The following is a 52,295-nucleotide window of genomic DNA, read 5'->3' as shown; positions in this document are numbered from 1 at the left end:
ATCACTCGATAGCGGTCTTTTTTGTTATCCTCCGAACGAACACGTGAAAAGGAATCATGAAGTATCAGGAAGAAGGGCACCCGCTGTGGGGGTGTCCTTCTTTTCTTTACCTTAATATCTATTATTTTTATTAAATATCTCTATCTTAGTATCTTTCCAAGATCAGCTGTGTCTTCAAGCCGTCCATAGGAAGAAGCCAACCGTTAGACTCCAGGGTGTCCATCAGCTCGGATCGGAGCTGGGAAGCTACCGAGACATCGGACGTTTTAAAAGAGATTTCGATCAGATTCTCCGTTCCTGTACCGTCTGCATTACGGATCGGCCAAACTTCGAGGCTCATTTTCTGGCCTTCCCATGATCCTTCATAGCGGTAGAACGTCAGCGGTCCATGGATGCGGGACTGTGAGAGCTTTTGTTGACCCCAATTCGGGGAAGACCATTTTTTGAGCTTACCCGGTAGTTTGTCCAGCAGTAAAGCCAAGGCGTCTTGTTCGGATGGCAGCACTGTGCCGATTGTATTCGTGCTTACCTTCTTCGTGTTGGAGAAACTAAGCGTTTGTTTGCCGTAGCCCCAATCAATCTCTGCCTCGTAATTGTCATCGGAAGCATCAAAGCCTTCCTGGTTTGCCAAGCTGAGCGCCGCGTTAATATCTCCATTCACGATGGGATACCGTTTCTTATAGGTAAGCTCGTAGTTATCTTTATCCTCTTTTTTGCGAAAACGGACATTCCAGCCTTCGGCATCCAGATCCAGGTTGTCCGTATCATAATAAGCTACACCGATCGCTTGGGGAACAGAGGCCAGTCCGAATGCTTGAATGACTTCGCTCCGCAGGTCTCCATTATTTCCTAGTACGGTTTCAGGTTTGGCAAGGAACTTCACCTCATACGAAGGCACGGCATTGGCGGCGGCAGAAACCTCAGTTGCGTGGAGTCCGGTTAATCCACTTCCTAGAGCCGTGAAACTTACCATGAAAGACAACGTCAGCTGTTTCCATCTTCTCAATACAATCACTCCCATAAGCTGGATTTAGGTACACAGCTTACTTTAAACGCTGAATAATTGTGAGTTGTTAACGGGGCAGGGCGACTGTATCAAATATTTATAGAATTATTGAATAGCAGCATACATTTTTTGTTAATCCATCCACATAGCTTACAGAATAAACTACCTTATATCACAGGACTTGCTCCAATTGTTTGCCCACTTCGCGCAAGACCTCTTGAAAACGTTGAATTTGGGCGGAAGTAAGACGATCCTTGTTGTGGACGCTATATATGTGCCGGGATGCCCGATGGCCGGGAATCGGCATAACGTGCAGTAAACCTTGCTGCTGCTCCCGTTGTACCGCCATCCGTGACATGAAGGAAATATGATCCCCCAACGACACAAGTTGCTTGATCGCTTCCAGCGAGTCCAATTCCACCGGACTTCGCATATGCAGACCATGCTGCTCCAGCCAAAGGTCGGTTAGCTGCCTTGTGCTGGATTCGGTTCCATGCAAAGCGAAGGGCGTGCGAATGATCTGCTCGGGCTGCAGCGAATCCGTTTTGGTTAGTGGATGGTCAGGTGAACATATTAGGGTCAGATCATCTTTGCACAAGGACTCGGCCTGCAGACTGGAACCCGTAAAGGGTTCGGATGAAATAATGCCCATATCAATCTGGTGCCTTGCCAGCATGTCGCGGATAACCGGAGAAGGCTTGACGGATAAGGAGATCCGTATGCCGGGAAACTCACGGGCAAAGGTATTCAATATCGCAGGCAGCAGATAGGTGGCAGGGACATAACTGGCTCCAATGTGCAGCGTTCCCCGATATAAGCTGTCGTATTCGCGAACGACCCGTTCCGATTCCTTGGCCAGCGCGTTTATTTTTACCGCATAATGCAGCAGAGCTTGTCCAGCCTCGGTGAGAAATGTTTTTCCGCTTCGGGACTCGAACAGTCTTACTTGCAGTTCCTCCTCCAGTGACTTCATATGAAAAGTAACCGTTGGCTGCTTAATGCCAAGTATTTCTGCCACGCTGGTCATATGATGATGGCGGTCGATCAGTTCCACTATTTGCAGCTTCATCAGATTCATTCGTATATCTCTCCCTTGATGATTTCTTATTTATGCTCTCTATATAGATTTAATCTATGAGTATCAACAGAATTCAAACAAAAAGTTAATTCTGAGTTTACATTAGTCTAATACAACGCTTAAACGTAACCCTTACACTGGAAATAGCTTAAGAAGACAGGTTGGGATCGAAAGTGGATATTGAAATCAGGGGCATTCAAAAGTCATTTCAAGGTACACCCGCGTTGCTTCCTACCGATTTGAAACTGCGTCATGGTCAATTCACGACATTGCTCGGGCCGTCAGGCTGCGGCAAAACGACGCTGCTAAGGATGATCGCCGGGCTGGAACAGCCGGACGGAGGAGAAATCTATGCGGAAGACCGGTGTATCTACTCCGTGCACAAGAAGATTGACGTGCCGGCGCACAAACGCAACTTCGGGATGGTATTTCAGGATTTTGCCCTCTGGCCGCATATGACGGTATACGAGAACGTTGCTTTCGGATTAAAAGCGGCCAAGCTTAAGACGGATCTCAGGCAAAAAGTAACCGAAGCGTTGGCCATGGTCCGTTTGGAAGGTATGGAAGACCGTTATCCGCATCAGCTGTCCGGTGGACAACAGCAGCGGGTTGCATTTGCCAGAGCAGTAGCGATCCGTCCGGCTCTGGTACTGTTCGATGAGCCTCTGAGTGCGCTGGATGCGGTGCTTAGGGAGGAAATGCGGATCGAAATGATGTCGCTTGTGAAAGATATGGGGCTGACTGCCCTTTATGTCACACACGATCAGGTGGAAGCCATGTCGATGTCGGATGAAATTGTGGTCATGCGGAAGGGGGAAGTCCTGCAGCGTGGAACCCCGGAGATGATATATGAAACACCTAGTCATCCCTTTGTGGCTTCGTTTATCGGCAAGTCCAATTGGCTCACGGTCGATCACTCCATGGTGAGGCCGGAGCATGTGACCTGGAGCAGGACAAGCACGGAGGATGTGTGCTATCAGGCAACCGTGCTAAGCGTGAGCTATGTAGGCGAGCGATACGAAATTCGCTTACAGGTGGATGGTTCGGACAAGTGGACCGCTTACCTGGATAAGAGAATTCCTGTCGGAGAACGTGTGAATCTGTACGTGTCTCCGCATACGATCTGCCAGATGGGTGAAGGAACAAGTCATGATAAGAACATGAGTATGCAACAGAATATAGCAAAACGCACGCCTGCTGCTGCAGGCTAAGATGAAGGGGAGTTGGGGAGAAATGAGTCAATCGAAGTTACGGAAAAAAAGCGCGGTGCTGTTGCTGGCATCGGTCATGAGCCTAAGTCTGTTTGGATGTGGCAGTACGCCGAATGGGGATTCGGCAAAACCGGCACAGGATACAGGCAAGCAATCCGCATCGGGGAGTGCGCAAGCCGGAGGTAAACTCGTCCTTTACAGCGCAGGCCCTCAAAAGCTTGCGGACAATATCGTGAGCGGTTTTGAAGCCAAGACCGGAGTGAAGGTAGAGATGTTCCAAGGCACAACGGGCAAAATTTTGGCACGGATGGAAGCGGAAAAATCGAATCCGGTCGCGGATGTTGTCATTCTGGCCTCCCTCCCTTCCGCACAGGCGCTCAAGGCGGATGGTCTGACATTGCCTTATCCTGAAGCTGCCAATGCGGACAAGCTAAACAAGGATTGGTCCGACGCGGAAGGAAACTATTTTAGTACAAGCGCATCGGCGCTCGGGATTGTATACAACACCAATCTGGTCTCTGCGCCGCCTCAAAGCTGGGCGGACTTAGGCTTGCCGGAATGGAAGGATGCGGTCAATATTCCGGATCCGACGTTGTCGGGATCGGCGCTGGATTTTATCACGGGCTATTTGAGCGTGAAGGGCGACGCAGGCTGGAAGCTGTTCGAGGATTATAAAGCCAATGGGACTGCTATGGCAGGAGCGAACCAGGAAGCGCTGGACCCTGTGATCACCGGTGCCAAGAGTTTGGTTGCCGCAGGCGTGGATTATATGGCGTATTCGGCTAAAGCCAAAGGCGAGCCGCTTGACATTGTATACCCGGAGGAAGGAACTGTCGTGAGTCCGAGACCGGCTGCGATTTTGAAATCCAGTCCGAACGTGGATAATGCCAAGGCTTTCATCGACTACTTACTGTCTGACGAGGCACAGAAACTGGTGGCGGACGCCTATCTGATTCCGGGCCGTGTCGATGTGGAGGCTGAAGGCCGAACCAATCTGAAGGATATTCCGGTGTTCAAAGTGGATTGGGCTTGGATGAATGATCATGGGGATGAGACGGCAGCACGTTTTTCCGATGTATTTAAGTAGATCGCCTAAAAGTGCGTGTTCAAAAAGGTCGGTTTTCAGCACCGAGAAGGTTGGATGAAGCTAGGGATTGAGGAGCGGAGCGTACGTAGTTTGTACGTGAGCACCGGAAGGCCCGGCTGAATTCAAGATTCGATGCGGAGTTGCTTCTTGATTCACTTCGTGTTAGATATAGAAATTATTCGTTATCAGCAGAGCTGATGAAATTCTATATCGCAAGAAAGCCTACCTTTGAATCGCGGTCGCTCATCCTTGAACTGACATCGATCAGGTTTTCTTATCAAAATCGGACTTTTTGAACAACCTCTAAGAGCGAACCACAGGAAGGCAATGTGAGGTGAACCACAGTGAGACCTGTCATCATGGACAGTCAGCGATTTTTACGGAAAATGGGCGTTGTTCTCGCCCTTTTTCTTCTTATTATAGGCATCGGTGTGCCATTGCTGCTTATTTTCTGGCAAAGTGTATACCCGGATCAGCACTTCGATTGGCTGGCGCCGATACGAACGATAGCCGGTCATGAGCTGTCCGGTGTTTTGCTGCAATCCATCTGGCTAGGGGTATGCGTGGTGGCAGGATCGACAATGCTTGCGCTGCCGCTCGCCTGGATGATGGCCAAAACCCGGTTGGGACAGCATCGGTGGGTGGATGTAATCTTAATGATTCCGTTTATGACCCCGCCGTATATCGGTTCGATGGGCTGGATTCTGTTTATGCAAAAGGGCGGGTATTTACAGCAGTGGCTGCCGGGAGCAGCGAGATGGAGCGATTCCTTCTTCAGCTTCGGAGGCATGGTGCTGATTATGAGCCTGCACTTGTTCCCGTTTCTTTACCTGCTGCTGCGTGACGCTCTGATCCGGATTGGCGGTAATCTGGAGGAGGCCGGCGCGGTTCATGGCGCAAGCGCCGGATATCGGTTTAGAAGAATTATATTGCCGCTGCTGTTATCGTCTTACGGCATGGGCGCGATGCTGGTGTTCGTCAAAACCATTGCAGAATTCGGCACCCCGGCAACGTTCGGTCGCCGCATCGGCTATTATGTAATGACCTCGGAAATCCACAAATATATTTCAAGCTGGCCTATCGATTTCGGTAAAGCGACCTCGCTGGCATCGGTCCTGCTGTCGGTTTGTCTGGTGATGTGGTATATGCAGTCCACGATCAGCCGGAGGTTTACCTACCGTCTTGTCGGCGGCAAAGGTCAACGCTCCAAAAGATATTCGCTGCGCGGCAGCAAAGGCGCCGTTTGCGCTTTATACATCGGTTTGCTGCTGATATTGTCTGTCGGCATTCCTTATTTTTCAATCATTGCGGCATCCCTGATGAAGCTCCGGGGAGCCGGATTGTCCTTAGATAATCTGACGTTCGATCATTACAAGGAATTGCTGTCCTGGGGATCGGTCAGCCAGAAAGCTCTTGGTAACAGTCTGGGACTGTCGCTTGCGGCATCTACGGTTGCAGTTCTGCTCGGTACCGGTTTTGCCCTGACGATCGGCAAGTCCCAGGCACGAATGCAGCGGGTCATCGATCTGTTAAGTCTCTTGCCGAATACGGTTCCCGGCATTGTGATGGTGGTCGGTTTGATCCTGCTCTGGAATGCGCCATGGATGTCGGTTACGCTCTACAATACCTACGGGATGGTGGTGCTGACGTACGTCGTGCTGTTCCTCCCGTACACGGTGCAATATGTAAAGGCCAGCTTTACGCAGATCGACGGTACCTTGTTTCAGGCGGGGCAAGTATTTGGAGGCGGTCCTCTGCTTATATTGCGGCGGATTCTGCTGCCGCTGGTTATGCCCGGCATGCTGGCAGGATGGATCATGACTTTCACGATTGCGTCACGGGAGCTGGTCGGGTCATTGCTCATTTTGCCGCCATCGATGCAGACATCGGCTACGTATATCTTTGCCCAGTTTGAGCAGGGACAGGTGTCTCTCGGGATGGCGATGGCCGTTGTCTCGGTCGGCATGACGGTGCTGCTGTTACTGCTGGTCGAAGCAATGAATTCTAAAAGAAAGTGGAATGCATCATGATGAAACTGACGGTGTGGGGCGGCGCAGGCGAGCACGGCCGTTCCGCCTATTTACTAAGCGGCAGCCAGGTTCATTTACTCTTGGATTGCGGCGTCAAGAAGGAAGGATCGGGAGACTATCCCATGATCCAGCAAGAACAGGTGCCGAAGCTGGATGCCGTGTTTCTGTCGCATGCTCACGAGGATCACTCGGTGGCGATTCCGCTCCTGTACCGGCTTGGTTATCAAGGGGAGGTATGGACTACCCGGGAGACGGCAGCACAGTTAACGGCCTACTTCGCCTCGTGGAGAGAGTACACGGCAAGGGCAGGCGTAGAGCTTCCTTATAAGGAGGAGGATCAGCTGGCAATCCGCTACCGGTATCTGGAGGAAGAGGCCGAGAAGTTGACATGGTTTGAGCCGCTTCCCGGCGTAAAGGTCATGTGGGGACGAAGCGGCCATATGTTGGGGTCTGTCTGGTTTCTAGTACAGGCTGAAGGCAAACAGATCTTTTATTCAGGAGACTATACATCCGAATCGCTGCTGCTTGAGGATGACAGCCCTGCGCTGGTAGACAAGCCTTCTTCCATGCTGCTGGACCTGGCTATAGTGGATGCGGCTTACGGGACCGACGCGAATTCACAGGCCGATAAACTGAAGCAATTGGAACAAAAGATCGAGAGCACGCTGCAAACCGGCGGGAAGGTATTATTACCGGTGCCGGCCGCCGGCAGAGGGCAGGAAATGATCCTATGGGCATACAGGAATTGGGGAAACGTGCCGATCGTGATCGAAGCGCCGCTGATTGAGGGGATGAAGCGACTGCTTGAGCGTTCGGAGTGGCTTCGCAGCCAGGAATCGGATCAGGGAATGAGAGATCAGTTGGAGTTATTACTGAATCGGAACGATTGGATCATACCCGCTAGCGAGGTGGAGCGCGAGTCCTTGCTCCAGAAGCACGGGGCATCGCTATGGTTCGTAACCGATGGGATGATGCAGTCGAATCTTGCGCAGTGGTATTATAGCCAGATGTCCAGCGATACCCGGAATCTGGTCCTGCTCACGGGTCATGTTTCCCAGGGGACCTTTGGACATCGTCTCCTTCAACATCCGGCGTCCTACGGTGCCTGCTCAGTCACAAAAATCAGGTATAAGGTACACCAGGGTCTGACGGACGTGCGCCAGATGATAACCGGCGTTCCAGCACTGCACACCATACTCGTCCATGCAGACAAAGGCGAAACGGACCGGTTAAAAGCCTGTCTGACAGAGGAATCCCCAGATGCCAACCTTCACATTTATTCCATGTCGGCTGGTGAGGAAGTCTATTTCTAGTCGTGCTTAGAGAACCTTTATCGCTTTCGCGATAAAGGTTTTTTTGTGGAATTGCTGTTATGTGTTTAGATGTAGGTGAAGTTGGTGAAGGCTGTAATGAACATATATAAAAATAAATTAGTACCAAGTACTAGTACTTGGTGATATAATAGTTAAAAACTTGGAGGTGTGAATGATGAGCCAATCAAAGTCAAGAATTACGGCAATCGGGACCTATGTTCCTGAACGGATATTAACTAATGCAGATTTAGAGAAGATGGTTGAGACGAGTGATGAGTGGATTGTGCAGCGAACAGGCATGAGGGAACGCCGGATTGCTGCCCCGCATGAGTACGTATCGGATCTTGCCATAAAGGCTGTAGAGGATATGGTTGATCGGTACGGCGTTACCGTACGGGATGCCGATATGATTCTTGTGGCCACAAGCACGCCGGAGTATTCTTTTCCCAGTACAGCCTCCCGGGTGCAATCGAAGCTGGGCATTGCAAGCACGGGTGCCCTGGATCTGAATGCCGCTTGTGCGGGATTTGTTTATGCACTCCAGATGGCTGACGGATTAATATCCGGGGGAGCCTACCGTAAGATCCTGGTTATCGGCGCAGAAACCTTATCGAAGATTACGGATTACACCGACCGGACAACATGCGTATTGTTTGGGGATGGCGCCGGTGCCGTATTGTTGGAGAAAGATGAGGATTCGTCAGGTGTCATAGCGTCTGTATCGGGAACCTTTGGCGAAGGCGGCATTCATCTGTATAAAACAGCGCTCTCCGAGCAAATGGACGGTACCGAATTAAAGAGCGGCTGCCTTGTTCAAAATGGCCGTGAAATTTATAAGTGGGCTATTCGGAACATTCCGGACGGTGTCCGTACCCTTCTGTCCAAAGGAGGCATGACCGCGGAAGAAGTGGATTGGTTTGTGCCGCATAGCGCCAATCTTCGCATGATCGAAGCGATTAACGAGCGGGGGCCATTTACCATGGACCGCACCTTAACCAGCGTCGAGTACCGCGGGAATACGTCGGCAGCCTCCATTCCGCTTGCACTTCAGCTGGCGGTGGATGAAGGACGGCTGAAAGCGGGAGATAACGTCTTACTCTACGGGTTTGGCGGGGGAATGACCTATGCTGGCTCCATCGTAAAATGGACGATATGATTCCTTAATACCTATAAGACCGCTATCGATATTCGATATGCGGTTTTTTTGTGCTGCTATTTTTGGATAACGAACCTGAATCGTAATAAATTCAACTCAAATTCGAAAGTTTACCACCTCAAAATTTGGCGCCGCTTTCATTAGACTAAAGAAGAAAAATACGTTCCATGGAAGAGGGGTAGAACAATGAAAAGGTTTAAGTCATGGAGCTTGCTGCTCCTGAGTATCATCATGGTGTTCACGCTGGCCGCATGTGGAGGCGGTAACGGAAGCAGTAAGGCTGAATCTCCGGGGGGAGGCAGCAGCAACGAAGAAACGGACAATACGAAAGAAGGAACCGAGTCCACAGAGAAAATCGAGCTCTCCTTCTGGTCGCTGGGAACGACCAACTATGAGGACCTGGCGAAGGAATATACGAAGGAGCATCCGAACATCACGTTTAAATTCCAGAATACCTCGGACCAAACCGCACATCACAACAACCTGACGACAGCATTGTCCGCAGGCTCGGGTGCGCCTGACATTTTTCAATTAGAAATCGCTTTTATGGAGCGTTTTATCAACAACCAGGATAAATTCTACAATCTGTACGATCTCGGCGCCAAAGACTTAGAAGGCAACTACCTGGAATGGAAATGGAAGCAGGCCACATCGGTTGACGGCTCCTTCCAACTCGGTCTGCCTACAGACATCGGTCCTACGGTTGTATATTACCGTACGGATCTGGCTGAGCAAGCCGGATTGCCGACGGATCCAGACGGGTTTAGCGCAGCGATTGATTCATGGGATAAATTCTCCAGCGTAGCCAAGGACTTCACAAGCAAAACAGGAAAACCGTTCGCGGACTTGACGGACCTGGTATACAACGGGGTGCGCGACCAGTCCCCGGATCAAATCTATTTCAACAAAGAAGACGGCTCCTTTATCGGAGATACGAACCCGCAAGTGAGAAAAGCTTACGACTTTACGGTAAAAGGAATTCAGGAAGGCTGGATCGGCAACTGGATTCTGTGGTCTCCTGAATGGCAAAAAGCGATCAATGATGGAGACTTTGGCGTCATGCTCGGCCCGGCTTGGATTGCCGGCACGATCCGCAATGCCAAGGATACCGCAGGCAAATGGCAGATTGCCCAGCTTCCTGAAGGAGCAGGCAACTGGGGTGGTTCGTTCCTGACCTTGCCGAAGGAAGGCAAACATTCGAAGGAAGCGTATGAATTTATCTCGTGGGTGCTGAACCAAGAGAATCAGCTGAAATCGTTCAAGGATAGCGGCTTATTCCCTTCCATTCCTGCGGTTTACAGCGAGCCTTCCTTCACGGAAGAGAAGGATGAATTCTTCAGCGGTCAGGTTATTTCCGAAGCATATGCCAAGTCAGCCGAGCGTATCAAGCCGGTGTACTACGGGCCGCTGCATGACCAGACCGACACCATTATCAAGAACGCGCTTAAGAACGTGCTGGAGAAAAAAGCCGACCCGCAAAAAGAATGGGAAAGCGCGATGAAACAAATCAAGACGCTGGTGGATCGCAGCTAGGAAAAGGATCATTCCTCGCTAGCTCGTTTATCCCATAATCCGTCCGAATCCGAGTAGGGGAGGAAGCTCTCTTCGCTCGGATTCGGATTTATCCTTACCTACCTGGAGGTGCATTCATGGCAGACACAGCTACAGCAGAGTCATCGCGACCGGTGCCCCCGAGGCGGCGCTTGTTGACGGAGACTGTGCGAAGCCGGTTTACGGCTTATACGTTCATATCGCCTTTCTTTATATTATTCACAATTTTTGGACTGTATCCGATTCTTTTTACCATCTATTTGTCCTTCTTCAAATGGGACGCACTTGGACCGATGAAGTACGTCGGCTTCAAGAACTACGAGCTGATTACAAGCGACCCGACCTTCTGGATCGCGTTTAGCAACACACTCATTATGGCTTTGATGGGTACCGTGCCGCAGCTGATTGTGGCATTATTTGTTGCGGTTATGCTCAATTCGGCCTTAAACAAATTCAAGAACACATTCCGCATTCTGTATTTCATGCCGAACATCACCTCCATCGTTGCCGTGACGCTCGTGTTCAGTACGATGTTTGGCAACAACGGGATGGTCAACTGGATGCTGAACACCTTCGGCGCGGAAAGCGTACCGTTCAACTCCGGCTGGTGGGGTGTCAAAATCGCGATTTCGACCATGGTCATGTGGCGGTGGATGGGCTATAACGCCATTATTTTTCTGTCGGGTCTGCAGAGCATTCCGACTGATATTTATGAGGCGGCCAAAATCGACGGCGCCACCCGAGGCCAACAGCTGCTCTATATCACGCTGCCGCTTCTTCGCCCATTCATTCTGTTTGTCACCTTGGTATCAACGATCGGGGCGCTCCAATTGTTTACGGAGCCTTATGTATTCCTCGGTCAGTCCGGCACGGGCTCTACGCGTCAGGAAGGGGTAACAATGGTCACTTATCTGTATAATGAAGCATTTAAGAACGGATTTTTCGGTACGGCTGCGGCAACGGCGGTGCTCTTGTTTATCGCCACCATTCTGTTCTCTGTATTGAATATGATGGTGGGCCGCGAAGGTAAAGATACGGGAGGTAAAAAAGCATGAGCACAGTCGCCATAAGCCGGAAAAAACCGGATGAACCCGGTGTTGTCGCCAAATTCTTCTTCTACCTCTTCATGATCCTTGGCGCGCTGGTCTCAATCTTCCCGTTCTACTGGATGTTTGTTGTAGCTACGAATGACAAGGATGCGGCATTTCATATTCCGCCGCTGCTTACGCCCGGAACGGAGTTTCTGGATAACTTCTCGCGCGTGCTGGAACGAACGGATTTTTTCAGGGCGTTAATGAACTCGGTCGTTGTGTCTACAGCCGTTACATTGTCCGTTGTATTCCTCTGTACGCTGGCGGGTTATGCTTTTGCCAAGTATGAGTTCCCTTTGAAGAAGACGCTGTTTGTTTTTGTCATTGCCACGATGCTGGTGCCTGCTCAGCTGGGCGTGCTTCCACAGTACGTCATCATGGCAAAGCTGCACTGGATCGACAGCTACAAAGCGCTGATCGTGCCCGCCATGGTCAATGCCTTCGGCATCTTCTGGATGCGACAGTACATCGCTTCCGCGGTTCATACCGAGCTGATCGAAGCGGGGCGGATTGACGGCGGGGGACATTTCCGGATTTTCTGGAACATAGCCATTCCTGTCGTAACACCGGCGATGGCTACACTGGGGATTCTGAATTTCATGAATGTGTGGAATGATTTTTTCTGGCCGCTCGTCGTATTGAAAAACAGAGAAAATTACACCATTCAAATTGCGCTGCAGCAATTGTTCACCAATAAGGACGGCCTTGATTTCGGAATGATCATGTCGGCCACCTTCACGGCTACGCTGCCGCTTCTCATTGTGTTTCTATTGTTTAGCCGCTATGTCATCGCAGGTCTCACATCAGGTGCGATAAAAAGTTAACATGCGGGGTGATGTCTTACAAGGAATGCGGACTGTCATGAAGAATAATAGACATAGTAGAGTGGAGGGAGGAAAGATCCATGAAACTCCGCCGAAAGATATTGCTGGCTATTATTCTTCTGGTCTTCATTCCGGTCATCGCGCTGGGCGGGGTATCCTATTACAGTTTTTCGGAAGCAATGGAGAAGAAGTCGAATGATTTCTACTGGATTTCGCTTCTGGAAACGGATCGGAAGCTGAAGTTCGCTTTGAATGAAATCACGACGATATCAAACTCGGCGATCACCCAGCAGTCGGTTCAGCAGATGCTGAAACAGCCGGAATATGCAGTTACCTACGAGCAGCGCCAGGAGATCAACAATTTGATCAATCATCCGATGATTGCGTCGTTTGCCTTTTATTCGAACGACCAATTGCTTTATCATACGAATGGCGGAATGGAGCTTCAGGAGCTGAGACAGCAGGAATGGTATGAAGCGGTGGAGAAGGCGGAAGGGCGCCCTGTATGGGTCGGTCCCGGCGAGAACGGCTCGGCGGCATCCGGTTCCCCCGTTTTGATCCAATCCAGAGTCATTAAGGATTATTACTCGCTGGAGGATATCGGGACGGTCGTGATTTATGTGAAGCCGGATTTGCTCGATCAGGTGTTCTGGGAGGCGGCAACGCTGAAGCAGGGCGATATTTTACTAGTCAACAAGCAGGGCCGGATCGTGTTCAGCAAGTCAGGCGGACATATTGGGGAGCGGACAGCATTCCCGTTTCTGTCGGATAGCTATACGAATGGCAAAGGTTATTATATCGATCAATATGCAGATGAAAAATCGCTGATCACATATTCTCCTTCTCACAATAAAGAATGGTTTCTGGTTGCCATCACGCCAAGCAAACTCATCTCGGCCGAATCGGTCTCGATTCGTAATCTGGCCTTGATTCTGGGATTGATCTCGCTCATATCGGCGTTCCTGTTCGATCGGTTTTTTGTGCGCAGAATGGTGCGCAGCATCATCAGCGCGGTGAACGGGATGAAGCGCGTCAAGCAGGGAATCTTCGTTCCGATCCCATCGCATAAAGTGGCGGAGGACGAGACGGATCTGTTAATTGACGGCTTTAACCGGATGAGCACGCAGATCCAGGAGCTGATCGGACAGGTCGAGACGGAACAAGCACGGAAAAAGGAAGCGGAGCTGCAGGCGCTGGTCGCTCAGATCAATCCGCATTTTATATACAATTCACTGGAATCGATTAATTCGATGGCCGTGCTTCAGGGAAACAAGGACATCAGCAAGATGGTGGTCTCCCTCGGAAAGCTGCTTCGCATCAGCATCAGCGAGCATCATGAGCTTATACCGCTTAGCATGGAGCTGGAGCATGTCCAGCATTATATGCGGATACAGAAATTCCGGTTTGAAGAAAAGTTCGATTACGGCATAGAGCTTCCGAATGCGCTGAAGCATTACGTTACGCAAAAGCTGATTGTTCAACCGATTGTTGAGAACGCTTTATATCACGGGATTGAGCCGATGGAGGAAAGCGGATTGATCTCGATCAGGGTGTCCGAAGACGGTGAGGATATCGTGATTGATGTGGAGGACAACGGTCCGGGCTTTGATCCGGAGACGCTGATCAAGCTCTGGAATACGGACCCGGGACAACTGAAGAAGTATCGCGAGAATGGAGTCGGTCTTAAGAATGTGCATGAAAGGCTGCGGATCCGGTTTGGCAGCCGTTACGGATTGATGATCTGTTCCTCGCCCGGTTACGGCTCCTTGATACGAATCCGAATACCGAAAATACTGACATGACAGGAGGTGCTGCAGCGTGAGGTGGTTTTGGAATTGGGGCTGGATTGTCGGGTATGCCGCGCTGCTGGCGCTGTCTGTCGCGTGGGTTACGGTGCAGAGTCAGGGACCGGCCCTGGAGGAACAGCCGGAGAAAATCACGCTAACGTTCCGGCATTTCTGGAACAAGGAGCATGACAAACCGGTGCTGGCTATATTCGAGAGTATTGTCCGCACGTATGAGAAAGCGCATCCCAATGTAAAGGTGAACTTTGAGAGCATCGATCAGACGATTCATCGGGAACAAAAGCTGAAAAGCGAGATGGTCACGGGTACGCCGCCGGATATGTTTGTCCTGTTCGGGGGAGCCGAGATTATGCCGTATGCCAGATCCAACCGGCTGATGGACTTAACGGATTTTTTGCAGGATACCGGTCTGAAAGAGCAATTCAAAGATCTGCACCATTGGACCTTCGACAATCGGATCTACGGCCTGCCTTTTGAGGGGCACGCGGAGCCGATCTATTATAATCGGGCTTTATTCCGGAAGCTGAAGCTGGAGGCTCCGAAGACGTTGGCAGAGCTGAATGAGGTGATTCGCAAGCTTCGCGAGAACGATATCATTCCCTTTGCTCTTGGGAACGAAGACCGCTGGCCGGCAGGGATTTTTGCGCATTATTTCATGGATCGGTATGCGGGGCCGGAGCTGATTGACCGGCTGGTTGAAGGCGAGGATCAGGTCAGCTTTGTGCATAAGTCGTATTTGGAGGCGTTTAAGCAGCTGGAGTCGTGGATCAACGAAGGGGCGTTCAGTCCGAACGCGAATGATATTTCCACGGAAGAAGCGATAGCCCAGTTTACCGAAGGGAAGGCAGCGATGTATCTGAACGGCAGCTGGGATATCACGCTGTTCCGGAATGAGGATCATCCGGATTTTCAGGACGAGGTAGGCGTCATTCCCTTTCCGTCCCTTCTTCCCGGTGAAGAACGGTCCTTGGCAGGCGGATACACCATCGGCATCGGGCTGTCATCGGATTTGGATGAGTCGAAGAAGCAAGCGGCTTTGGAGCTGCTGGGCATGTTCTATACCCCAGAGGTGCAGACGCGGCTGGTGTATGAAGGGCTCCGCGTTCCTTCGATGAAGATTGCCTATGATTCGAAGAAAACCGGGCCGGTGTTCGCTCAGGTCACGGAATTGATGGAGGAATCCACAAGTACCTTTCTGCCATATGACAACAAGCTGTCACCTGAGGTGAACCGTTTATTCCTCAAAGTGATTGAGGATATGATTGGAGGACGGACGCAAGCAGCCGACGCACTGGAACAGATTCAGAAGTCCTCGGTGCGCTATTGGCAGCTAAGGCGAAACACGGTGCCGGAGTAACCAAAAGAGACAAGGGGGAACGTCATGGGCGGATCGGACGGTAAATTCAGAGTCATTCTGGTTGATGATGAGCCGATCATTCTGCGCAGTCTAAGAGCAGCCATTCCCTGGGATGAGCTGGATCTGGAAGTCGTAGGGGAGGCCAAGACAGGGGACAGCGCTCTCAAGCTGGCGCGTGAAGTGTCGCCGCATATGATCATCAGCGATATTCGGATGCCGGGAATGGATGGCATTACGCTCATGAAGGAGCTGAAGGCGGATCAGGCACGTCGGATCATTATTTTCATTAGCGGGTACGGAGAGTTCGAATACGCAAGGGAAGCGCTGCGCGAAGGGGCTTTCGATTACTTGCTGAAGCCGATCGATCACGATGAGTTGACGGAAACGATAGCTAAGGCAGCCAGAACCCTGGAGAAGCAGATTGCGGATGACCACATGCTGCACTCGATCAAGGTTTTATCGCTGCTGGCCCGGGAGAGGATGCTGACGGAATTTATCGAGGGGAACCGAAGCCCCTTGCAGCATATGCAGTGGCTGGAAGACAGCCAGCTGGAGCATGGATACACGATGGCTGTCATTCAATTGGATCATTACTTGCGGCTGAACGAGTTATGGAGCATGGACGAGAAGCGCCTGTGGCTGTTTGCCGTACGGAATGTCCTCGAGGAATGGTCCCTGCAGCATGGCGGACTGACGGTATTTCCTTTCCGCAGCGGCGAATGGGTGCTGCTGTTTCCGAACCTGACAAGGGAGCGGCAGGAGGAGATCGGCCGGGATCTGGTGCAATTGATCAAGCGGAATACGAAGCTGTCCTGCTCGGTCGGCTTCAGTCCCAGCATGGCCGGGATTGACCGCTTGGGGACGGCTTACGAGACGGCCGTCCGCGCCTTATACCAGCGGTTCTATTCCGGGGAAGAGGGGGTGTTCCTCGGGACTCCCGATTCCATTATGGAAACGGCCAGCGAAGCAAAGTATCCGAAGCATCTAGAGTCGCTGATGGTGGAAAGCATCCGCACGCTTCACAAGGAGCGGCTGTTGGAGCTTTTTGACGAGACCAAGGCTTATATCGAGGAGCATGCGTTCAGCCGGGAAATGACCGAGCGGGTGCTGCTGGAGATGAGCGTTGTGCTGTATCGGCAGTTTGAGCATATGAAAGTGCTGTTTGAGTGGTCGCTGGAGGAATTGCTGCAGGAGCTTCATGCATCCGGCACGCTTCAGCAGCTGATGAATGTCATCAAGAGCCATTTCAGCAAGTGGATTGCCGAGAGCCGGTCCGGGCAGGCCAAGGACAATGTCCAGGCCGTTATGGGTAAGGCCAAGGATTATATCGCGGAAAATTACCAGAAGGATCTCAGCATTGAAGAGGTTTCGGAGCTGGCGGATTTGAGCATCAGCCATTTCTGTACCCTGTTTAAGGCAACAACGGGATATACGTTTCTGGAATACTTGACGGAATGCCGGATCGAGAAGGCTAAAAGCATTTTGCTGAATACGGATGTGAAGGTATATCAGGTGGCGCCGATGGTAGGGTATCAGGATCCTCGATATTTCACGCAGGTATTTAAGAAAATAACAGGGAAAACGCCCTCCGAGTATCGCGAAGAGACGATATCCAAGACATAAAGAGGCGATGACCCGTTCGTGGTGTTATTGGGCAGTCATGTGAGGATAGGTTTCAGCATAGCAGGGAATGAATAACAGATCTATTTTTCCGGGTTTGATCAAGGAAAAAGGAGTTCTGTTATTTTTATTTTAAATATCTTAATATTAAGACTTGACGATTCCTTAGTTAAATACTAAACTGAGATTAAGCACCAGATGCACACGATAAGTTGAAGAAGCAAGGGTGAAGGTGCTTTTTGATTAAGGAGCTTTTTGAATAAGGCGTTTATCATGAGATCGTGTTTTGTTAATGAAGAATAAATCAAATATAGATGGAGGTTGAAGTCATGAAGTTTAAAGGAATTCATCACGTATCTGCGTTAACGGCTGCGGCTTCGCGGAACTTCGAATTTTATACGAAGGTTCTTGGCATGCGGCTGGTCAAGAAAACGGTGAACCAGGACGATGTATCGGTATACCATCTGTTTTATGGCGACGAAAAAGGAAACCCTGGGACGGAGCTGACCTTCTTCGAAATTCCGATGGCAGGCCGGACCCGCGAGGGAAACAACAGCATCTCGGCAACATCCCTCCGCGTACCTAGTGACCGCGCTTTGGAATATTGGACCCAGCGGCTGGATGAACATGGGGTAGAACGCGAGGAGATCAAGGAACGTGCCGGCCGATTGACGCTTCTCTTCAGAGATTTCGAGGGCCAGCGCATCATTCTGGTCTCGGATGAACATAATGAGGGAGTTCCTGGGGGCATCCCTTGGGAAAAGGGACCGGTTCCTGCGGAATACGCCATCATCGGATTAGGTCCGGTGCAGCTGACCGTTCCTAATGCAGTGCAGACCGTGAAGGTATTGACGGAGCTGATGGGTTTCCGTTACAAAGGGCAGTATGCCTCCCCAGTAGACGGGCAGGCGGATATCCTTGTTTTTGAGACAGGAGAAGGCGGCACGGGAGCGGAAGTGCATGTAGAGGAACGAACAGACCTTCCGCAGGAGCGGCTTGGTCGGGGCGGCGTTCATCACGTTGCTTTCCGCGTAGAGGACGAGGAAGAGCTCCGGGCATGGATCAACCGGATTGGCGATGTAGGATTTTCGAATTCGGGTTTTGTCGATCGTTTCTACTTCCGTTCCTTGTATTTCAGAGAGCCTAACGGTATTTTGTTCGAGGTGGCTACTGATGGCCCGGGTTTTGATACGGATGAGCATATCGATCATCTCGGCGAATCCCTTGCGCTGCCACCCTTCCTTGAGCCGAAGCGGGAACAGATTGAAGCCCACCTAAAGCCTCTCCATACCATTCAATAATGATGGCGCCTATAAGCGCAGCAAAGAGCACCGGGCAAGCCCCCATTTTTGGGGCATTTGCCTGGTGCTTTTTTTTTAGATATCAGAAAGAATAAATTTCGAGCTTGTGACTTCCTGATATCGCAAGAAAAACTTCCTCTAATTGCGGTCTGTCATCTGTGAAAGAACGTCGATAGGCGTTTTTCTTACATCTATTCATATAGCCGTGAAATGGCTTTTGCGGCTGTGCTGACATGCTCACGCAGCTCCTGCGGAGCCATCACCTCGATTTCCGCTCCGCAGCTTAGAAGAAATGCCGAGGCCGATTCCAAGGTGTTGAATTCCAAATCGGCTTCTATCCATCCGTCATGCTGGCTTTCCATGTCGCATCGGATTATTTTTACGTATCGCTCCCGCTCAAAGCGCTTGATTAGAGAGACGGTCATTCGAACCTGTGCCGGATACTGCGGGAGATTCTGCATGAACCGTGCCAGCGACTTCTCCCAATACTCGGCTAGATTAAAATCAGCCGGGCGCTCGAAGGTATCCTCGGACATGACGGCATCCACGATTCTCGATACACGGTAGGTTCGCAGCTCGCCTTCGGATTCCGCGACCACATACCAGGTGCTGCGTTTGGCAACCAGCCCGAGCGGATGAATGACTCTTTCGGCCCGCTCCTCCCCCTTCATATATTGGATTCGAATGATACGATCCAGCCATAGCGCCTCCTGAAGCACTGTAAGATACGGATGGGATTCACGGTAGGAGTGCCAGCCTGCGCCATCAATATGGATTTTCTCCCGAATGATTTCGGCGTCCTGCCGAATGGAGCGGGGGGAAGAGGCCAATAATTTCTGATAAGCTGCATCAAACTGCTTGCGGATTCCCAAATCCCCGATCAGTGGGCTGTGACTGGAGACTAGCAGGGAGATAAGCTCGTCAGGCGTCATCCCGGTCAGGTTCGTTCGATAGCTCTCCTCCAGCACCCAACCGCCGAGGGAGCCTCTTTCCGCATAGACGGGAATACCGGCCGAGCTTAGACTTTCCATATCGCGTATGATCGTTCGTTCCGATACCTCGAGCTGCTCTGCCAAATACCGGGTATTCTTCTTACCTCCGTTCTGAAGCATCAGCATAATGGACAATAGACGATCCGCCCTCAAGTCATGTCACCTCTTTAACATCTGTAGAAGATAATTGTATTGTAGCACGGATATAAGACAAGGGATGTCATATATGACTGATACGATAAGGATGTTGAGAAAATTCAGTATCCAGGTTGGAGGTTATGCTATGAATAAGAATGAGCACAAGCCATTACAGGGAAAAGTAGCCGTCGTTGCCGGAGCGACCCGAGGGGCTGGCCGCGCCATTGCGGTGATGTTGGGCGCCTCTGGGGCAACGGTGTATTGCACAGGACGGAGCGTACGGGGTCAGGTATCGGATATCAAGCGGTCCGAGACGATTGACGACACGGCGGATATGGTGACAGAGCGAGGCGGAATCGGCATCGCCGTGCAATGTGACCATACGGTGGAGGAGCAAGTAAAGGCATTGTTTGAACGGATTCGTGAGGAGCAGCAAGGACGGCTGGACATCCTCGTCAATGATATATGGGGAGGCGAGAACCTCACGCACTGGAATATCCCGTTCTGGGAGCAGTTTCTGTCCGATGGATTGCTGATGCAGGAGCGCGCGGTTACCACGCACATGATCACAAGTTATTACGGAGTTCCGCTTATGGTGGAGAACGGCGGGGGATTGGTCATTGAAGTTACGGATGGATCTACGTATCGGTATCGCGGAAACTTGTATTACAGCCTGGCAAAAATTTCGGCGATCCACCTGGCTGAAGCCATGGCGGAAGAGTTGCGTCCATATCAGGTAACCGCGCTGTCCGTTACACCGGGATTTCTGCGTTCCGAGCAAATGCTGGATCACTTTGGCGTGACGGAAGAGAATTGGCAGGATGCCACAGCGAAAGAGCCGCATTTCATCGAGTCGGAGACCCCGTATTTCCTGGGACAGGGCATTGCGGCGCTCGCGGCCGATCCGCATGTTGCGGACAAGAGCGGCAAGGCACTAACCAGCTGGGATTTATCGGATGAATACGGGTTTAGCGACATCGATGGACGCAGGCCGCATTGGGGCAATTATGCGAAGAAGCAAGGACTTCCTCTTACTTAAAAAGAAAGGGGAGCATGTAAAACAGGGTGACCTACCGCCATGATGGCGAATAGGTCACCCTGTTCTGTTGTGGATTTTTAATTCGTTCATTCGCGAATACCGCTGCGTATAATCTGGATCGTGCAGTTGCCGGTGAGTCGCTCCATGAAAGTCAAAATTCCATTTCAATCAATGTTAGGTTCAATCAAGTTAGGTTCAATCTAGTTAGGAACGGCCTCGTCTCATCGAACCCATGATCAGGCTGACGATAAAGACAAGCACGACGGCACCGATCAGAGCAGGCAGGATGTAGAATCCTCCCATTTCCGGTCCCCAAGACCCGAGCAGAAGTCCACCCAGCCAAGCACCGACAAAACCGGCAATGATGTTACCGATGATACCGCCGGGAATGTCTCTGCCCATAATCAAGCCTGCAATCCAACCAATGATACCACCAACGATTAATGACCAAAGAAAACTCATTGTTTATCACCTCGTATAAGTTATAGTTGTTTGTGCCTTACTATTAACCAAAGACGTGATTTTTAAACCGGATGATGACAAAATCACTTTTTTCCAGCAGACGAAATACCGTATCATGCTTTGATAAACACTGGGCATTTGATTATGCTTGAAATAGGGATAGTCTGAAAATAATAAAGGAGCTGGCATGGGACTTATGGTTGAAAAATGGACAGAAGAATATACGATTCAATCGGTTGATGCAGATTTTAAAGGGGATTGCCGTTGGTCTTCGCTGCTCAGTATTTTGCAAAGAGCGGCTGACCGGCATATTGAGGCGCTCGGGATTAGTCGCGAGGAGATGATCGAGCGGGGGATGGGCTGGATGCTGATTACGTTGGAGCTTGATATGCGGCGCATGCCAAGGGATATGGAAACCGTATATGTAGACACCTGGAGCCGCGGGGCCAAAGGGGCGCTGTGGCATCGGGACTATCGGATAAAGAACGGCGATGGAGAATTGCTGGGCGAGGGCCGCTCGGTATGGGCGCTGGTGGATATTCATAAACGGAAAATTTTGCGTCCATCCATGTTTCCATACGAGGTGCCGATCGGTCAGGAAACGGTTGGAGAACTGCCAAGCAAAGCTGTTTTGCCGGAAGGGGTACAGCTGGATGAGGCGTATACGTACACGGTCCGGTACAGCGGAATCGATACGAATGGTCATTTGAATAATGCCCGTTATGCAGACCTGTGCTTTGACGTGCTGGATGAGCAGGAACTTCGGGAAGGACAAGTAACCGGCTTCAAGATTACATATCATCACGAGGCCAGACTGAAGGATACGATGCTGATCAAGCGTTCGGTCGAAAAGAACAATCGGGTGTATGTGCAGGGCGCGTCGCCGGACGGAACCAACTTTTTTGAAGCGGCTATCGTTAGGGAGTCATAACTATCAGGCGAATTCTTTCGGAAGGGGAAAGAGCGGCCTTACGCTTCATGGAGGGTGAACGGATGTACAAAATCATGATTGTTGAGGATGACCCGAAGCTGGCGGGGCTGCTGCAATCGCATATCGAACGGTACGGAAATGAAGGGAAAATCATCGAGGATTTCGATCATGTGCTGAAGCAATTCCACGAGATAAAGCCGCATATCGTTCTGCTCGATGTGAACCTGCCAAGCTTTGATGGATATTATTGGTGCCGGCAGATCAGGTCGGTTTCCACCTGTCCGATTATTTTCATATCCGCTCGGAACGGGACGCCCGATCAGTTACGGGCGCTGGAGAACGGTGCGGATGATTATATCACCAAGCCGTTTGCTTACGATATCGTCATCGCCAAAATCCACAGCCAGCTGCGTCGCGTATATGGCGATTATGCAGCAGCATCCGCCGAGCGTACGGTTGAGAAGGACGGGCTGGTCCTGTATCCCGAACGGATGGAGTTGATTCTCGAGGATCGGACATCCTTACTCACGAAAAAAGAAACAATCCTCCTGGAGACACTGCTGAGCCGGAGTCCCCGGCTGGTCACGCGCGAGACGATTCTGGAGAAGCTGTGGGATGATACGTTCGTGGACGATAATACGCTCAGCGTAAACATTAACCGGGTACGAAAACGGCTTGCGGAGTTAGGGATTGAGAATGCGCTGGAAACGATCCGTGGCTCCGGGTATCGGCTGCACACGGTTTGGAAGAGGTAAGGGAAGGTTATGAAAAAGCTGTTTTGGCGTGAGCAACTGCCTTTGATACTATTTACGATCGCCGAGTTGTTTGTGGTGCTGCTTGTATTTTGGTATGACGGTTATGATCATCCGGTGACAGCGGCTTATGCCGTTTTCCTGGGTCTGACCATTCTGGGCGGATACTTGGCATTCCGGTACTTCACGCACCGGGATTTCTATGAGCGGCTGTCACAGCCCATCAGGTCGCTGGAGGAATCGATCAAGCATAATGAATCGGCCCCGCTGCCTACGGCCCTTAGCGAGCTGATGGAAGAGCAATACCGTCAATACCGAACGGTCATGGAAGAATGGGAGCGCCGGCGGAAAGAGCATATGATTTTCATGAATCAATGGGTGCATCAGATGAAAACGCCGCTGTCCGTCATGGAGATGATCACGCAGGAGGATGATAACGACTCCTTCAAAAGTATATCCGAAGAGTCCGACCGGATTCGGCGCGGGCTGGAGATGGTGCTCTACATGTCCAGGCTCGAAACCTTTGAGCAGGATTTCAGCGTGGAGCCCGTGAAGCTGCATCAGGCGGCAGTCGATGCAGTGCACGAGAATAAGCGTTACTTTATTCACAGTCATGTGTATCCGGAAGTCCGGATCGTTTCGGATCTCACCGTCCAGACGGATGCCAAGTGGCTTCGGTTCATCCTGCTGCAGCTGCTGTCCAACGCCATCAAATATTCCGCCGGTACCGGACTTAAGGTGACGATCCAAGCCCACCGGAGCGAGGATCACCGCCATGTCGTGCTGGAGATCACGGACCGGGGGATGGGCATACCTAAATCCGATATGAAGCGGGTGTTCGACCCGTTCTATACCGGGGAAAACGGACGCAAGCTGAAGGAATCCACCGGCATGGGCTTGTATCTCGTTAAGGAGGTCGTCCATAAAATGAACCACCAAATCGAGCTGGAATCCGAGCAGGGGAAAGGAACGACCGTGAGGTTGATATTCTCGGGGTGAGACTCGGGACAAGGAATTCTTTCGGGCTAGCGGATGCTCATGAAGACATGTGAAGTTGGTGGCCGTTTAAGATCAAGATAAACGGATGGATTTAGGCGCCGAGTGGGACAGTCAGACTATTTCTAAGGCATCCCTTAGCTTATAGAGTGGTATAGTAAGTCACATAAATGATTTATGAGGACACCTTATCTAGGGTAAATGATGGTTGTTGAAATCCATCATGAAGCCCTGAGATAAGGTTCTTTCATTTGTTTTAAATACTAAGTAGGCATCCGCACGCACCAGCGGAGAGGACGAAACGATTCCGAAGAAGCGAAGCGGTCGCCTTTGCACCCGAATTTTCACCTCAGTATAATCGTTCAGAAAATTTGGGGGCAACAGCGATCGTAGGAACGTTACGTACTTGGAGCGGCTTAGAGAAGCGCAAAAGTAAATATGAATCTTACACCGATGTAAGATTGGTGAAAGAGTGATCGATAGGAGAAGCTCCGGGGATGCTATACACTAACCTTACAAAGATATAAATAACGAAGGTGAGGTTTACAAGATGGAAATACTAAATGTGCGCAATCTGGGCAAAGTCTACAAAGCCGCGGTGTCCCACGAGGCGCTTTCCAATATCAATTTGAGCATCAACCAAGGGGAATTCGTTGGCATTATGGGCCCCTCAGGCAGCGGAAAAACGACACTGCTCAACATGATCTCCACCATCGACCGACCTACGTCCGGGGAGATCACCATCGCCGGGGAGGATCCGTTCCGTTTATCCCAGGATAAACTCGCCATGTTCCGCCGCCGTGAGCTGGGGTTTATCTTTCAGTCCTTCAACCTGCTGAATACGCTGACGGTGAAAGAGAACATCCTGCTCCCTCTGGCGCTGGACGGCGTGGATCTGGATGAGATGAACCGCCGGGTGGGGATTTTGGCCGAAAAACTGGGCATTACATCGATTCTGGATAAGCGGACTTACGAAATATCGGGGGGACAGGCGCAGCGGACGGCGATAGCACGAGCCATGATCCACGTACCGAAGCTGGTTCTGGCCGATGAGCCGACAGGCAACCTGGACTCCAAGTCGGCCCGCGACGTCATGGAAATGATGGACCGGAGAAACAAGGAAGACCAAGTGACGATGCTATTGGTTACGCATGATCCGGTTGCCGCAAGCTACTGTAATCGGGTGGTGTTCATTAAGGACGGACAGTTGTACAACGAAATCACGTACGGTGAGAGCCAATCGGCCTTCTATCAAAAAATCATCAATGTGTTATCGCTGCTGGGAGGTTCGGGACATGAATTTTCGCCAGTTCGCCATTAACAACGTCCTGCGCAGCAAGCGCACGTATATTGCCCATTTCCTGAGCAGTGCCTTCTCCGTCATGATTTTTTTTACCTACGGGCTGCTGTCGTTTCACCCACAACTGAAGGATGGCCTGGTCTCCTCGAGCGATACCATGTCCTTCCTGGGTACGATGGGCATGACGGTATCGCAATACATTGTGTTTGTGTTTTCTTTCTTCTTCTTACTGTATTCGGTGGGGGCTTTCATCAAGGTCCGGAAAAAGGAGTTCGGCATTCTGCTGATCCTTGGCATGTCCCGCAAGCAATTGAACCGGATGCTGTTCATCGAGAACATCCTGATTGGCGCAGCGGCGATCGTTGTCGGCATTGGAACGGGCCTGCTGTTCTCCAAGCTGATTCTATTAATCAGCGCCAAGCTGCTGGCCGTGGATACCGGACTTCCGTTTTATTTTCCGCTCGAATCGCTGATCATCACGGCAGCAGCTTATGCCGTATTGTTCCTGCTGATTGCGCTGTTCTCCTCGTTCATGCTGCGGAAGGGCACGCTGCTCGCCCTTGTGAAAGCAGAGGAAAGCCCCAAGCCGCAGCCGAAAGCATCGCCTTGGCTGGCCGTGCTGGCAGTCCTGCTGATCGGAACCGGATACGGCATGGTCATGGCTTTTGCGATTCTCCAAATCTTCAATTTGTTCCTGCTGCTTGGAGGCGTTATCTTCGTCATCGTCGGCACGTATTTTCTCTTCACCCAGTTCAGCGTGTTTTTCATGCGGTATCTGCAGAAGAAAGAGCGGTTTTTCTTCCGTCGAACCAATCTGCTGACGGTATCGGAGCTGCTGTACAGAATCAAGGACAACGCGGTAATGTTTTTCCTCGTATCGGTCATTTCGGCATCCGCCTTTACCGGGATCGGCACAACGCTCGCCATTGGAGATCCGGGCCTGTCAGCTATGGAGAATCCTTATGCCTACACATACTCCATGTATGATGAGGACGCTGATAAAGGGAATCGGCATCTTGATATCATCAGGGAGGAGCTCAAAAAAGGTGGGTTCGATTATAAGGAGGCAGAGGTTACCCCGATTTTCTCGGATAACGGTGTGAAGCTGATTAAGCTTAGTGAATATAACAGTCTCATTCAGTCGCTGGGTTACCCGGCAGAAGCATTAGGCGACCTGGAAGGGATCTTGACTCCGGGAACGGTCTCGGAGAAGAACAGCTACCGAATCGACGGTCCCTTGAATGATCAGTTCGAGGTATTAAACGGCAAGAAATCGGAAACCGTAAAAGTTCTTAAAGCCGAAACATTCATTGCTGTACCTGAAGCCTACGGCGAGACGCTGGTCGTATCCGACCGCTTGTACAAGGATGTGTTTCAGGCACAACAGGATCAGGAGTACGGTTATGCGGCATACCATACGTTTTACGTACAGGATTGGAAGAATACAGGCGATGTGTCCAGAGCCATTCTTGATCGTCTCAATGAGGAGGAAGACTACAGTTATTATCTAAAATCATTGTATATGGATTGGAAAAGCGCCCAACAGCAGAACGGCATTCTGCTTATGGTTAGCGGCCTGGTCGGCATCGTATTTTTCACCTTCGCGGCAAGCTTTGTTTATTTCCGGCTGTATGCGGATCTTGCTCGGGACGAACAGCAGTATCGCATGATTGCCAAGGTGGGACTCAGTAAAAAAGAGCTTGGCACCATCATTACGAAGCAGCTTGTCATTATGTTCTTTCTACCGATGCTTATCGCACTCATTCACAGCGGTGTTGCCTTCATAGCCTTGCAGCAGCTGGTAGACTTCTCGATTGTAGGGCACAGTTTGAAGATCTTTATCTTCTTCCTGAGCATACAGGTCATTTATTTCTTTATTACTCGCTGGCGTTATCTGGATCGTCTTAACAAAATCATTCAGTAAAAAATCGCCATTTCTTCGTTGAAAAGTGCCAAAACGGGTATGTTATTACCAGAAGTACTTACAACAGAACGGGGGCGATTCCATAATGAATGATCACAGCATGTTAAAGACGGGTGCCGTAGAGACTGATGAGATAATGCCGGATATTCTATCCTTGCGTACCGTCATGGTGAACGTCCAGATGATCGGTACGCCGGGAACGGGCGACTGGGTATTGATTGATACGGGACTCGGAAATTTTGAAGGCTCCATTGTAGAAGAAGCGGAGAAAAGATTCGGACAGCCGCCGGTTTGTATCGTGCTCACGCACGGCCATTTCGACCATGTGGGCAATGTGAAGGCATTGGCAGACCGCTGGAGCGTACCTGTCTACGCTCATCAGGACGAACTGCCGTTCCTTACGGGAAAAGAAGACTATCCACCGGGAGATCCAAGTGTAGGCGGCGGATTGATGGCCCGCGTTGCTCCGATGTATCCCAACAAAGCCATCGATTTGGGCTCCAGGATACAACCTCTGCCGGAGGATGGCAGCGTGCCGGGTCTTCCTGAATTCAAATGGCTGCCGACACCGGGCCATAGTCCCGGTCATATCTCCCTGCTCCGCGAACGGGATCGAGTCCTCGTAGCGGGAGACGCGGTGATTACGGTGAAGCAAGAGTCGGCGCTAGCCGTCATCGGGCAGGAGAAGGAGCTGCACGGTCCGCCGATGTATTTTACACCGGATTGGGATCTTGCACGGGAATCGGTTCGCCGCCTGGCAAGCTTGAATCCTGGGGTTCTGATCACGGGACACGGGGTTTCGATGCGGGGTGAGGAGCTTACGGCTTCACTCGCGCGGCTGGCCCGGGACTTTGACCGTTTGGCCGTTCCCAAGCAAGGCCGATATGTGGATAAGGATATGAATTGAATGAGAACGGATCTGATCATCCGTTTCATGATATGTACGATTTATAGGCTGAACGAGACACCGTGAGGGCGATGACCTTGCGGTGTTTTTTAATATGAGACAGATTGTAATATGAAGTGTCTATATTAACTTGATACACACTTGGTGCTGAACAAGCCGACAAAGTTCTATATAAATAAGAATGCGCTGAAAAGTTCGCGAGAATCGCGTATTTTTTATTTTATGGATATAATTCTTATACTAGTCATGCGACAAGATTTTATATTCATAGTGGAGGATTAATGATGGCAAAAATATTGGTAGTTGAAGATGAAAAACCGATAAGCGACTTGATTACAATGAATTTAAAGCTTGTGGGGCATCAGTTTTATAAAGCTTTCAATGGGGTGGAGATGCAGACCATTCTCGAACAGGAGAAGGTTGATCTCATTTTGCTCGACGTCATGCTGCCCGGTTTGGACGGTTTTGAGCTGATGAGACGCAATCGGCATCTAAATGTTCCAGTTATTTTTATTACCGCTAAAGATTCATTATATGACCGCATTACAGGGTTTGAACTCGGCGCGGATGATTATATTATTAAACCTTTTGAAATTTTGGAGCTGCTTGCACGCATAAATGTGGTTTTACGTCGAAACGTACAGGAACATGACGGATTTATTGCGGAAGGGGTCGATGTCCGTTTGGCGGCACGGAAGATTTACAAGAACGGACAACTTGTCGAATTGACTGCAAGAGAGTTTGAACTGTTGGAGGTTTTGATTCAGAACAGAAATATCGCATTGTCCAGGGAAAAGCTGTTGGAGCTTGCCTGGGGATATGAATTTGAAGGTGATACACGCACCGTGGACGTACATATTAGGCAGCTTCGCAAAAAACTAGGGTGGGAAGAGCGCATAAAAACGATTTATAAGCTTGGTTACCGTCTAGAATCGGAGGGATGAGGCATGCGATTTTGGCAGAAAACACTACTGGTCGTGCTTATCTTGTTCATTCTGACCCTAGATGTAAGCGTAATTATGATTATGAAAAAAAGTTGGAATCTTAACATGGAAAGAGAGATTCAAAGGGCTTCTAGTGAGCAGGCATTAATTGCAAACAACATCTATGAAAATTTGAATTCAATCAAATCCCGGGGAATGTCCATTAATGATACCGTATTATTTGATGTTGCACGCTCTTATGCAGACTATTATCGGCAGCAGGGAATCGCTTTACAATTATGGGATCAGGGGCAGTTAGTGTATAGTGACGAGTCTGCTACGAAGGACATGCCCTTAATACCAAATGAACAAGCAGATGAAGAAACGGTACACGAAGTTATCATATCCAAAGAGCTGCCATCTCCTTACAATCACCTCTTGCTGACATACCGGCGGGATATCGAGGAGTTGTATGCCAAACAAGCCGAATTAAATCGTTATTTTGTTTATATCAATTTTATCGCCAGTCCAATTCTTATTATTTTGCTGTATATCCTGATCCGACAGTTAACGAAACCTTTGCGGTTATTATCCAATACGACCAAAAATATCGCAGAAGGAAATTATGGTGAACGGGTGACTTTAAAGAACAACGATGAATTTGGTGAATTGGCCCAAAATTTCAACCGAATGGCCGAAGCTGTTGAACGTCATGTAACCGAGCTTTCTGCTATGGCTGAGGCAAAGCAAAGAATTGTCGATAACCTGGCTCACGAATTGAGAACCCCTCTGACAAGTATGCAGGGTTTCGCTCAATATTTGAATTCCGCAAACATTGGCGAAGAAGAACGAATGACGGCTAGCGGTTATATCTGGAGCGAAACATTGCGCTTGAAAAATCTGGTCTTTAAGCTGCTGGATCTCTCCATCCTAAGTCATCAGCCGATAGAACGTACACCTGTGTCAGTTGTTGATCTGTTTGAATCCGTCCGGCGAACGGAACACAATAATTTGGAGATGGCTGGTATTGAACTTGTCCTGCAGGTTGAACTCGACAGCGTATGGGGGGATCGTGATCTGTTAGCGTCTTTTCTGATCAATTGCATTGAAAATTCAATTCACGCTTCATCCGAGGGTTCCGAAATCAGACTTCTCGCTTATGAACAGAATTCCGCAGCTGTACTGGAGGTGCGCGACTTTGGGAGAGGAATGAGCGCCAAGCAGGTGGAACATGCGTTTGAGCCATTCTATCGAGTGGACAACGCCCGGTCGAGAGTATATGGGGGAGCAGGGCTTGGTTTATCTTTATGTCGTCAAATTGCGGAGGCGCATCAGGCGATGTTGTTTCTCGAATCTGAGGAATATATCGGCACAACCATCCGAATTAATTTACAACTTCATAACAACAACCTTCTAACTCGATAACATTTTTAAATTAAGGTATGCATAGGCGGACAAGCCTACTTAAAATGTGGAGGTTTTAACTGTGAACAAAAAGAATGTCCTGGCGGCCCTCGCTATAATCGCCATTTCTGGCGGATTGCTTGCAGCCAGCACGTTTGCTGTCCTGCATTTTGTTCCCACGCCTGTACCTGAACTGTATGGGGAATCTAAGCGGCAAGGAATACCTGCAATGACTTTAGCAAACAGCGAGATACCGATTTTAAAGGTAGAAGCGTCAATGCCGGCAACGACTGTTAAGGAATATCTGGAACAAACGATGACGGAGGAGGATATTCAACAAATCTATCATTATTTTGACAACATCAAGGTTGAAGTGGAAGCAAGTAACCGTAAAATGACTGATCGGGAGGCCAAAAGATTGGGGGTACTGAAGGAACAATATATTTATGAAGGCGTCCGTCCGCAAAAGCCTTTGCCCCTTAAAGAGGGGAATTATAGTTTCTATTTAGACTTGAGTAAAGCAACTTATGTATATCCCGAGCGGCTTCTGACAGATGAGGAATTATTGCAGTATATTGATTGGCACTCCCGAGTGAATTTTGCTCTGAGCAAACGGATTGTCAAGCCCCAGCCCGATTCGAAAGATATAAGTGAAGCAGATGCGTTGGCAAAGGCTCATGACAGTGTAACTCGTCTGTTTGATGTCGATGTCTCCAAACTGAAAGTAACCATATTGTATAATAAATTTGGCCCTGGGCAAATTGGGGAATGGTTTGTTCATTTTCAGCCTTACAATGTGGAGAGACTGCAAGCAAGCACAGAAACTTATTTTATGTATGATGTATTCATAGATTCCTTGACTGGGAATGTGATCGATACCACTCTTTTCAATTCTAACTATAAGAGAACGCCCATCACAGCGGCTATGAAAGAGCAGATCAAACAGGATCACAGCTGGATCGATGCAGCTAAAACCATAGTAAGAGAGAAACAGGGTGATACTCGTGCAATCACAAATACGTCATTCATCGAGGATGTCAAATATGATCAACGTGGTGTTGTAGCCATATCCATCAGCTTGGAAGACGGTAACGCATATACAGCAGAATTGCGATATCCCGAAAAAACGTTACGATGTCTTATATATGAACCGGCTCCAAAGAAGATATAGTCATAGGATATATTTTATATAAAACAGAAAAATGTTTCATGTGATAACAGAGAACTCTTTCAGAATTGGTTTGTCTAATTAAATCATCTACAATGTAGCATCAGACAAAAATCCCATTTCTATATTGAAGTGGGATTTTTGTGTCCATAAACGAATGTATTAAAAATATGTAGCAAAAGAAATCATAGTAGAGGTGCATGATGAAAAAAGCCATTCTTATATTGTTTATATCCCTATTCTTTCTTATCATTTTACCAGATCAAAGCCATGCAGCAGCTAACCAATCTAAGATCATATTAGACGGTCAGGAAGTGATATTGCCTTCTGATGTCCAGGTCACAGTGATGAATAAGCATGTTATGATCCCAATTCGTGTTGTTGCTGAGAATCTAAAGTTTAGAGTTAATTGGGATCAAAAATCGCATCTTGTAAAAATCCAGCAAAATTCAAAGATAATCTCTTTACACGTTGACCAAAGAGAAGCGAAGGTAGCAGGGAAGCCCGTATTACTGGATATTGCTCCTCAAATTCTGAATAAGAGTGTAGTCGTTCCGATACGCTTCGTAAGTGAACAGATGGGACTATCTGTGAGTTGGGACAACAAAGATAAAATTGTATATCTGACAAGCAGCACCAATAATTCCGATCAAACTGAAGATTCCACTCCCCATTCAGAAAACAATGAAAAAGAATTGTTAAAACATATCAACGAAATTAATTTTTTGAATAACCAACTCGTTCTAAGCATGGATGGAAAAGTAACCCCGATCATTTCTAATTTAAAAGACCCTCAGCGAATAGTTGTTGATTTACCAAATACTACGTTTGGTGATTTATCTCAACCATTGGATTCGGGTTCTATGGGTAAATTGGATGTTAGTGGTGAGTCCGATGTATCGGAAGTGAGATATTCGTTATTTAATCGTGATCCAGATCTAGTCAGAATCGTGATTGAATTAAAACAAGCTAGTGTAATTCAAGTTAATCATGAATTTATCGGTGATCAACTGGTTATTGATTTAAACGATACCAGCGACTTCGAATCTCCTACTCAAGCGCCATCGGCAGGTGAGCAGGGGAGAAAGATTGTAGTGATCGATCCTGGGCATGGAGGAAGTGATCCGGGGACGACAAGTATCTCTAATAAACATGAGAAGGATTTTACCCTTGCTTTATCTCTGAAAGTACAAGAACTCCTGTTGAAGGAGCCTGAAATCGAAGTATTGATGACCCGCGATACAGACGTATACCCAACCCGAACGGAACGCGTGCTGTTCGCCAATAATTTAAATGCGGACGTATTTGTATCTATACATGGAAACAGTGTTCTCGAGTCACCTCAAGCCAATGGGACAGAGACTTACTATTATCAGCGAAGCAGCAGTAAAGAGCTGGCTGATGCTATTCACAAGCGTTTAATTAAAGCGATAGGTCTGAAAGACCGCGGTGTAAAAGATAACAATTTTCAAGTCATTAGAGAAACGAAGATGGCTGCTGTTCTATTGGAAGTTGGGTTCCTGAGCAATATCTCCGATGAAAAAGCGATGCTATCCAATACCGTACAATACAAAGCGGCTCAAGCTATTGTCGATGGAATAAAAGAATATTTGAGCATCAGGTAAGTAAAACAGGGAATATGCAAACTGGCTTATCTAATTACAATTCGACAGCTATTCATTAAGCTAACGAGCTGCTAGGATAATTCAGTAAGGAGTGAGACGCATTAAGGAGTTTATTTCTTTACAGTATAAGAAGTTTGGACATCCTCTTGAAGTGTTGGAATTAGAACAACGAGTAGACGATATACAACTTCAGCACGACGAAATAGTGGTTCGAATGATTCTTAGTCCAATCAATCCTTCTGACTTAATTCCGATTCGAGGTGCCTATAAACATCGAATTCAGCTGCCAGCAGTACCAGGATATGAAGGGGTTGGTGTTGTTGAAGCTGTTGGTTCATCCGTAACAACATCCCTTTTAGGTAAACGGGTATTGCCTCTACGTGGTGAGGGGACTTGGCAACAGTACGTGAAAACGAAAGCCAATTTTGCAATTCGAGTTCCCGTTGAAATGGATAACGAAACAGCAAGCCAAATGTACATTAACCCTATGACAGCGTGGCTTATTTGTACAGAAGAATTGCGGTTAAAGTCTGATGATGTGTTAATTGTAAATGCTTGCGGTTCAGCAATAGGACGTATTTTTGCACAGTTTTCAAAGGTGTTTGGATACAGATTGATTGCGGTGGTAAGAAATGATAGCCATACCCAGGAACTGCATTCGCTTGGTGCTTGGGCGGTAATTGATACGTCTAAAGAATTGCTTGTCCATCGAGTTTTGGAATTGACCTGTGGGATGGGAGCAACGGCGGGTATTGATAGCATTGGCGGGCAAGATGGACACGACCTGATTGAGTGTATCCGTCCAGGTGGCACAGTCTTAAGTATTGGTCTTATGTCAGGAATCCAAATGAATTGGGCTCAGATACACCAAAAACATTCTAATATCAGAGTGAAACCATATTGGCTTAAAAGATGGATTGAAGGTATCTCCGATGTTCGGTGGCATGAAACTTTTGGTGATGTATTCAAATTGGTGATAGATGGGGAATTGACTATTCCAGCACCAAGAACGCGTTTTAGTCTACGGGAATATGAGAAAGCAATTATAGAAACTCAACAAAGTGGTCACATAGGGAAGGTGATTTTGGAACCATTTTTATTCAACTAACGCGCTAATGGTCTTCGTTCGCATTAAGAGTTATAACCGGCCTGGTAAATGTCTAGGCTGAAAGTCCGTTCACGAAGCCTTCATGGAAGAATTGTCGCACTTTGCTTGATAATGCGTCATGATGAATATTCAATATGGAAATGATGAACGGAATTGTGCGAAAATGAAGGTGATCTTAGCATTTTTTTTATAAAATAATGAACTTGCGTGAACCTGAGCACGCTCTCAGGCATCTAACTTATGTAAGGCCAAGGAAGTGTTGCAAAGGAGGTCTCCCAATGTGAACAAGAAATCCAATATAAAGCACGATGTTCAGCTTGCCAAGCATGGGGATCGGGAAGCCTTTAGCAGGCTGATCCACGCTTATGAGCGTGATTTGTACGGCTTAGCCCGCTTGTATCTGAGGCGGGAAGAGGATTGCGCGGATGCCGTACAGGAAGCGATTTATAAATCATTCGCAGCAATGCCTACCTTGAAGGAGCCTGCTTATTTCAAAACATGGCTGTCCCGTATTCTCATTCATGAATGCCTGCAGCTACTGCGCTCCCAGCAGCGGCTGCGCACGGTCGAACTTGCCCATGGGGGTGCCGATGCGCTCCCGTATGAAGCGATCGAACTCAACGAAGCCGTAACCCACCTGGAAGCTGATTTACGCAGGGTCATTCAGCTTCACTATTACCAGGATATGCCGATTAGCCGTATCGCCAAGATCGTAGGGATACCGCAAGGAACGGTAAAATCCCGGCTGTACCGGGCCCGCGCCATTTTGGCGGAAAGATTGGATCCCTCCACGGAAAGGAGCGTGAGCCATGACCCGATAGTAGGTAAGGAGTCGAGTCAGAATGACTTTGCTCCTATCATTACGATCCGGACGGCTAGGCCTGCCGGGGATTACGATATAATTCACAGATCATGGGGTGTGGCAGCATGATGGGAACGAAACAGAATATCAGATTGATGGACAAATCCGACCTTGGAGCATGCTCCGAGCTGATGCTCAAGGTCTTTAGCGGCGAACCCTGGTACGACCAGTGGGACTCCGTACAGCATGTGCAGCAATACCTCACGGAATTTATGGACAATCCGGTATTCTTGGGGTTTGTTATCGAACAGGATGGTCAGATCCTCGGTGCCTCTTTTGGTCATACGAAGAGCTGGTATAGTGGTAAGGAATATCATATCCAGGAATATTATATCGATACCGGTAGGCAGGGCAGCGGATTAGGCTCGGCATTAATGAATGGAATGAAGGCATACTTAAGTTCAATTCACATTCATTGCATGGTGCTGCTAACGGAAAAGGATCTTCCGGCGGAAGATTTTTATCGGAAACATGGTTTTGAATTGAAGAAGGATATTATTTTTATGGCCAACAGGTTTTAGTCGGCGGAATTTATATTGAAAAATAGGGAGCTGTCTTGATGTCGGTGCGTGTTCTTAACTAACCAAATTTTATAGGACTCTGGCTTGTGCATTGCAAAAAAACCCACTTTATGTGAGGTTTATTTGTCATGCGCGATGGCTCTGAGTCCACCTGGTTAAGAACACAACAGCCATCCCTTATATATTGACTGTACAGCCATGCTCTGGGCACGGCTTCCCGCTTGGGGGATAGAAGATGGACGATGGTTCATGGACTTCTGTCCCTTTTTTTTTCATTACTGCAGCACGTATGCGGGTCACGTGTGTTCTTTTCCAGGGGCAATAACAAACTCATATTCAGGAAAAGAGCGTGATTTCACATGATCCATTATATAGAAGAAGTGAAAACCAAGGTTCGTCTGCAGGAAGGCGTCCAGGTGATCGAACAACTGCTAGTAGCGAGTTATATGCGGCCCGGTATATCAACCAAAGAGCTGGCACGTCATACGTATCTACCAGTTCCGGTTGCTGCGGCGATCAAGAAGGAGCTGATCAAGGCAGGAGCTCTCATTCAAGACCGGGGGGTGCGCTGCACCGATTCCGGGAAGTCCTATATTGAACATGAGCTGGGGTATGGAGGCATCGATATAGATCTGTATCAGAAGCTTTTGGCCGGCGAAGTCGATTGGCAGGAGGAGCTTTCTGATGTACTAGCGAGGCTCACGGAGATTCTGGAGATGCGTCCGCAAGTCGATGTACAGATTGACCAATCCCAATGCACGGTAGAAACGAGTTTGCGGAGGGCGATTCTGTGTCTGAGGGAACACAGTCTGATCGGTAGGAACATTCTGTGCGTTGGCGATGACGACCTGGTAAGCATCTCGCTTGGTCTGCTGCTTAAACGACTGTTCCCGCACGCGAAGAACCAGAGAGCCGCCATTACCGTTATGGATATCGATGAGCGATTTCTGGGGTTTATCCAGGGCGCGGCTGCAAAAGAAGGTTTATCGGTTACATGCAGGCATATCGATCTCAGGCAGCCTTTGCCTGAGGGCTTGAACGGGCAATACGATTGCTTCTTCACGGATCCGCCGTATACGCTACAAGGGCTGACTCTGTTCTTATCCAGAGGCGTTAGCGCGCTGAAACGCGAGAAGGGATGCCCCATCTTTCTCTCCTTCGCCCATAAATCTCCCGATTTCACATGGTCCATGCAGCGTGAATTCGTCCGTATGGGTTTATCGGTAAAGCAGGTCCTGCTTCATTTCAATCAATATATTGGAGCGCAGATGATCGGTAATAGTGGTCAGATGATCGTGCTAACAACGACGGAATTTACGGCGCCGCGTGTTATAGACTCTTTCGAGGATGAGCTCTACACAGGCGAGGTTAGGCGAACGGTTCGAACCTACAGATGCATCCAATGTCAGGGTGAGCTGCAGGTGGGCGTGCAGGGTGATTTTTCCACGATCGAGGATTTGAAGAGGCAGGGCTGTCCGATATGTGTTAATCATACGTTCACATGGCTGGCTAAGAAAACGATCTGACTTATCTTTGTGGAAACAATCGAGGGGAGGTTATAATAGGGGAACAGAGGAAGGGGAGGGCTATGAAAGTATTAGTATTGGCTGAGAAGCCGTCCGTTGCGAAGGAAATTGCGAGAGTAATGGGCAGCCGCGAGAAGCAGAAGAATTATTTTGAAGGACCAAAATATATTGTGACCTGGGCGCTTGGACATCTGGTAGGACTTGCCGAACCCGAGGACTATGATAAGAAGTACCAGACCTGGGTTCTGGAGGATTTGCCGATCCTGCCGGATAACACAAGGCTTAAGGTGTTGAAGGAAACAAGTCACCAGTTCAAGACGGTCCAGCATCTGATGAAGCGCCCGGATGTCGGTGAGATGATTATTGCCACCGATGCTGCCCGTGAAGGGGAACTGCTTGCGCGCTGGATCCTCAAAATGGCGAAGTGGAACAAGCCGTTCAAACGGCTGTGGATTTCTTCCCAGACGGATAAGGCGATCAAGGAAGGCTTTGCATCACTTAAGCCGGGACAGCAGTTCGACCGGCTGTATGAGTCGGCACGATGCCGGGCGGAAGCGGATTGGATGGTTGGACTGAATGTGACGCGTGCGCTGACGACCAAATTTAATGCACAGTTGTCGGCAGGCCGGGTTCAGACGCCAACGCTCGGGATGATCATGGACCGGGAGAAGGAGATTGTGAATTTCCGCTCCCAGGAATATGAGACGCTGCAGGCGGATCTGGGGAGCTTTGAGGTATCGTGGCGTCCGGCTGGCGGAGACGGTCGTCTATTCGAGAAGGATAAGGCGGCCAAGCTGAAGCAAAAGCTGGAGGGCAGCACCGGAAAAATCGTCAGCGTGAATAAGAGCGAGAAAACCGAACCGCATCCGCTGGCATATGATTTGACCGAACTGCAGCGGGATGCCAACCGCCGATTCGGGTTCTCGGCCAAGCAGACCTCGAATGTGCTGCAGCGCCTGTATGAGCAGCATAAGCTGGTCACCTATCCGCGTACGGACAGCCGTTACCTGACATCCGATATGGTCGGAACGTTGAAGGAAAGACTATCGAGCATTGCGATCGGGCCTTATGCGTCCATTGCACGTCCACTGCTGCGTAAGAATTTATCACCAGGTAAACGGGTCGTGGATGACAGCAAGGTTACGGATCACCATGCCATCATTCCTACCGAACAGACCGTGCTGCTGAATCAACTGTCGGTCGATGAACGCAAGCTGTACGATCTTATCGTACGCCGGTTCATCAGCTTGTTCTATCCTCCTGCCCGTTACGATAACGTATCGGTTACCGTTCAGATGGAGGGGGAGCAGCTTTACGCGAAAGGGACTACGATCAAGGACAGCGGCTGGCGTGAGGTATACGGCGGCGATTATGATGATGACGCTGACGACGAGCAGGACGATGGTCAGGGCCAGTCTTCAGGCAAGCTCCTGCCGGAGCTGCGAGAAGGAGAGTCGGTGAAGGTGGTCCGCTGCGTGCTGAAACCGGGACGTACCCAGCCGCCGAAGCGTTATAACGAAGCGGCGCTGCTCTCCCAGATGGAGAAGCACGGACTTGGAACCCCCGCAACCCGGGCTGATATCATCGAGAAGCTGGTTAGCTCGGACACGATCGAACGGCAGGGGCAATCCCTCCATCCGACAGGCAAAGGCAAGCAGCTGATTGAGCTTGTCGCTCCAGAGCTGAGAACACCGGAGCTCACGGCGCGCTGGGAGGCCGAGCTCGAACGGATCGCGAAGGGGCAAGGCAAGCCGGAACCATTCTTGCGCGGAATACGGGACATGACCAAGAAGCTGGTCACGGATGTGAAGGGAAGCGAAGCGGAGTATAAACCGCATAATGTCTCGAACAGCCACTGTCCGGATTGCGGGACAAGATTGCTGGAGAAGAAGACCAAGCGCGGCAAGCTGCTAGTCTGCCCGAGTGACGACTGCGGCTATAAGCGTTCAGGCGAGAAGCGTCTGTCCAACCGCCGCTGCCCGCAATGCCACAAGAAGATGGAGATGAAAGAAGGCAAGGCGGGGCTGTTCGTGCAGTGCCTGGGCTGCGGCATTACAGAAACGCTGAAGAAGGACGCCAAGCATGTGAACAAACGCGAGGAGCGGAAGCTCGTGCAGCAATACAGCAAGCCGGAGTCGATAGGCTCGAACCTGGGCGACCTGTTGAAGGCGGCCCTTGAGCAGAAGGGGAAGGAATAACCTGCAATGGTGAGTCTGCCAAGGGGTGCTGCTCAGTCCCACGATGTGCATCTTCCAAGCCTTGAAATGCGTTTTTCTTGCCGTTGTTAGCATAACCTCGGGTGCAATGGCTCATTCTACGAACAGGGGGTGATTTGCATGCCGAATCATAAAGCAAGAAAAAGCGAAAACCAGCAGAACAAATCAAGCATTCTTGAGGAGAGCAAGACCCTCAAACCGAAAAAGGCTGCAGACTATGTTCCGAGCCTGAACGAAATATCCAAGAATGAATCATAAGTTTTCGTAATGGTTGTGTATGGTCTGGTTGTCATTATGCCGGACACGAGCCGTTGGATTTATTGACGTCGGCCGTGTCCTAATAATGGCATTCATAGATGGCTTGGCCATGGCTAAGATTATTTAGCCTGCATTGTCTTCGTTAGCCTGCAGTTTTATAATAGTAGTAGAACGTAAAGCGAATGGCTGATTGGGCAAGATCGATCAGTTGGAATGGGGGTGCGTGAACCAACGTGAGACCTGCACTGATCGTTTGGTTTATTTTTATCAATGCGGTAGCCTATCTGGTCATGTCGGAGGATAAGCGGCGTGCCCGAATGGGACGGGATCGTGTTCCGGAGCGAACACTGTTTCTGCTAGCTGCCATAGGCGGGGCCTTGGGTGTATGGATTGCCATGTACCGCAAACGTCATAAAACGAGGCATTTATCATTTAAACTAGGCGTGCCGTTGTTGTTAGTCGTGAATGTTGCGCTGTACACGTACTTCTGGGGATAAGTCGCATTAATCTGAATTACATAGGAACAACGCAGCAAGTCAGCAAGCTCGTTTCATATCGGTATGAAGTTGTTTAATAATAAGTAGTAGGTCTTTTAACTATAGAAAGAGGTGGCCTGTATGCTTTTTACTAAAATTCTTCTAGCTTACGACGGCTCCAAAGCAGCGAATAAAGCGCTCGGACGTGCGGTTGAACTTGTTAAGGTTACGCCGGGAGCTACGCTGGATGTCATTCATGCTTACGATTTTCCGCGTTTCTTCGTTGGGGAAGGGCTTGCCCCGATTCCAGCTTCACTTAATAAAGATGTCTACGATCTTGCCGTGCAGACGACAGAGGAAGTCCGCGAGCGAATTGAGAATTCCGGCGTCACCGGTCAGGTGGAGATGATCCAGGGTCCTCCGGCTGAAGTCATTCTGGAGTACGCGAATCAGAACGGCAGTGACCTTATTATTATCGGCAGCCGAGGTCTTGGCGGAATTCGCGAGTTTGTACTCGGCAGTGTCAGCCATAACGTGGTGCAGCATGCAAAGATCCCGGTACTGGTAGTGAAATAATGTGTTGGGGACGCTGAGGCGTCCCTTTTTTCGTAACAACGTCAGAGTAGCAGACAGTAATTTCTTTGGTCAGAGGAGGCTCATATGGAAATTATTCTTCTTATCATCTTGGTCGTTCTGGTCGGTCTTATGGCCTCCAGCCGAATGACGGCCATGGAGAAGCGAATGAAACGGCAGCAGGCCACGTTGAACCAAATCGCAAGCCATTTAGGAATACCCGAGCCGCCGGTGCATGAGGAAGTCAAACGGCTGCTGCAGGATGGGCAGGATATTAAAGCGATCAAAACCGTAAGAGAAGAATTGGGATTGTCTTTGGTTGAAGCCAAACAATATGTAGATGCCATCAAGGATGGTGAGCGGTAGAAACCGGTTGGTTGTGGGAGGAATGCAGGATTCCGGATTACAAATGAGGTGCTGCATTCTCCATGGTAAGCTCCCAGCGCCCGCCGTGGAACTCTATCCTGTGCAGCCCGGTGTTCGCGGCCGGGAAGAACGGATTCTTATTGGTCCATGCCATATCCTTGATTAGATGATAAATGATGTTGATCACTCCGCCGTGAGTAACCACCAATACGTTCTCATGATGATTCGCCGATTCCTGATCCTGGCATAGTTTGGTGAAGGTATTCTTGATCCGCTGGAAATTTTCCTGCGGGCTTTCACCTCCAGGGTATCTCTCGTCCATCCGTAAGCTCGAAAAATATAACCCTGGATACCTCTCCTCAGCTAAGGCGTGGGGCATGCCGGCTAGCAGACCGTTATTGGTCTCCCTCCAATCCTCGGAGCCATGATAGGGCAGGCTAAGCTTATCGGCAATTATCGAAGCAGTCTGATAGGCTCTCTGCAAATCGCTGCAAACGATCCGATGGATATTAACAACATGCTTGTGTTCATTCAAGTACTGCCCCAGCTTCTCCGCCTGCCTGATTCCTTCGTCGATGAGCCCTCGCTGGCTCCACCCTCCGCGGTACCCTTCTTCATCTTGACCATGCCTAACGAGATAAATAGCCATAGGTTCCTCCTAAGAAATAGATTCTGTTTTATGACATTTAAAAATGATGTTTTGTCGTATTTCATATTCATGTCGGATGATAAGATTTCGACACTCGCCCCCATCTTCCTTGCAAGTAGCTACAATTAAAGAGCAGAATGTGGTCTTATTTTATTCTGCGATAATACTTTTCCCTTACCCTCAATGCAGCAGCAAAAAAATCTTCATTGAATATGCTCCAGCGGAGCGGACGAATCGTGGATGGAGAAGCGAAGCGTGCGCCTTTAAACAGGGGAAACATCCCTATATTGTTTAATCCAGTTTCCCGTGTTTAACAGCGATCGGAATCACGATGCGTCAGCGCAGCGCTGCCAATTGGTCAACATGTACTGCTTACAGCTTTTCATATCCACCAATTGGCACGCCTTATACAGCCCACAGTCTCCAAGAAGTTTTTGCTCCTGCATTGCTCACTCGCCAGATACGAACATTATATTTTCTGTAAATCCGATTGTTCGTGTTTAGGTTGACATGAGGTGTCAGAAATTGATAAACTGAGGATGTTGAGGTTCAAAATAACTTATGAAGCGTGATTGATTAAATTTAATATTTCTCGTATAAAGCCGGGGATATGGCCCGGAAGTCTCTACCCGGAAACCGTAAATTTTCGGACTACGAGGGAATACAAACGGTGCGGCTACGACAGGGCTTGGTTTCGTGTTTGCCTCTTAGGCGAGCGGATGCGCAAGACTCTTCTGCTTGATGCAGACAGCAGCGTTCGTAATCCTTGTATGTCCGAGACCTGCACAGACTTTGTGTTTACGGGATCGGACTTTTTTTTCAGCAGTTAACCATAGTTTTGTCGAATTTCGAAGAAAGCGGGGGATAACTCATGACAGCACAAGTAGGAGTCATTATGGGAAGCCAATCAGATTGGGATACGATGTCCCATGCGTGCCAGGTGCTAGACGAGCTTGAAATTCCTTATGAGAAAAAAGTCGTATCCGCTCACCGGACGCCGGATTTGATGTTCCGGTATGCTGAGGAAGCGGAAGGCCGGGGGCTTCGCGTCATTATCGCCGGAGCCGGCGGAGCCGCTCATCTGCCCGGGATGGTCGCTTCGAAGACGGTATTGCCGGTCATTGGCGTTCCGGTGAAATCGAAAGCGCTGAAGGGGTTGGATTCATTGCTGTCGATCGTGCAGATGCCAGGGGGCATTCCGGTAGCGACTGTAGCGATTGGCAAAGCGGGAGCCACTAACGCCGGATTGCTCGCAGCCCAGATTTTAGGCACTTCGGATACAGGGATTCGCGAAAGAGTGCAAGCGCGCCGAGACCGTATCCGTGATGAAGTGCTGGAAAGCAGCGATAACTTATGATGGAGAACGGAGCACAGCAGACGCAAGTATCCGGCAAAAAGCTACTGCCTGGTTCCGTCATTGGCGTACTTGGCGGGGGACAGCTCGGACGAATGATCGCGCTGGACGGGATCCGGATGGGATATTCGTTCGTCACCCTCGATCCGACGCCGAATTCCCCGCTGGGGCAGATGGCCGAGCAGGTTACGGCCCGTTATGACGATGTGGAGGCTGCCCGGCAGCTAGCCGTCAAAGCGGACGTTATTACGTACGAATTCGAAAATGTCGATGCGGGCGTGGCCCAGCTTCTGGAGGAGCAGTCTTATGTTCCGCAAGGAAGCAAGCTGTTGTACACCACGCAGCACCGGCTGCGCGAGAAGGCCGCGATTGAAGCGGCCGGCGTACCGGTTGCACCGTATCGTGAAATAACAAGCTTGGAAGATTTACGATCCGCCGCCTCTGAACTTGGACTTCCGTGCGTGCTTAAGACCGCCATGGGAGGTTATGATGGTAAAGGGCAAGCGGTTCTCCGCAGGGAAGATGAGCTGGAATCAGCTTACAGCGAGCTGGCTGCCAGCGGGACTGAGCTGGTGTTGGAGAAGTTTGTGAAGTTTGCGTGCGAGATCTCTGTGATCGCGGCGCGCACGCCCAGCGGTATCGTGAAGAGCTTCCCTCCGGCAGAGAACGTGCATGTCAACAATATTTTGCACTTGTCGATTGTGCCTGCTCGCGTGACGAGCGAAGTGAAGCGCAAAGCATGCCAGCTCGCAGAACGCGTGGCAGAGGGCATGGGAGCTGTTGGCCTGCTGGCTGTCGAGATGTTTGTGACCGAGGATGGGGAGCTGTACGTGAATGAGCTTGCACCTCGTCCACATAACTCGGGTCACTACACGATGGAGGCATGCTCAACCTCTCAATTCGAGCAGCATGTGAGAGCGATCTGCGATCTGCCGCTCGGGGACACAACGCTGCTGAGTCCGGTCGTCATGGTGAACCTCCTGGGGCAACATCTGGAGGAAGCGGTACGGCGTTTTGGAGAGCACGACGCGCTTGCAGAGTCTCTCGGCGTTGTGCCTAAGCTTCATCTATACGGCAAGAGCGAATCGAAGTTTAACCGCAAGATGGGACATATCAACCTCCTGTGCGGGGATGTCGATGCAGCGCTCGAATGGGTAGAGAAAATGAATATTTGGAGGCAGGATTAAACGATGATTGAACGTTACAGCAGACCGGAAATGCGGGCGATTTGGACCGAGGAGAACAAATTCAGAGCATGGCTGGAAGTGGAATTGTGCGCATGCGAGGCATGGGCCGATCTTGGTGTCATTCCGAAGGAAGATACTGTTAAGCTTCGTCAGAATGCGACCTTTAATATGGACCGGATTTATGAAATCGAGCAGGAAACCCGCCATGATGTCATCGCTTTTACCCGCGCGGTATCGGAAAGCCTTGGCGAGGAGCGCAAATGGGTCCACTACGGATTGACTTCGACGGATGTGGTGGATACCGCGATGGGATATCTGCTCAAGCAAGCCAACGATATTTTGGAGCAGGACATCCTGCGTTTTATCGGTATTTTGAAAGAGAAGGCACTGGCCTACAAGCATACCCCGATGATGGGCAGAACGCATGGCGTGCATGCAGAGCCGACAACCTTCGGTTTGAAAATGGCGCTGTGGCATGAAGAGATGATCCGCAACCTGGAGCGTTTCCGCCATGCGGCTGACGGCGTGCAGTACGGCAAAATTTCCGGCGCAGTTGGAACGTATGCCAACATCGATCCTTCGGTTGAAGAATTCGTCTGCCGCAAGCTCGGTACGAAGCCGGCGCCGATCTCGACCCAGACGCTGCAGCGTGACCGTCATGCGGAATACATGGCAACACTTGCGCTGATCGCTACTTCGCTTGAGAAGTTCGCTACTGAAGTACGCGCGCTCCAGAAGAGTGAGGTTCGCGAGGTCGAAGAGGCGTTCGCCAAAGGGCAAAAAGGCTCCTCCGCGATGCCGCACAAACGGAATCCGATCGGTTCGGAGAACATCTCGGGTCTTGCGCGCGTCATTCGCGGCCACATGGTTTCCGCTTACGAGAACGTGTCGCTCTGGCATGAGCGGGATATTTCCCACTCCTCGGTAGAGCGTATCATCCTGCCGGACGCTACGATGCTGCTGAACTACATGCTGAACCGCTTCGGCAACATCGTGAAGAACCTGACGGTCTTCCCGGAGAACATGAAGCGCAACATGGCTCGCACATATGGCGTTCCTTTCTCGGGCCGGATCATGACGAAGCTGATCGACAAGGGCTTCAGCCGCGAGCAAGCGTACGACACCGTTCAGCCACGCGCCATGCAGGCATGGGAAGAGCAGCGTCAATTCCGCGAAATCGTGGAATCCACGCCTGAGATCACCGAGGTGCTCAGCGCCGAGGAGATCGAAGATGCATTTAATCCAAGCTGGCATCTGAAGCATGTGGATACGATTTTTGCCAAGCTGGGATTGGAGTAGGGTTAGAAACGGATTAATCCGCATTCATAAAAGATCTAGAGAAGATCATTTTCTACAACGGAGAAGGCGGAATTGTTTTGTAGAAGCGATAGCGGTCCCCTTTACCCCCGGATTTTAACCTTTGAATCATATTAATGGAAATCTGGGGGCAACAGGGATCGGAAAAATAATCCGCATTCGTAGTGATGATATGCAGACAATCTCTAGTCCAAGGGGAGGAACACATGACATTACCGGCATTATCGACCGCCACTCATCTGGTCAACGTACCGCTGCTGTATAAGGGCAAGGTTCGTGAATTGTACGACCTGGGCGAGCATGTACTCATTGTAGTAACCGACCGCATTTCCGCTTTTGACTATGTGCTGGAGCCGCCTGTACCGGCCAAAGGAACCGTGCTGAACAAGCTGAGCGCCTTCTGGTTCGAACAAACGGAACAGCTCATCAGCAACCATGTCGTGCATACGGACGTGAACCTCCTGGGTGATGCCATCAAGGACAAGGAGCTGCTGGACGGACGCGTCATGGTGTGCCGCAGGGCCGAGCGTATTGATATCGAATGCGTAGTGCGCGGATACATTACTGGCGGAGGCTGGAGGCAGTATCAGTCCTCGGGAGAGGTCAACGGCATTAAGCTGCCGGAGGGCCTGCGCAAGAATGAGGCTTTTCCCGAGCCGATCTTCACGCCGGCTGCCAAGAACGATGTCGGTCATGACGAGGACATCCCGCTATCCCGCATGAAGGAGCTTGTCGGCGAGGAACTCGCGCTGCAGCTTCAGGACAAAAGCCTGGTGCTGTACAAATTCGCCCGCGATTATTGCAGCAAGCACGGCATTATTTTGGCCGATTGCAAGTTTGAGTTCGGTTTGATCGACGGAGAGATCATTCTGATTGATGAGATCTTCACGCCGGATTCCTCCCGTTTCTGGGATGAGAAGAATTATGCGCTCGACATTGAGATTGACAGTATGGATAAGGAGCCGGTACGCACGTATCTCGCTTCGTCCGATTGGGATAAGAACAGTGAGCCGGATCCGCTGCCGAAAGCCGTGGTGGAGGAGACGACGCGCCGCTACACCGACATTTACAGCCGAATCACGGGTGTTAGCCTGTAAAGCTTTTATAAACCATTTCATTCATATATACCGAGGAGGAACAGGATACAATGTTGAAAGCAAAGGTCTACGTCACGATTAAGCAGAGCGTATTGGACCCTCAAGGGGTAGCGGTGCAGGGTGCACTTCATTCGATTGGGTACAAAGAAGTGGAGAGTCTGCGGATCGGTAAATATATGGAGCTTGAGCTGGGTACGGACAACCGTGAGGAAGCCGAGCAGCGAGTGAAAGAAATGTGCGAGAAGCTTCTGGCCAATACGGTGGTAGAGAACTACCGTTATGAATTGGAGGGCTAAACCAATGAGATTTGCAGTGCTGGTCTTTCCTGGCTCCAACTGTGATATTGACTGTTATAAGGCGGTAGAAGAGACGACCTCGCAGCCGGTGGATTATGTATGGCATACGGCAACGGATCTTTCCCCATATGATTGCATTTTGGTACCCGGCGGATTCTCCTATGGAGATTATCTCCGGTGTGGTGCGATTTCCCGATTCGCCCCGGTTATGAGCGAAGTGGCGAAAGCGGCAGAAGAGGGCAAGTATATTCTTGGCATCTGCAATGGATTTCAGATTTTGACTGAGGCCGGACTCCTTCCGGGAGCTCTGCGCCGCAACGATTCGATGAAATTCCGCTGCCATGACACGGTGCTTAAAGTGAACAATAATACAACGCCGTTTACCCGCGATTACGCGGAGGGACAAGAGATTGTCATTCCGATCGCGCATGGCGAAGGCAACTATTACTGTGATGAAGAAACGCTTCAAAAGCTCCGGGACAACCGGCAAATCGTATTTACGTATCAAAACAATCCGAACGGCTCGATCGAGGATATCGCAGGCATCTGCAACGAGCGGGGCAACGTGATCGGCATGATGCCGCATCCGGAGCGCGCGGTGAGCAGCCTGCTCGGCTCGGATGACGGTAAAGCAATGTTTACATCCATATTACAGGCATGGAGGGATACTCATGGCGCAGCAAACGTCCGTTAAGGAACCGACAGCAGAACAGATCGCAGAGTTTCAGATTTACAAGCAGATGGGAGTTTCGGACAGCGAGTATGAGCTGATCTGTTCCTTCATGGGACGCAAGCCGAATTACACGGAAATCGGTGTATTCAGCGTCATGTGGTCCGAGCATTGCGCCTACAAAAATTCCAAGCCGCTGCTTCGCCGCTTCCCGACAAGCGGCCCGCGCGTCCTGATGGGACCGGGCGAAGGTGCAGGGATCGTCGATATCGGCGACAACCAAGCGGTTGTATTCAAAATCGAAAGCCATAACCACCCTTCCGCTGTAGAGCCTTACCAAGGCGCAGCCACGGGCGTAGGCGGCATTATCCGCGATATTTTCTCCATGGGGGCAAGACCGGTAGCGATTCTCAACTCGCTTCGTTTCGGCAAGCTGGAGAGCGATCGCGTTAAATATTTGTTTGAACATGTCGTATCCGGTATTGCCGGTTACGGCAACTGCATCGGAATTCCGACAGTAGGCGGCGAGGTTGTATTCGACGAAAGTTATGAAGGTAATCCGCTGGTCAATGCGATGTGCGTCGGCGTTATCGACCATGATAAGATTCAGCGCGGCGTTGCAAAAGGGGTAGGCAATCCGGTCTTCTATGTCGGCCCTCCAACTGGCCGCGATGGCATCCACGGGGCGACCTTCGCTTCCGTCGAACTGACGGAGGAATCCGAAGCGAACCGTACGGCCGTTCAGGTCGGCGATCCGTTCATGGAGAAACTCGTGATGGAATCCTGCCTCGAGCTGATTGATTCCGGCATCGTGCTGGGCATTCAAGATATGGGCGCGGCTGGATTGACTTGCTCCAGTGCGGAAATGGCAAGTAAAGCAGGCAACGGTCTTGAGCTGTACCTGGACCAAGTGCCTCAGCGCGAAGAGGGCATGACGCCTTATGAAATGATGCTATCGGAATCGCAGGAACGGATGCTGTTCGTGGTTGAGCCGAAGCATGAGGCGCAAGCACGAGAAATCTTCGAACGCTGGGGCGTTATCTGCGCCAAAGTCGGCAAAGTGACGGACGATGGCCGCCTGAAGCTGATCCACCACGGTGAGGTGGTAGGCGACATGCCGGTTAAAGCGCTCGTAGACGAATGCCCAATCTATAACAAACCATCCCAAGAACCGGCTTATTACAAAGAGCAGGCTGCGGTGGATACGCTTCGTTATGAAGAAGTGACGGATTTGGGCGGTGCCCTCAAGAAGGTGCTCGGTTCGCCAAGCCTTGCAAGCAAAGCATGGGTATACAACCAATATGATTATATGGTTCGCACCAGCACGGCCGTTCGTCCGGGTTCGGATGCTGCTGTCGTAACGGTGCATGGAACGCGCAAAGCCCTGGCAATGACAACGGACTGTAACGGACGTTACGTCTATCTCGACCCTGAGCTTGGCGGAAGAATCGCCGTTAGCGAAGCAGCGCGCAATATCGTGTGCTCCGGTGCCGAGCCGCTGGCGATTACAGATAACCTGAACTTCGGAAGCCCGGAGAAGCCAGAAATTTTCTGGCAGATGGAAAAAGCCGTGGACGGCATGGCGGAAGCTTGTCGTGAGCTTGAAACGCCGGTCATCGGCGGTAATGTCAGTCTTTACAACGAGAATGCCAAAGGCGCGATTTATCCAACGCCGGTTGTCGGCATGGTCGGCCTGATCCATGATACGGATCATATTACAACACAAGGCTTCAAGGCGGAAGGCGATGCCATCTATGTGCTGGGTGATACCCGTGCGGAACTTGGCGGCAGCGAGTTCCAAGCGATCATTCACGGGGTGTCGGAAGGCAGACCGCCTGAACTGAACCTGGATACCGAGAAGAAATTGCTCGGCGGCGTACTGAAGGCCATTCAATCCGGTCTGGTACAATCCGCCCATGACGTGTCGGAGGGGGGACTTGCAGCCGCGCTGGCGGAGAGCTGCATCAGCGGCAACGTTGGGGCAAGCGTGCAATGGGCAACCGATCTGCGTAACGACGTGGCGCTCTTTAGCGAGAGCCAATCCCGGATCGTGCTGTCGGTGTCCCCTGATCATAAGAATGCGCTGGAGAAGCTCCTGCAGGAAGCGGGCGTTCCATTTACCGCGCTTGGCGTAGTCGGTGGAAATAAGCTTAGCATTAACATTAACGGTGCTTCTGCGCTGGAAGAATCCGTGGAGGCTTTGAAATCCGTCTGGGAGGATGCCATTCCATGTCTCATGAACTGATACCCGAAGGACTGTGGACAGGGGATTACTACAATGAGGGAACAGGTCAGAGCGATATTTTCGATACATTAAAAGAAGAGTGCGGCGTATTCGGGGTGTTTGGGCATCCCGATGCCGCCTCCCTTTCCTATTACGGGCTTCATGCCCTTCAGCACCGCGGCGAGGAAAGCGCGGGAATCTGCGTGGCCGATGGCGAGAATTTCAATTATCACCGCGGTATGGGGCTGGTAAAAGAAGTGTTTGATAAAGATAAGCTGGAATCGCTGCAGGGCAGCATGTCGATCGGGCATGTCCGTTATTCGACCAGCGGGGACAGCGGGCTGACGAATGCGCAGCCGCTCGTCTTTAAATACCGCGAAGGCAATCTGGCAATCGCAACGAACGGCAACATCGTCAATGAGCCGAAGCTTCGGCGCGAGCTGGAGATGGAGGGTTCCATATTCCAGACGACCAGCGATACGGAAGTCATTGCGCATCTGATTGCACGGTCGCCGAAGGATTTTGTCGAGGCTGCCAAGGATGCCTTGCGGCGTCTGGTGGGCGGGTTTGCCTTTCTGCTCATGACCAATGACAAGCTGCTCGTCGCCTCGGATCCGAACGGACTCCGTCCGCTAACGATCGGTCGTCTGGGCGATGCGTATATCTTAACCTCCGAGACCTGTGCACTTGAAGTTATCGGGGCGGAAGCGATCCGCGATGTCGCTCCCGGAGAGCTGCTGATCCTTGATCGGAACGGGCTTCGGGAAGAGCGGTATACGGAAGCGGGACGCAAAGCGTTGTGTGCGATGGAATATATTTATTTCTCCCGTCCGGACAGCGATCTGAACGGCTCCAACCTGCATTCGGCCCGCAAACGGATGGGCAGCAAGATGGCCCTGGAATCGTTTGTGGATGCGGATGTGGTTACGGGCGTACCGGATTCTAGCATCTCGGCCGCTATCGGTTATGCCGAGCAAACGGGCATTCCTTATGAGCTGGGATTGATCAAGAATAAATACACGGGCCGGACGTTCATTCAGCCGAGCCAGGAGCTGCGCGAGCAGGGCGTGAAGATGAAACTGAGCGCGGTACGGCGTGTGGTCGAAGGCAAACGGGTGGTCATGATTGATGACTCCATCGTACGGGGAACGACGTCCCGTCGAATCGTCAATCTGCTTCGCGAAGCGGGCGCGACCGAAGTGCATGTGCGGATTACGTCGCCGCCGTTTAAGAATCCCTGCTTCTACGGCATCGATACACCGGACCGCAGGGAACTGATCGCCTCCGAGAAAAGCATTGAGGAAATCTGCCGGGAGATCAACGCGGATTCTTTATCGTTCCTGAGCCCGGAAGGACTTATATCCGCCATTGGCGGTTATGATGAGCACAGCCCTAAAGGCGGCTTGTGCATGGCCTGCTTTGACAATGATTACCCGACGCAGATTGATTTTAACGGGGAAGAGAAGATGGGCTGCAGCTGCTGATTCTGCAGTGGACAGCCATTTTTTCTAGGTTGTATCCTTTAAGCTGATTATTGATTAAGCCCATAAAAGATGTGTGAACGGATACTTTCGTCATAACGAAAAAGGAGTGTTGAGCGCGTGTCGGATACTTACAAACAAGCAGGCGTGGATATCGCTGCAGGCAACGAAGCGGTAGAGCGGATGAAAAAGCATGTCAAAACGACTTTTAGACCGGAAGTCATGACCGATCTCGGGGGTTTTGGCGCACTGTTCAAGCTGAATAAAGACCAATATGAAGAGCCGGTACTCGTCTCAGGCACGGATGGCGTCGGCACAAAGCTGAAGCTCGCATTCGCGATGGACCAACATGATACCATCGGCATTGATGCGGTAGCGATGTGCGTGAACGATATTGTGGTGCAAGGCGCAGAACCGCTCTTTTTTCTCGACTATTTAGCGTGTGATAAGGTCATTCCGGCCAAAATCGAGTCCATTGTCAAAGGGATCGCTGACGGATGCAATCAAGCAGGCTGTTCCCTGATCGGCGGAGAGACGGCGGAAATGCCAGGCATGTACAGCGAAGGCGAGTATGACATCGCGGGCTTTACCGTAGGTATTGTCGACAAAAGCAAAATGATCAACGGTTCGAATATCGCGGCAGGCGACACGGTGATTGGTCTAGCATCCAGCGGTGTGCACAGCAACGGCTTCTCGCTTGTCCGCAAGCTGCTTCTGGAGGACGCCGGCTACTCCCTTACGCAAGAGCTTCCGGAACTGGGCGGACGTCTTGGGGACGCGCTGCTCGCACCGACGAAGATTTATGTGAAGCCGCTGCTCGGACTGTTGAAAGAGATCGAAGTCAAGGGCATGGCGCATATTACGGGCGGCGGATTCATCGAGAATATTCCGCGCATGCTGCCGGATGGCGTCAATGTCGACATCGAATACGGCTCTTGGCCGATTCTGCCGATCTTTAAGCTGATGCAGGAAAAAGGCAACATTTCGAACAAGGATATGTTTACGACATTTAATATGGGAATCGGCATGGTGCTTGTCGTTAAGGAACAGGATGCAGACGGGGTGCTTCAATACCTCCGCTCCGCAGGCGAAGAGGCTTATGTGATCGGCCGCGTGACCGAAG

46 protein-coding genes and 1 riboswitch (1 of these 47 only partly in view) are annotated in these 52,295 nt (G+C 50.3%); of the genes, 41 read left to right on the top strand and 5 right to left on the bottom strand.

Annotated features, from left to right (window positions below; translation table 11 throughout):
- Nucleotides 1-145: 145 nt before the first annotated feature.
- Both ABEW73_RS22765 and ABEW73_RS22760 read right to left on the bottom strand, forming a co-directional pair.
- Nucleotides 146-1,021 (bottom strand): hypothetical protein, encoded by an 876-nt coding sequence (locus tag ABEW73_RS22765; protein ID WP_430169435.1) that lies wholly within the window; start codon nt 1,019-1,021, stop codon nt 146-148.
- Nucleotides 1,022-1,178: 157 nt separating this feature from the next.
- Nucleotides 1,179-2,084 (bottom strand): LysR family transcriptional regulator, encoded by a 906-nt coding sequence (locus tag ABEW73_RS22760; protein WP_430169432.1) that lies wholly within the window; start codon nt 2,082-2,084, stop codon nt 1,179-1,181.
- A 173-nt stretch (nt 2,085-2,257) separates the two neighbouring features.
- On the opposite strand from ABEW73_RS22760, the gene ABEW73_RS22755 reads away from it, so the two are divergent.
- The 12 genes from ABEW73_RS22755 to ABEW73_RS22700 all read left to right on the top strand — a co-directional run bounded on the left by ABEW73_RS22755 (nt 2,258) and on the right by ABEW73_RS22700 (nt 18,430).
- Entirely contained in the window at nt 2,258-3,295 is a 1,038-nt protein-coding gene (locus ABEW73_RS22755) for an ABC transporter ATP-binding protein (RefSeq protein ID WP_430169429.1), read from the top strand.
- A 22-nt stretch (nt 3,296-3,317) separates the two neighbouring features.
- Nucleotides 3,318-4,382, top strand: coding sequence for an ABC transporter substrate-binding protein (locus tag ABEW73_RS22750; RefSeq protein ID WP_430169426.1), 1,065 nt, complete (start codon nt 3,318-3,320; stop codon nt 4,380-4,382).
- Between the two features lie 386 nt (nt 4,383-4,768).
- A complete protein-coding gene (locus tag ABEW73_RS22745) occupies nt 4,769-6,412 on the top strand; it encodes an ABC transporter permease (protein ID WP_430169452.1) in 1,644 nt (547 codons plus the stop codon).
- Nucleotides 6,409-7,725, top strand: coding sequence for an MBL fold metallo-hydrolase (locus ABEW73_RS22740; protein ID WP_430169423.1), 1,317 nt, complete (start codon nt 6,409-6,411; stop codon nt 7,723-7,725). The genes ABEW73_RS22745 and ABEW73_RS22740 overlap by 4 nt, the downstream gene beginning before the upstream one ends.
- 175 nt (nt 7,726-7,900) lie before the next feature.
- Complete coding sequence (locus ABEW73_RS22735; RefSeq protein ID WP_430169421.1) at nt 7,901-8,881, top strand: ketoacyl-ACP synthase III; 981 nt, start codon at nt 7,901-7,903, stop codon at nt 8,879-8,881.
- 186 nt (nt 8,882-9,067) lie between these two features.
- Nucleotides 9,068-10,414, top strand: a complete 1,347-nt coding sequence (locus ABEW73_RS22730) for an ABC transporter substrate-binding protein (RefSeq protein WP_430169418.1) — start codon at nt 9,068-9,070, stop codon at nt 10,412-10,414.
- Between the two features lie 116 nt (nt 10,415-10,530).
- A complete protein-coding gene (locus tag ABEW73_RS22725; protein WP_430169417.1) occupies nt 10,531-11,487 on the top strand; it encodes a carbohydrate ABC transporter permease in 957 nt (318 codons plus the stop codon).
- The gene (locus ABEW73_RS22720; protein WP_076325640.1) at nt 11,484-12,347 is read left to right on the top strand and encodes a carbohydrate ABC transporter permease; all 864 of its coding nucleotides are present in this window, start codon (nt 11,484-11,486) and stop codon (nt 12,345-12,347) included. Before ABEW73_RS22725 ends, ABEW73_RS22720 begins: the two co-directional genes overlap by 4 nt.
- Nucleotides 12,348-12,427: 80 nt before the next feature.
- Entirely contained in the window at nt 12,428-14,149 is a 1,722-nt protein-coding gene (locus ABEW73_RS22715; protein ID WP_430169413.1) for a cache domain-containing sensor histidine kinase, read from the top strand.
- Between the two features lie 16 nt (nt 14,150-14,165).
- Nucleotides 14,166-15,509 (top strand): ABC transporter substrate-binding protein, encoded by a 1,344-nt coding sequence (locus ABEW73_RS22710; protein WP_430169411.1) that lies wholly within the window; start codon nt 14,166-14,168, stop codon nt 15,507-15,509.
- A 24-nt stretch (nt 15,510-15,533) separates the two neighbouring features.
- On the top strand, nt 15,534-17,132 hold the full coding sequence (locus ABEW73_RS22705; RefSeq protein ID WP_430169409.1) for a response regulator: 1,599 nt from the start codon (nt 15,534-15,536) through the stop codon (nt 17,130-17,132).
- A gap of 326 nt (nt 17,133-17,458) precedes the next feature.
- Nucleotides 17,459-18,430, top strand: a complete 972-nt coding sequence (locus ABEW73_RS22700) for a ring-cleaving dioxygenase (RefSeq protein WP_215154748.1) — start codon at nt 17,459-17,461, stop codon at nt 18,428-18,430.
- Between the two features lie 191 nt (nt 18,431-18,621).
- Here ABEW73_RS22700 and ABEW73_RS22695 read toward each other — a convergent pair whose 3' ends face one another.
- Complete coding sequence (locus ABEW73_RS22695; protein ID WP_430169406.1) at nt 18,622-19,575, bottom strand: helix-turn-helix transcriptional regulator; 954 nt, start codon at nt 19,573-19,575, stop codon at nt 18,622-18,624.
- Between the two features lie 130 nt (nt 19,576-19,705).
- On the opposite strand from ABEW73_RS22695, the gene ABEW73_RS22690 reads away from it, so the two are divergent.
- Nucleotides 19,706-20,599 carry an SDR family oxidoreductase gene (locus tag ABEW73_RS22690; protein ID WP_430169403.1) on the top strand — a complete coding sequence of 298 codons (894 nt, stop codon included), beginning with the start codon at nt 19,706-19,708 and terminating at the stop codon, nt 20,597-20,599.
- 204 nt (nt 20,600-20,803) lie between these two features.
- Here ABEW73_RS22690 and ABEW73_RS22685 read toward each other — a convergent pair whose 3' ends face one another.
- Complete coding sequence (locus ABEW73_RS22685; protein ID WP_076325633.1) at nt 20,804-21,061, bottom strand: GlsB/YeaQ/YmgE family stress response membrane protein; 258 nt, start codon at nt 21,059-21,061, stop codon at nt 20,804-20,806.
- A 196-nt stretch (nt 21,062-21,257) separates the two neighbouring features.
- Between ABEW73_RS22685 and ABEW73_RS22680 the strand changes: the two genes are divergently transcribed.
- The 19 genes from ABEW73_RS22680 to ABEW73_RS22590 all read left to right on the top strand — a co-directional run bounded on the left by ABEW73_RS22680 (nt 21,258) and on the right by ABEW73_RS22590 (nt 40,897).
- Nucleotides 21,258-21,992 carry an acyl-[acyl-carrier-protein] thioesterase gene (locus ABEW73_RS22680; protein ID WP_430169450.1) on the top strand — a complete coding sequence of 245 codons (735 nt, stop codon included), beginning with the start codon at nt 21,258-21,260 and terminating at the stop codon, nt 21,990-21,992.
- Nucleotides 21,993-22,054: 62 nt separating this feature from the next.
- Nucleotides 22,055-22,747: a response regulator transcription factor gene (locus ABEW73_RS22675; protein ID WP_430169402.1), complete on the top strand. Its 693-nt coding sequence runs from the start codon at nt 22,055-22,057 to the stop codon at nt 22,745-22,747.
- 9 nt (nt 22,748-22,756) lie between these two features.
- Nucleotides 22,757-23,743, top strand: a complete 987-nt coding sequence (locus ABEW73_RS22670) for a sensor histidine kinase (RefSeq protein WP_430169399.1) — start codon at nt 22,757-22,759, stop codon at nt 23,741-23,743.
- A gap of 547 nt (nt 23,744-24,290) precedes the next feature.
- On the top strand, nt 24,291-25,061 hold the full coding sequence (locus ABEW73_RS22665; protein WP_430169397.1) for an ABC transporter ATP-binding protein: 771 nt from the start codon (nt 24,291-24,293) through the stop codon (nt 25,059-25,061).
- Nucleotides 25,036-26,964: an ABC transporter permease gene (locus tag ABEW73_RS22660; RefSeq protein WP_430169394.1), complete on the top strand. Its 1,929-nt coding sequence runs from the start codon at nt 25,036-25,038 to the stop codon at nt 26,962-26,964. Before ABEW73_RS22665 ends, ABEW73_RS22660 begins: the two co-directional genes overlap by 26 nt.
- 85 nt (nt 26,965-27,049) lie before the next feature.
- Nucleotides 27,050-27,871 carry an MBL fold metallo-hydrolase gene (locus ABEW73_RS22655; protein ID WP_430169391.1) on the top strand — a complete coding sequence of 274 codons (822 nt, stop codon included), beginning with the start codon at nt 27,050-27,052 and terminating at the stop codon, nt 27,869-27,871.
- Nucleotides 27,872-28,155: 284 nt separating this feature from the next.
- Entirely contained in the window at nt 28,156-28,815 is a 660-nt protein-coding gene (locus ABEW73_RS22650) for a response regulator transcription factor (RefSeq protein ID WP_430169388.1), read from the top strand.
- 3 nt (nt 28,816-28,818) lie between these two features.
- Nucleotides 28,819-30,219, top strand: coding sequence for a sensor histidine kinase (locus ABEW73_RS22645; RefSeq protein ID WP_430206400.1), 1,401 nt, complete (start codon nt 28,819-28,821; stop codon nt 30,217-30,219).
- 61 nt (nt 30,220-30,280) lie between these two features.
- Nucleotides 30,281-31,369, top strand: a complete 1,089-nt coding sequence (locus tag ABEW73_RS22640) for a hypothetical protein (protein ID WP_430169382.1) — start codon at nt 30,281-30,283, stop codon at nt 31,367-31,369.
- 200 nt (nt 31,370-31,569) lie between these two features.
- A complete protein-coding gene (locus ABEW73_RS22635) occupies nt 31,570-32,991 on the top strand; it encodes an N-acetylmuramoyl-L-alanine amidase (RefSeq protein WP_430169379.1) in 1,422 nt (473 codons plus the stop codon).
- A 91-nt stretch (nt 32,992-33,082) separates the two neighbouring features.
- Nucleotides 33,083-34,099 carry a zinc-dependent alcohol dehydrogenase family protein gene (locus tag ABEW73_RS22630; protein WP_430169377.1) on the top strand — a complete coding sequence of 339 codons (1,017 nt, stop codon included), beginning with the start codon at nt 33,083-33,085 and terminating at the stop codon, nt 34,097-34,099.
- 280 nt (nt 34,100-34,379) lie between these two features.
- A complete protein-coding gene (locus ABEW73_RS22625; RefSeq protein ID WP_430169374.1) occupies nt 34,380-35,030 on the top strand; it encodes a sigma-70 family RNA polymerase sigma factor in 651 nt (216 codons plus the stop codon).
- On the top strand, nt 35,027-35,482 hold the full coding sequence (locus tag ABEW73_RS22620) for a GNAT family N-acetyltransferase (protein WP_430169371.1): 456 nt from the start codon (nt 35,027-35,029) through the stop codon (nt 35,480-35,482). Before ABEW73_RS22625 ends, ABEW73_RS22620 begins: the two co-directional genes overlap by 4 nt.
- A 359-nt stretch (nt 35,483-35,841) precedes the next feature.
- Nucleotides 35,842-37,008, top strand: a complete 1,167-nt coding sequence (locus tag ABEW73_RS22615) for a bis-aminopropyl spermidine synthase family protein (RefSeq protein ID WP_430169368.1) — start codon at nt 35,842-35,844, stop codon at nt 37,006-37,008.
- Nucleotides 37,009-37,070: 62 nt separating this feature from the next.
- Nucleotides 37,071-39,206 carry a DNA topoisomerase III gene (locus ABEW73_RS22610; RefSeq protein ID WP_430169365.1) on the top strand — a complete coding sequence of 712 codons (2,136 nt, stop codon included), beginning with the start codon at nt 37,071-37,073 and terminating at the stop codon, nt 39,204-39,206.
- 138 nt (nt 39,207-39,344) lie between these two features.
- Nucleotides 39,345-39,482 carry a hypothetical protein gene (locus ABEW73_RS22605; protein WP_181469949.1) on the top strand — a complete coding sequence of 46 codons (138 nt, stop codon included), beginning with the start codon at nt 39,345-39,347 and terminating at the stop codon, nt 39,480-39,482.
- 233 nt (nt 39,483-39,715) lie between these two features.
- Nucleotides 39,716-39,979, top strand: a complete 264-nt coding sequence (locus ABEW73_RS22600) for a DUF1294 domain-containing protein (protein WP_076325616.1) — start codon at nt 39,716-39,718, stop codon at nt 39,977-39,979.
- 120 nt (nt 39,980-40,099) lie between these two features.
- Nucleotides 40,100-40,534 carry a universal stress protein gene (locus ABEW73_RS22595; protein ID WP_430169362.1) on the top strand — a complete coding sequence of 145 codons (435 nt, stop codon included), beginning with the start codon at nt 40,100-40,102 and terminating at the stop codon, nt 40,532-40,534.
- An 84-nt stretch (nt 40,535-40,618) separates the two neighbouring features.
- On the top strand, nt 40,619-40,897 hold the full coding sequence (locus tag ABEW73_RS22590) for a hypothetical protein (protein WP_430169359.1): 279 nt from the start codon (nt 40,619-40,621) through the stop codon (nt 40,895-40,897).
- A 37-nt stretch (nt 40,898-40,934) separates the two neighbouring features.
- Here the strand turns inward: ABEW73_RS22590 and ABEW73_RS22585 are convergent, their stop codons facing one another.
- On the bottom strand, nt 40,935-41,546 hold the full coding sequence (locus tag ABEW73_RS22585; protein ID WP_430169356.1) for a histidine phosphatase family protein: 612 nt from the start codon (nt 41,544-41,546) through the stop codon (nt 40,935-40,937).
- A 572-nt stretch (nt 41,547-42,118) separates the two neighbouring features.
- A riboswitch (purine riboswitch) is annotated at nt 42,119-42,220 on the top strand.
- Nucleotides 42,221-42,417: 197 nt separating this feature from the next.
- Between ABEW73_RS22585 and purE the strand changes: the two genes are divergently transcribed.
- The 9 genes from purE to purM form a co-directional block, all read left to right on the top strand.
- Nucleotides 42,418-42,903, top strand: coding sequence for a 5-(carboxyamino)imidazole ribonucleotide mutase (purE, locus tag ABEW73_RS22580; protein WP_430169353.1), 486 nt, complete (start codon nt 42,418-42,420; stop codon nt 42,901-42,903).
- Nucleotides 42,900-44,087 (top strand): 5-(carboxyamino)imidazole ribonucleotide synthase, encoded by a 1,188-nt coding sequence (purK, locus tag ABEW73_RS22575; protein WP_430169350.1) that lies wholly within the window; start codon nt 42,900-42,902, stop codon nt 44,085-44,087. Before purE ends, purK begins: the two co-directional genes overlap by 4 nt.
- Nucleotides 44,088-44,090: 3 nt before the next feature.
- Nucleotides 44,091-45,386, top strand: coding sequence for an adenylosuccinate lyase (gene purB, locus ABEW73_RS22570; protein WP_430169346.1), 1,296 nt, complete (start codon nt 44,091-44,093; stop codon nt 45,384-45,386).
- A 224-nt stretch (nt 45,387-45,610) separates the two neighbouring features.
- Entirely contained in the window at nt 45,611-46,501 is an 891-nt protein-coding gene (locus ABEW73_RS22565; protein ID WP_430169343.1) for a phosphoribosylaminoimidazolesuccinocarboxamide synthase, read from the top strand.
- Between the two features lie 50 nt (nt 46,502-46,551).
- Complete coding sequence (gene purS / locus ABEW73_RS22560) at nt 46,552-46,797, top strand: phosphoribosylformylglycinamidine synthase subunit PurS (protein ID WP_006208285.1); 246 nt, start codon at nt 46,552-46,554, stop codon at nt 46,795-46,797.
- Nucleotides 46,798-46,801: 4 nt separating this feature from the next.
- On the top strand, nt 46,802-47,491 hold the full coding sequence (purQ, locus tag ABEW73_RS22555; RefSeq protein WP_430169341.1) for a phosphoribosylformylglycinamidine synthase subunit PurQ: 690 nt from the start codon (nt 46,802-46,804) through the stop codon (nt 47,489-47,491).
- Nucleotides 47,469-49,712: a phosphoribosylformylglycinamidine synthase subunit PurL gene (gene purL, locus ABEW73_RS22550; protein WP_430169339.1), complete on the top strand. Its 2,244-nt coding sequence runs from the start codon at nt 47,469-47,471 to the stop codon at nt 49,710-49,712. The genes purQ and purL overlap by 23 nt, the downstream gene beginning before the upstream one ends.
- Nucleotides 49,697-51,175 (top strand): amidophosphoribosyltransferase, encoded by a 1,479-nt coding sequence (purF, locus tag ABEW73_RS22545; RefSeq protein WP_430169336.1) that lies wholly within the window; start codon nt 49,697-49,699, stop codon nt 51,173-51,175. The genes purL and purF overlap by 16 nt, the downstream gene beginning before the upstream one ends.
- A 117-nt stretch (nt 51,176-51,292) precedes the next feature.
- Nucleotides 51,293-52,295 carry the 5' portion of a phosphoribosylformylglycinamidine cyclo-ligase gene (gene purM / locus ABEW73_RS22540; RefSeq protein WP_430169333.1) on the top strand. The gene runs 38 nt beyond the window's last position, so only the first 1,003 of its 1,041 coding nucleotides appear in the window; it begins with the start codon at nt 51,293-51,295; its stop codon lies beyond the right edge, outside the window.

Origin of the sequence: Paenibacillus lautus, from assembly GCF_050482385.1 — a bacterium.
In the GTDB taxonomy this organism is placed as follows: Bacteria; Bacillota; Bacilli; order Paenibacillales; family Paenibacillaceae; genus Paenibacillus_AQ; species Paenibacillus_AQ lautus_B.
The sequence above is the reverse complement of the archived record's forward strand: the minus strand, read 5'-3'. Positions and strand labels throughout refer to the sequence as shown.

Bases quoted from the DNA above. Each gene is read 5' to 3' on its own strand.
- ABEW73_RS22690 (WP_430169403.1), top strand. From the start codon at position 19,706: ATGAATAAGAATGAGCACAAGCCATTACAGGGAAAAGTAGCCGTCGTT.
- purQ (WP_430169341.1), top strand. From the start codon at position 46,802: ATGAGATTTGCAGTGCTGGTCTTTCCTGGCTCCAACTGTGATATTGAC.
- ABEW73_RS22615 (WP_430169368.1), top strand. From the start codon at position 35,842: ATGATCCATTATATAGAAGAAGTGAAAACCAAGGTTCGTCTGCAGGAA.
- ABEW73_RS22675 (WP_430169402.1), top strand. From the start codon at position 22,055: ATGTACAAAATCATGATTGTTGAGGATGACCCGAAGCTGGCGGGGCTG.
- ABEW73_RS22680 (WP_430169450.1), top strand. From the start codon at position 21,258: ATGGTTGAAAAATGGACAGAAGAATATACGATTCAATCGGTTGATGCA.
- ABEW73_RS22595 (WP_430169362.1), top strand. From the start codon at position 40,100: ATGCTTTTTACTAAAATTCTTCTAGCTTACGACGGCTCCAAAGCAGCG.
- ABEW73_RS22665 (WP_430169397.1), top strand. From the start codon at position 24,291: ATGGAAATACTAAATGTGCGCAATCTGGGCAAAGTCTACAAAGCCGCG.
- ABEW73_RS22620 (WP_430169371.1), top strand. From the start codon at position 35,027: ATGATGGGAACGAAACAGAATATCAGATTGATGGACAAATCCGACCTT.
- purF (WP_430169336.1), top strand. From the start codon at position 49,697: ATGTCTCATGAACTGATACCCGAAGGACTGTGGACAGGGGATTACTAC.
- ABEW73_RS22660 (WP_430169394.1), top strand. From the start codon at position 25,036: ATGAATTTTCGCCAGTTCGCCATTAACAACGTCCTGCGCAGCAAGCGC.
- ABEW73_RS22735 (WP_430169421.1), top strand. From the start codon at position 7,901: ATGAGCCAATCAAAGTCAAGAATTACGGCAATCGGGACCTATGTTCCT.
- ABEW73_RS22590 (WP_430169359.1), top strand. From the start codon at position 40,619: ATGGAAATTATTCTTCTTATCATCTTGGTCGTTCTGGTCGGTCTTATG.
- ABEW73_RS22685 (WP_076325633.1), bottom strand. From the start codon at position 21,061: ATGAGTTTTCTTTGGTCATTAATCGTTGGTGGTATCATTGGTTGGATT.
- ABEW73_RS22705 (WP_430169409.1), top strand. From the start codon at position 15,534: ATGGGCGGATCGGACGGTAAATTCAGAGTCATTCTGGTTGATGATGAG.
- purL (WP_430169339.1), top strand. From the start codon at position 47,469: ATGGCGCAGCAAACGTCCGTTAAGGAACCGACAGCAGAACAGATCGCA.
- ABEW73_RS22760 (WP_430169432.1), bottom strand. From the start codon at position 2,084: ATGAATCTGATGAAGCTGCAAATAGTGGAACTGATCGACCGCCATCAT.
- purB (WP_430169346.1), top strand. From the start codon at position 44,091: ATGATTGAACGTTACAGCAGACCGGAAATGCGGGCGATTTGGACCGAG.
- purE (WP_430169353.1), top strand. From the start codon at position 42,418: ATGACAGCACAAGTAGGAGTCATTATGGGAAGCCAATCAGATTGGGAT.
- ABEW73_RS22715 (WP_430169413.1), top strand. From the start codon at position 12,428: ATGAAACTCCGCCGAAAGATATTGCTGGCTATTATTCTTCTGGTCTTC.
- ABEW73_RS22725 (WP_430169417.1), top strand. From the start codon at position 10,531: ATGGCAGACACAGCTACAGCAGAGTCATCGCGACCGGTGCCCCCGAGG.
- ABEW73_RS22635 (WP_430169379.1), top strand. From the start codon at position 31,570: ATGAAAAAAGCCATTCTTATATTGTTTATATCCCTATTCTTTCTTATC.
- ABEW73_RS22670 (WP_430169399.1), top strand. From the start codon at position 22,757: ATGAAAAAGCTGTTTTGGCGTGAGCAACTGCCTTTGATACTATTTACG.
- ABEW73_RS22655 (WP_430169391.1), top strand. From the start codon at position 27,050: ATGAATGATCACAGCATGTTAAAGACGGGTGCCGTAGAGACTGATGAG.
- purK (WP_430169350.1), top strand. From the start codon at position 42,900: ATGATGGAGAACGGAGCACAGCAGACGCAAGTATCCGGCAAAAAGCTA.
- ABEW73_RS22700 (WP_215154748.1), top strand. From the start codon at position 17,459: ATGAAGTTTAAAGGAATTCATCACGTATCTGCGTTAACGGCTGCGGCT.
- ABEW73_RS22565 (WP_430169343.1), top strand. From the start codon at position 45,611: ATGACATTACCGGCATTATCGACCGCCACTCATCTGGTCAACGTACCG.
- ABEW73_RS22650 (WP_430169388.1), top strand. From the start codon at position 28,156: ATGGCAAAAATATTGGTAGTTGAAGATGAAAAACCGATAAGCGACTTG.
- ABEW73_RS22610 (WP_430169365.1), top strand. From the start codon at position 37,071: ATGAAAGTATTAGTATTGGCTGAGAAGCCGTCCGTTGCGAAGGAAATT.
- ABEW73_RS22745 (WP_430169452.1), top strand. From the start codon at position 4,769: ATGGGCGTTGTTCTCGCCCTTTTTCTTCTTATTATAGGCATCGGTGTG.
- ABEW73_RS22585 (WP_430169356.1), bottom strand. From the start codon at position 41,546: ATGGCTATTTATCTCGTTAGGCATGGTCAAGATGAAGAAGGGTACCGC.
- ABEW73_RS22740 (WP_430169423.1), top strand. From the start codon at position 6,409: ATGATGAAACTGACGGTGTGGGGCGGCGCAGGCGAGCACGGCCGTTCC.
- ABEW73_RS22720 (WP_076325640.1), top strand. From the start codon at position 11,484: ATGAGCACAGTCGCCATAAGCCGGAAAAAACCGGATGAACCCGGTGTT.
- ABEW73_RS22765 (WP_430169435.1), bottom strand. From the start codon at position 1,021: ATGGGAGTGATTGTATTGAGAAGATGGAAACAGCTGACGTTGTCTTTC.
- purS (WP_006208285.1), top strand. From the start codon at position 46,552: ATGTTGAAAGCAAAGGTCTACGTCACGATTAAGCAGAGCGTATTGGAC.
- ABEW73_RS22645 (WP_430206400.1), top strand. From the start codon at position 28,819: ATGCGATTTTGGCAGAAAACACTACTGGTCGTGCTTATCTTGTTCATT.
- ABEW73_RS22730 (WP_430169418.1), top strand. From the start codon at position 9,068: ATGAAAAGGTTTAAGTCATGGAGCTTGCTGCTCCTGAGTATCATCATG.
- ABEW73_RS22605 (WP_181469949.1), top strand. From the start codon at position 39,345: ATGCCGAATCATAAAGCAAGAAAAAGCGAAAACCAGCAGAACAAATCA.
- ABEW73_RS22750 (WP_430169426.1), top strand. From the start codon at position 3,318: ATGAGTCAATCGAAGTTACGGAAAAAAAGCGCGGTGCTGTTGCTGGCA.